General features: G+C 70.7%; 51 protein-coding genes, 1 tRNA gene and 1 riboswitch (2 of these 53 running past the window's edge). Of the genes, 23 read left to right on the top strand and 29 right to left on the bottom strand.

The window, feature by feature from the left end; translation table 11 throughout:
• Positions 1–2,283, bottom strand: partial view of a penicillin acylase family protein gene (locus HJG52_RS12065; protein WP_171243804.1) — the 5' portion only. It extends 363 nt beyond the left edge of the window; 2,283 of the gene's 2,646 nt are visible here — the first part of the coding sequence; the start codon lies at positions 2,281–2,283; the stop codon falls past the left edge of the window.
• A 47-nt stretch (positions 2,284–2,330) separates the two neighbouring features.
• On the opposite strand from HJG52_RS12065, the gene HJG52_RS12070 reads away from it, so the two are divergent.
• The 5 genes from HJG52_RS12070 (at position 2,331) to mscL (ending at position 6,669) form a co-directional block, all read left to right on the top strand.
• Positions 2,331–3,878 carry a potassium/proton antiporter gene (locus HJG52_RS12070; RefSeq protein ID WP_171243805.1) on the top strand — a complete coding sequence of 516 codons (1,548 nt, stop codon included), beginning with the start codon at positions 2,331–2,333 and terminating at the stop codon, positions 3,876–3,878.
• A 147-nt stretch (positions 3,879–4,025) separates the two neighbouring features.
• Complete coding sequence (locus HJG52_RS12075; RefSeq protein WP_171243806.1) at positions 4,026–4,355, top strand: FmdB family zinc ribbon protein; 330 nt, start codon at positions 4,026–4,028, stop codon at positions 4,353–4,355.
• A 120-nt stretch (positions 4,356–4,475) separates the two neighbouring features.
• Positions 4,476–5,339 (top strand): S-methyl-5'-thioadenosine phosphorylase, encoded by an 864-nt coding sequence (locus HJG52_RS12080; RefSeq protein ID WP_171243807.1) that lies wholly within the window; start codon positions 4,476–4,478, stop codon positions 5,337–5,339.
• A gap of 19 nt (positions 5,340–5,358) precedes the next feature.
• Positions 5,359–6,045 (top strand): Flp pilus assembly protein CpaB, encoded by a 687-nt coding sequence (gene cpaB, locus HJG52_RS12085; protein ID WP_240978010.1) that lies wholly within the window; start codon positions 5,359–5,361, stop codon positions 6,043–6,045.
• Between the two features lie 264 nt (positions 6,046–6,309).
• Positions 6,310–6,669 carry a large conductance mechanosensitive channel protein MscL gene (gene mscL, locus HJG52_RS12090; RefSeq protein ID WP_171243809.1) on the top strand — a complete coding sequence of 120 codons (360 nt, stop codon included), beginning with the start codon at positions 6,310–6,312 and terminating at the stop codon, positions 6,667–6,669.
• Positions 6,670–6,848: 179 nt separating this feature from the next.
• Here the strand turns inward: mscL and HJG52_RS12095 are convergent, their stop codons facing one another.
• From HJG52_RS12095 to HJG52_RS12125, 7 genes are all read right to left on the bottom strand, one after another.
• Entirely contained in the window at positions 6,849–11,168 is a 4,320-nt protein-coding gene (locus tag HJG52_RS12095; RefSeq protein WP_171243810.1) for an AAA domain-containing protein, read from the bottom strand.
• Between the two features lie 9 nt (positions 11,169–11,177).
• Entirely contained in the window at positions 11,178–12,488 is a 1,311-nt protein-coding gene (locus HJG52_RS12100; protein WP_346767714.1) for an MFS transporter, read from the bottom strand.
• Positions 12,489–12,674: 186 nt separating this feature from the next.
• The gene (locus HJG52_RS12105) at positions 12,675–13,784 is read right to left on the bottom strand and encodes a hypothetical protein (protein ID WP_171243811.1); all 1,110 of its coding nucleotides are present in this window, start codon (positions 13,782–13,784) and stop codon (positions 12,675–12,677) included.
• Positions 13,781–14,233 (bottom strand): hypothetical protein, encoded by a 453-nt coding sequence (locus HJG52_RS12110; RefSeq protein ID WP_171243812.1) that lies wholly within the window; start codon positions 14,231–14,233, stop codon positions 13,781–13,783. Before HJG52_RS12110 ends, HJG52_RS12105 begins: the two co-directional genes overlap by 4 nt.
• Positions 14,230–15,042, bottom strand: a complete 813-nt coding sequence (locus HJG52_RS12115; RefSeq protein WP_171243813.1) for a hypothetical protein — start codon at positions 15,040–15,042, stop codon at positions 14,230–14,232. The genes HJG52_RS12110 and HJG52_RS12115 overlap by 4 nt, the downstream gene beginning before the upstream one ends.
• A 143-nt stretch (positions 15,043–15,185) precedes the next feature.
• Positions 15,186–15,671 carry a hypothetical protein gene (locus HJG52_RS12120; RefSeq protein WP_171243814.1) on the bottom strand — a complete coding sequence of 162 codons (486 nt, stop codon included), beginning with the start codon at positions 15,669–15,671 and terminating at the stop codon, positions 15,186–15,188.
• 372 nt (positions 15,672–16,043) lie between these two features.
• Positions 16,044–16,856 carry a matrixin family metalloprotease gene (locus tag HJG52_RS12125; RefSeq protein ID WP_171243815.1) on the bottom strand — a complete coding sequence of 271 codons (813 nt, stop codon included), beginning with the start codon at positions 16,854–16,856 and terminating at the stop codon, positions 16,044–16,046.
• Positions 16,857–17,495: 639 nt separating this feature from the next.
• Between HJG52_RS12125 and HJG52_RS12130 the strand changes: the two genes are divergently transcribed.
• Positions 17,496–17,568 (top strand) — tRNA-Arg (locus HJG52_RS12130).
• A gap of 170 nt (positions 17,569–17,738) precedes the next feature.
• On the opposite strand, the gene HJG52_RS12135 is transcribed toward HJG52_RS12130, so the two are convergent.
• Complete coding sequence (locus HJG52_RS12135; RefSeq protein ID WP_171243816.1) at positions 17,739–18,023, bottom strand: hypothetical protein; 285 nt, start codon at positions 18,021–18,023, stop codon at positions 17,739–17,741.
• Between the two features lie 962 nt (positions 18,024–18,985).
• Here HJG52_RS12135 and HJG52_RS12140 point away from each other — a divergent pair.
• Entirely contained in the window at positions 18,986–19,459 is a 474-nt protein-coding gene (locus tag HJG52_RS12140; RefSeq protein WP_171243817.1) for a carboxymuconolactone decarboxylase family protein, read from the top strand.
• Between the two features lie 38 nt (positions 19,460–19,497).
• On the top strand, positions 19,498–19,860 hold the full coding sequence (locus HJG52_RS12145) for a GNAT family N-acetyltransferase (RefSeq protein ID WP_171243818.1): 363 nt from the start codon (positions 19,498–19,500) through the stop codon (positions 19,858–19,860).
• A 142-nt stretch (positions 19,861–20,002) separates the two neighbouring features.
• Here HJG52_RS12145 and HJG52_RS12150 read toward each other — a convergent pair whose 3' ends face one another.
• From HJG52_RS12150 to HJG52_RS12170, 5 genes are all read right to left on the bottom strand, one after another.
• Positions 20,003–20,794, bottom strand: coding sequence for an NAD(P)-dependent oxidoreductase (locus HJG52_RS12150; protein ID WP_171243819.1), 792 nt, complete (start codon positions 20,792–20,794; stop codon positions 20,003–20,005).
• Positions 20,795–20,811: 17 nt separating this feature from the next.
• Positions 20,812–21,456: an RraA family protein gene (locus HJG52_RS12155; protein WP_171243820.1), complete on the bottom strand. Its 645-nt coding sequence runs from the start codon at positions 21,454–21,456 to the stop codon at positions 20,812–20,814.
• Between the two features lie 11 nt (positions 21,457–21,467).
• The gene (locus HJG52_RS12160) at positions 21,468–22,469 is read right to left on the bottom strand and encodes a Bug family tripartite tricarboxylate transporter substrate binding protein (RefSeq protein ID WP_171243821.1); all 1,002 of its coding nucleotides are present in this window, start codon (positions 22,467–22,469) and stop codon (positions 21,468–21,470) included.
• Between the two features lie 96 nt (positions 22,470–22,565).
• Positions 22,566–24,068, bottom strand: coding sequence for a tripartite tricarboxylate transporter permease (locus HJG52_RS12165; protein WP_171243822.1), 1,503 nt, complete (start codon positions 24,066–24,068; stop codon positions 22,566–22,568).
• A 1-nt stretch (position 24,069) separates the two neighbouring features.
• On the bottom strand, positions 24,070–24,585 hold the full coding sequence (locus HJG52_RS12170; RefSeq protein WP_171243823.1) for a tripartite tricarboxylate transporter TctB family protein: 516 nt from the start codon (positions 24,583–24,585) through the stop codon (positions 24,070–24,072).
• A gap of 179 nt (positions 24,586–24,764) precedes the next feature.
• Here HJG52_RS12170 and HJG52_RS12175 point away from each other — a divergent pair, with 179 nt between their 5' ends.
• A complete protein-coding gene (locus HJG52_RS12175) occupies positions 24,765–25,520 on the top strand; it encodes an IclR family transcriptional regulator (protein ID WP_171243824.1) in 756 nt (251 codons plus the stop codon).
• Positions 25,521–25,561: 41 nt separating this feature from the next.
• Here the strand turns inward: HJG52_RS12175 and HJG52_RS12180 are convergent, their stop codons facing one another.
• Genes HJG52_RS12180 through HJG52_RS12200 form a run of 5 tightly spaced genes read right to left on the bottom strand, consistent with a single transcriptional unit; the run spans position 25,562 to position 30,559 of the window.
• On the bottom strand, positions 25,562–26,395 hold the full coding sequence (locus HJG52_RS12180) for a sugar phosphate isomerase/epimerase family protein (RefSeq protein ID WP_171243825.1): 834 nt from the start codon (positions 26,393–26,395) through the stop codon (positions 25,562–25,564).
• A gap of 20 nt (positions 26,396–26,415) precedes the next feature.
• Positions 26,416–27,192: an SDR family NAD(P)-dependent oxidoreductase gene (locus tag HJG52_RS12185; protein WP_171243826.1), complete on the bottom strand. Its 777-nt coding sequence runs from the start codon at positions 27,190–27,192 to the stop codon at positions 26,416–26,418.
• Between the two features lie 48 nt (positions 27,193–27,240).
• Complete coding sequence (locus tag HJG52_RS12190) at positions 27,241–28,281, bottom strand: transketolase family protein (RefSeq protein ID WP_171243827.1); 1,041 nt, start codon at positions 28,279–28,281, stop codon at positions 27,241–27,243.
• Positions 28,278–29,162: a transketolase gene (locus HJG52_RS12195; RefSeq protein ID WP_171243828.1), complete on the bottom strand. Its 885-nt coding sequence runs from the start codon at positions 29,160–29,162 to the stop codon at positions 28,278–28,280. Before HJG52_RS12195 ends, HJG52_RS12190 begins: the two co-directional genes overlap by 4 nt.
• On the bottom strand, positions 29,162–30,559 hold the full coding sequence (locus HJG52_RS12200) for an MFS transporter (protein WP_171243829.1): 1,398 nt from the start codon (positions 30,557–30,559) through the stop codon (positions 29,162–29,164). Before HJG52_RS12200 ends, HJG52_RS12195 begins: the two co-directional genes overlap by 1 nt.
• Positions 30,560–30,727: 168 nt before the next feature.
• Between HJG52_RS12200 and HJG52_RS12205 the strand changes: the two genes are divergently transcribed.
• A complete protein-coding gene (locus tag HJG52_RS12205; RefSeq protein WP_240978011.1) occupies positions 30,728–31,390 on the top strand; it encodes a GntR family transcriptional regulator in 663 nt (220 codons plus the stop codon).
• A gap of 39 nt (positions 31,391–31,429) precedes the next feature.
• On the opposite strand, the gene map is transcribed toward HJG52_RS12205, so the two are convergent.
• Positions 31,430–32,200, bottom strand: coding sequence for a type I methionyl aminopeptidase (gene map / locus HJG52_RS12210; protein ID WP_171243831.1), 771 nt, complete (start codon positions 32,198–32,200; stop codon positions 31,430–31,432).
• A gap of 259 nt (positions 32,201–32,459) precedes the next feature.
• On the opposite strand from map, the gene HJG52_RS12215 reads away from it, so the two are divergent.
• Together HJG52_RS12215 and HJG52_RS12220 are read left to right on the top strand one after the other, a co-directional pair.
• A complete protein-coding gene (locus HJG52_RS12215; RefSeq protein ID WP_171243832.1) occupies positions 32,460–32,699 on the top strand; it encodes a hypothetical protein in 240 nt (79 codons plus the stop codon).
• A gap of 204 nt (positions 32,700–32,903) precedes the next feature.
• The gene (locus HJG52_RS12220; protein WP_171243833.1) at positions 32,904–33,482 is read left to right on the top strand and encodes a TMEM165/GDT1 family protein; all 579 of its coding nucleotides are present in this window, start codon (positions 32,904–32,906) and stop codon (positions 33,480–33,482) included.
• An 80-nt stretch (positions 33,483–33,562) separates the two neighbouring features.
• Here the strand turns inward: HJG52_RS12220 and HJG52_RS12225 are convergent, their stop codons facing one another.
• A complete protein-coding gene (locus HJG52_RS12225) occupies positions 33,563–34,126 on the bottom strand; it encodes a hypothetical protein (protein WP_171243834.1) in 564 nt (187 codons plus the stop codon).
• 328 nt (positions 34,127–34,454) lie between these two features.
• On the opposite strand from HJG52_RS12225, the gene HJG52_RS12230 reads away from it, so the two are divergent.
• The 3 genes from HJG52_RS12230 to HJG52_RS12240 all read left to right on the top strand — a co-directional run bounded on the left by HJG52_RS12230 (position 34,455) and on the right by HJG52_RS12240 (position 38,288).
• Positions 34,455–35,882, top strand: coding sequence for an HNH endonuclease signature motif containing protein (locus HJG52_RS12230; protein WP_171243835.1), 1,428 nt, complete (start codon positions 34,455–34,457; stop codon positions 35,880–35,882).
• 74 nt (positions 35,883–35,956) lie between these two features.
• Positions 35,957–37,696, top strand: a complete 1,740-nt coding sequence (locus HJG52_RS12235) for a glycoside hydrolase family 13 protein (protein ID WP_171243836.1) — start codon at positions 35,957–35,959, stop codon at positions 37,694–37,696.
• A 79-nt stretch (positions 37,697–37,775) separates the two neighbouring features.
• Positions 37,776–38,288 (top strand): PLDc N-terminal domain-containing protein, encoded by a 513-nt coding sequence (locus HJG52_RS12240; RefSeq protein WP_206070535.1) that lies wholly within the window; start codon positions 37,776–37,778, stop codon positions 38,286–38,288.
• A gap of 157 nt (positions 38,289–38,445) precedes the next feature.
• On the opposite strand, the gene HJG52_RS12245 is transcribed toward HJG52_RS12240, so the two are convergent.
• Positions 38,446–39,300: a DUF1028 domain-containing protein gene (locus HJG52_RS12245; RefSeq protein ID WP_171243838.1), complete on the bottom strand. Its 855-nt coding sequence runs from the start codon at positions 39,298–39,300 to the stop codon at positions 38,446–38,448.
• Between the two features lie 130 nt (positions 39,301–39,430).
• Here HJG52_RS12245 and HJG52_RS12250 point away from each other — a divergent pair, with 130 nt between their 5' ends.
• Both HJG52_RS12250 and HJG52_RS12255 read left to right on the top strand, forming a co-directional pair.
• Positions 39,431–40,558: a calcium:cation antiporter gene (locus HJG52_RS12250; protein WP_171243839.1), complete on the top strand. Its 1,128-nt coding sequence runs from the start codon at positions 39,431–39,433 to the stop codon at positions 40,556–40,558.
• Between the two features lie 201 nt (positions 40,559–40,759).
• Positions 40,760–41,281, top strand: a complete 522-nt coding sequence (locus tag HJG52_RS12255; RefSeq protein WP_171243840.1) for an O-acetyl-ADP-ribose deacetylase — start codon at positions 40,760–40,762, stop codon at positions 41,279–41,281.
• Between the two features lie 20 nt (positions 41,282–41,301).
• Here the strand turns inward: HJG52_RS12255 and HJG52_RS12260 are convergent, their stop codons facing one another.
• From HJG52_RS12260 to HJG52_RS12275, 4 genes are all read right to left on the bottom strand, one after another.
• Entirely contained in the window at positions 41,302–41,973 is a 672-nt protein-coding gene (locus tag HJG52_RS12260) for a DsbA family oxidoreductase (RefSeq protein WP_171243841.1), read from the bottom strand.
• A 288-nt stretch (positions 41,974–42,261) separates the two neighbouring features.
• A complete protein-coding gene (locus tag HJG52_RS21660; protein ID WP_171243842.1) occupies positions 42,262–43,056 on the bottom strand; it encodes an NlpC/P60 family protein in 795 nt (264 codons plus the stop codon).
• A 1-nt stretch (position 43,057) separates the two neighbouring features.
• A riboswitch (cyclic di-AMP (ydaO/yuaA leader) is annotated at positions 43,058–43,231 on the bottom strand.
• Between the two features lie 166 nt (positions 43,232–43,397).
• Positions 43,398–44,096 carry an iron-dependent transcriptional repressor DtxR gene (locus tag HJG52_RS12270; RefSeq protein ID WP_171243843.1) on the bottom strand — a complete coding sequence of 233 codons (699 nt, stop codon included), beginning with the start codon at positions 44,094–44,096 and terminating at the stop codon, positions 43,398–43,400.
• A gap of 153 nt (positions 44,097–44,249) precedes the next feature.
• Positions 44,250–45,521, bottom strand: a complete 1,272-nt coding sequence (locus tag HJG52_RS12275) for an MFS transporter (RefSeq protein ID WP_171243844.1) — start codon at positions 45,519–45,521, stop codon at positions 44,250–44,252.
• A gap of 68 nt (positions 45,522–45,589) precedes the next feature.
• Here HJG52_RS12275 and HJG52_RS12280 point away from each other — a divergent pair, with 68 nt between their 5' ends.
• The 3 genes from HJG52_RS12280 to HJG52_RS12290 all read left to right on the top strand — a co-directional run bounded on the left by HJG52_RS12280 (position 45,590) and on the right by HJG52_RS12290 (position 51,270).
• Positions 45,590–46,318, top strand: coding sequence for a hypothetical protein (locus HJG52_RS12280; RefSeq protein WP_171243845.1), 729 nt, complete (start codon positions 45,590–45,592; stop codon positions 46,316–46,318).
• A 121-nt stretch (positions 46,319–46,439) separates the two neighbouring features.
• Positions 46,440–50,078, top strand: a complete 3,639-nt coding sequence (locus HJG52_RS12285) for a TIM-barrel domain-containing protein (protein WP_171243846.1) — start codon at positions 46,440–46,442, stop codon at positions 50,076–50,078.
• 463 nt (positions 50,079–50,541) lie between these two features.
• Positions 50,542–51,270, top strand: coding sequence for a DUF4232 domain-containing protein (locus HJG52_RS12290; RefSeq protein ID WP_171243847.1), 729 nt, complete (start codon positions 50,542–50,544; stop codon positions 51,268–51,270).
• A 58-nt stretch (positions 51,271–51,328) separates the two neighbouring features.
• Here HJG52_RS12290 and eda read toward each other — a convergent pair whose 3' ends face one another.
• From eda to pdxH, 3 genes are all read right to left on the bottom strand, one after another.
• A complete protein-coding gene (gene eda / locus HJG52_RS12295) occupies positions 51,329–52,012 on the bottom strand; it encodes a bifunctional 4-hydroxy-2-oxoglutarate aldolase/2-dehydro-3-deoxy-phosphogluconate aldolase (RefSeq protein ID WP_206070537.1) in 684 nt (227 codons plus the stop codon).
• Entirely contained in the window at positions 52,009–53,913 is a 1,905-nt protein-coding gene (edd, locus tag HJG52_RS12300; RefSeq protein ID WP_171243848.1) for a phosphogluconate dehydratase, read from the bottom strand. The genes eda and edd overlap by 4 nt, the downstream gene beginning before the upstream one ends.
• A gap of 260 nt (positions 53,914–54,173) precedes the next feature.
• Positions 54,174–54,872: a pyridoxamine 5'-phosphate oxidase gene (pdxH, locus tag HJG52_RS12305; RefSeq protein ID WP_171243849.1), complete on the bottom strand. Its 699-nt coding sequence runs from the start codon at positions 54,870–54,872 to the stop codon at positions 54,174–54,176.
• A 46-nt stretch (positions 54,873–54,918) separates the two neighbouring features.
• On the opposite strand from pdxH, the gene HJG52_RS12310 reads away from it, so the two are divergent.
• From HJG52_RS12310 to HJG52_RS12320, 3 genes are all read left to right on the top strand, one after another.
• The gene (locus HJG52_RS12310) at positions 54,919–55,332 is read left to right on the top strand and encodes a hypothetical protein (protein WP_171243850.1); all 414 of its coding nucleotides are present in this window, start codon (positions 54,919–54,921) and stop codon (positions 55,330–55,332) included.
• Positions 55,329–56,201: an oxygenase MpaB family protein gene (locus HJG52_RS12315; protein WP_171243851.1), complete on the top strand. Its 873-nt coding sequence runs from the start codon at positions 55,329–55,331 to the stop codon at positions 56,199–56,201. The genes HJG52_RS12310 and HJG52_RS12315 overlap by 4 nt, the downstream gene beginning before the upstream one ends.
• 69 nt (positions 56,202–56,270) lie before the next feature.
• Positions 56,271–57,149 carry the 5' portion of a phytoene desaturase family protein gene (locus HJG52_RS12320; protein ID WP_171243852.1) on the top strand. 708 nt of this gene lie beyond the right edge of the window, so the window shows 879 of its 1,587 coding nt (coding positions 1–879); it begins with the start codon at positions 56,271–56,273; its stop codon lies off the right edge, out of view.

Raw genomic sequence — 57,149 nt, forward strand, 5'->3', positions numbered from 1 at the left:
GGGCGCGCCGTCGCCCCCGAGCACCTGGTGCCGCAAGGTCAGCTGGTGCAGCCGTCCCCAACGCCAGTCCTTGGGGTCCTTGCCGAGCTGCTTGGTGAGGTCGAGCCGGGCGTCGACCAGGGCCTTGCGCAGGATCTCCGCCTGGCCCTCGGTCACCCCGGCCGTGCGCTTGTCGTCCCACCACGACGACTTCGGTGTCTTGAGCAGCTGCGTCATGGCCGCCATCCACTGGTCACCACCGTCGGCGCGCAGGTCCTTGGGCAGCTCGTCGTTGAAGGTGAGATCGAGCAGCCGCGCCCAGACCGCGTTGTAGTAGGCGGCACCCGCTGCGGCATCGGAGTCGTCGGCGGGCTGGGTGAAGTTCCAGCCACGCAGCAGGTCCTGGGCCTGCTTGGTGAAGTCGTCGCCACCCAGGTTGACCGACAGCAGCGCCTTGACCAGCGTCGGAGCGAACTGGTTCCGGGTGTCGCCCTGGACGGTCGACATCGTCTCCGTGGTGACCTTGCGGTTGTCACTCAGCAGGTCGCGGATGCGCTGCGCCCGGTAGCCGTAGTCCCACTCGCTGGTGAGGAACGGGCTGCTGCTGCGCGTGACGGCCTGGTTCGCTGTGACGATGAAGCCCTCGGGCGGGTTGTACGACCACGGCAGCTCGTTGAACGGCACGTAGCCCTTCCAGTCCCACGAGGAGACCCATCCCGGTCGGATCCAGTAGCCCGGCGCGGACTCCATGTAACGGGTGCGGATCGGGATGCGGCCCGGGGCCTGGTAGCCGATGTTGCCGGCGGTGTCGGCGTAGATGAGGTTCTGCGCTGGCGCCGCGAAGTCGGCTGCGGCCTTGCGGAACTGCTGGAAGTCCTGCGCGGTGTTGATGGCAAAGATCGCGTCGGCCGTCTTGTTCGGCTCGAGCCCGGTCCACTGGAGGGCGACCTCGTAGGAGCCGGGACTGGTGCGCCCGTTGACCGGTGGCGTGTCACCGGCCTCGGCGACCGGTTGCAGGGCGTCGGAGAGCAACGGTCCGTGGGCGGTCGAGCGCACCGTGATCGTCTGCTCGCCCCCGCCGCCGATCTTGATCGTCTCGGTGCGCATCGTCAGCGGGACCTGCTTGCCGTCGCGCAGGTAGGAGTCGCCGCTCACCTGCTCGAGGAAGAAGTCGGTCACGTCGGGCCCGAGGTTGGTGAACCCCCAGGCCACCTTGTCGTTGTGCCCGATCACGACGCCGGGCAACCCCGAGAACGAGTAGCCGCTCACCTTGAACGGACAGGAAGCCGACACGGTCCGACAGTTCAGCCCCACCTGGTACCAGATGCCCGGAATGCTCGTCCCGAGGTGAGGATCGTTGGCCAGCAACGGTTTTCCGGTCGCGGTGCGGCTGCCGCCGACGACCCACGAGTTCGACCCGATGCCGTCACCGCGACCCACAGTCGCCGGCACGGCGGCCAGCGCCCGAGACACCGCGGCATACGCCGCCTGCACCCCCTTGTCGGTCGGGGACGGGACGGCGGCGCGGGTGGTGACCCCACGCGCGGGCAGCGCCGGGACGGCCGAGTTGGCGCCGCCCGCCGAGGATCCCGGCCAGTCCTGCGGCGACAGGATCGGCTTGTTGGTCTCGAAGTCGTAGGACGGCCACAGCTCGTTGATCTGGTTGATCGGCATCGTGCCGGCGAGGCGGGCCCGCATCAGCTCGGCGTCGTAGTCGCCCTTGAGGTCCCACGCCATCGCCTTCAGCCACGCCAGCGAGTCGGCCGGGGTCCAGTCCTCGACGCGGTAGTCCGGCACTTTCTGCCCGAGGAAGACGTACTCGAGCGACATCTTCGACGGTGTGCCGGCCTGCTTGATGTAGGCGTTGACGCCATCGGCATAGGCCTGGAGGTAGCGCCGCGTCTCCGGCTTGAGGGTCGGCAGCTCCTGCTCGGCGGTGCGCCGCCAGCCGAGGGTGCGGATGACGCGGTCGGTGTCGAGGCCGTCCGCGCCGACGAGCTCGGAGAGGCGCCCGGCCGTGATGTGGCGGCGCAGGTCCATCTCGAAGAAGCGGTCCTGCGCATGCACGAATCCCTGTGCCTTGAACAGGTCTTCGGCCGAGTCGGCATAGATCTGCGGTATGCCGCGGTCGTCGCGAAGGACGGTCACCTTGCTTCCCAGCCCGGCCACCTGGAGCTCACCCTCGATGGTCGGGAACGGCCGCCTCACCCAGGTGACGGCGAGCACGGCAGCGATTCCGATGACCACGACCAGCAGCGCCGCGACTGCCACGGCGATGCGGCGGATGAGTTTCCAGCGCGACACCCTGCGAGACTATCCGCACCGCGACGAGGGAAAGGACGTGACGGGCCGTGCCGACCGGATTCACCTCTGCCGCCAGCGAGTCCTTCACGTTGCACGACCTCACGCCGGCCCTGCTGATCGGCTCGATCGTCCTGCTCGTCTCCGTCGTCGCCGTGCGGCTCTCGGTCAAGTCCGGGCTGCCGTCGCTGCTGCTCTACCTCGCCATCGGCTTGGCCATTGGCGAGTCAGGACCGTTGCTGCACATCGACTTCGAGTCCGAGGAGCTGACCCAGGTCCTGGGCTACAGCGCGCTCATCCTCATCCTCTCCGAGGGCGGGCTGAGCACCCGGTGGGAGGGCATCAAGCGGTCGGTCGCGCCGGCCGCGGTCCTGTCGACGGTGGGCGTCCTCGTGTCGGTGTTCGTCGTGGCGCTGGCCGCCCGGTTCGTCCTGCACCTCGACTGGAACACCGCCCTGCTCGTCGGCGCCATCCTGTCCTCGACCGACGCGGCGGCCGTCTTCTCCGTGCTGCGGCGGGTGCCGCTGCCGCGTCGCATCACCGGCATGCTCGAGGCGGAGTCGGGGTTCAACGACGCCCCGGTCGTCATCCTCGTGACCGCCCTCGCGGCGCGCAGCGCCGACCCGTCGCACGCGGAGCCGTGGTGGCAGCTCGGCATCACCGCGGCATACGAGCTCGCCGTCGGCGCCCTCGTGGGACTCGCCATCGGCTGGCTCGGCGGCAAGTTCATGAAGCGCGTGGCGCCGGGTTCGTCGGGCCTGTTCAGCATCGGTGTGGTCGCGGTGACGGTCCTCGCGTATGCCGCGGCCGCGTCGATCCACACGAGTGGCTTCATCGCCTGCTACCTGGCGGCGTTGGTCCTGGGCAACTCGCGGCTGCCGCACGGGCCGGCGGTCCAGGGCCTGTCGACCGCGCTCGGCTGGCTGGCGCAGATCGGGCTCTTCGTCCTGCTCGGCCTGCTCGCGTCACCGAGCCAGATGGGTGACCAGATCATCCCAGCCATCGTGATCGGCCTCGTGCTGCTGCTCGTCGCGCGACCGCTGTCGGTCATCGTGTCGGTGGCACCGTTCCGCATCGGCTGGCGCGACCAGGCGTTCCTGTCGTGGGCGGGCCTGCGCGGCGCGGTGCCGGTCGTGCTCGCGACCGTGCCGGCGACCGCGGGTGCCGGTCAGGTCAGCTGGATCTTCGAGCTGGTCTTCGTGCTCGTCATCATCTTCACGATCGTGCAGGGCAACACGCTGCCGTGGGTGGCTCGACGGCTCGGGGTGGTCGAGGACTACAGCGCGCTCGACCTGGCCGTGGAGGCCACCCCGCTGGAGGAGCTCGACGCCGACCTGATGCAGGTCGACGTGGGTCCGGCCAGCAAGCTGCACGGAGTCGAGATCTTCGAGCTGCGGCTGCCCGAGGGCGCCAACGTCACCCTCGTCGTGCGCGGGGACAAGGGTTTCGTGCCGGCCAGCAACACCGTCATCCGCACCGGCGACCAGCTGCTGATCGTCACGACCGCCGAGGTGCGCAGCAGGGCGGAGAAGCGGGTCCGCGCGGTCAGCCAGTACGGCCGCCTCGCCGGCTGGACCAAGGGACCGCCGCGCAGTTGAGTGCCTGAGACCGACCCATGGGTCGTCCTCAGGCACTCAACTGGGGAACAAAGCACGGCCGGTTCGGCCTTACACTTGGCACTCGAACGTTTCGAGTGCCAGTCTGCCGGGCGACCCCCGACCGGCCCACGACCTTCAGGAGCAACCGTGCCCACGTACACCTACGCGTGCACCGACTGCGGCCACCGTTTCGACACGGTGCAGTCCTTCAGCGACGACGCGCTCACCACCTGCCCCGAGTGCAGCGGCAAGCTGCGCAAGGTCTTCAGCCCGGTCGGTGTCGTGTTCAAGGGCGGCGGTTTCTACCGCACCGACTCCCGCAGCGGCTCGTCCTCGTCGGTGCCGGCTTCGTCGTCGGAGTCCAAGTCCGACTCCGGTTCGTCGGCGTCATCGGGCTCGTCGGGCTCGTCGGGCAAGGGCGAGTCCTCGAGCAGCTCCGCCAAGGCGACCACGAGCACCGGCGGCTCGGCCGCCTGAGCCGGCCACGCGGCATACCTCACGGCGCTCGTCCTCCACAGGGGACGGGCGCCGTCGCCTTTGTCCACAGGCGTTTTCGCCCGTATGCCGCGTGCTCACCTGCGTGCGTAGGCTGCCGGCATGGCTTCCTCCCCCAGTGACGGCACCGACGGCACCGGCGACCCGCGCGCGACGCTCGGGCTGATCGGCGGCTCGGGGTTCTACGAGTTCTTCGAGTCGGCGGAACGGGTGAAGGTGACGACACCGTTCGGTGACCCGAGCGACGACCTCGTCATCGGCGACGTCGGCGGGCGGCAGGTCGCGTTCATCGCGCGGCACGGGCAGGGGCACCGGTTCCCGCCGCACAAGGTCAACTACCGGGCCAACCTGTGGGCGCTGCGTTCGGTCGGGGTGCGGCAGGTGCTGGCGCCGTGCGCCGTCGGGTCGCTCGTGCCCGCCAACGGACCGGGCACGGTGGTCGTCCCCGACCAGGTGGTCGACCGCACGTGGGGGCGCGAGCAGACGATCTACGGCGAGGAGGGGCAGGTGGTCCACGTCGGGTTCGCCGACCCCTACTGCCCGCGGGGGCGCGCGGTGGCGGTGCGGTCGGCGCGCGAGGCCGGGCTGCCGGTGGTCGACTCGGGGACGCTCGTCGTCATCAACGGGCCGCGGTTCTCCTCCCGCGCCGAGTCGCAGTGGCACCAGGCCGCGGGCTGGTCGATCGTGGGCATGACCGCGATGCCGGAGGCCGCGATCGCCCGTGAGCTGGCGATGTGCTTCACGACCATCGCGCTGGTCACCGACCACGACGCCGGGGTGGAGGGCGGCGACGCGGTGACACACGAGGAGGTGCTGCAGGTGTTTGCCCGCAACATCGACGGGCTCAAGCAGGTGCTTCGCACCGCGTTGACGGCCATGCCTGCCGACGAGACCGATGCTGACGCGACGTGCGCGTGCCGGCGGGCACTGGACGGCATCCAGCTGCCGTTTGCGTTGCCGGACTGAGGGTTGCGGGGGGGTCGTGATGGTGGGGATGGCGCGACGGCTCGTCGCTGCGCTCGGGGCGAGCGGGCGACGGGCCGACTGGCGGCGGCACGTGCTGCGGCGGCTGCTGGCGGCCGGGTGCGCGGTCGTCGCCGTCCTGGCCGGGCTCGCGGTCGTGCGCCAACCGGCGGACCCGACGGTGCCGGTGCTCGTGGCGGCGCGGGCGATCCCGGCGGGGGCGCCGGTCGAACCCCAGGCGGTGCGGGTGGTGCGGTGGCCGGCGCGGTTGGTGCCGGAGGGTGCGGTGCGTGGCCCCGGTGAGGTGCTGGGGCGGGTCGTGGTGAGTCCGGTGGCCCGCGGGGAGACCTTGACGGCGAGCCGGTTCAGCACGCGGTCGCTGCTGGCCGGGCGACCGACCGACCAGGTGGCGGTCCACGTCAGCGTGGCCGACGAGGGCGCCGTGGCGATGGTGTCGGCCGGCGACCGCGTCGACCTCGTCGGCGCCGGGACCGTGGTGGCCCGTGACGTCGAGGTGCTGCGGGTCGACCGGCCGGTGCGCACGGACTTCGGTGCCGTGATCGAGGGCCAGGGGTCGTCGTCGGGGTATGCCGCGGGCGGGCCCGGACTGGTGGTGGCGGCCGACCCGCGCGCCGCCGAGGCCATCGCCGGTGCGCCGGTCGATGCCACCGGGCGGCCGGATTTGCGGGTGCTGCTGCGTCCGCGGTGACCCGCGGTGAGGCGAGCGGTACGGCGAACGGTGCGGTTAGCGGTGTGGTGAGCTGAGCTGTAGTGACCCGAGCCGCGGCCTTGGTTTGGTCCGCCCCTGAACAGGCCATTAACACGCCACTTACGGGAATGACGCAGCACACGCACCAACTTGTGACCGATTCGTGACGACGAAACACCCTGCGTGCATGTTGCGCGGTGGGGCGCATTTGTCGCTACGGTTACTCGCCGTAACGGCATCAACATCGAAAGGGCGGGACAACCCATGAAGGGTTTCAAGGATTTCGTGATGCGGGGCAATCTCGTCGAGCTTGCCGTCGCATTCATCATCGCCACCGCGTTCGCGGCTGTGGTCAAGACCTTCACCGACATGCTCATGGCGCTGATCGGCAAGATCTTCACGACCCCGAACTTCGACACGTACCGCCCCGGCGGCGTGCCGGTCGGTCCGTTCCTCACGGCTCTGGTCGCGTTCCTGATCCTGGCCTTCATCGTCTACTTCTTCGTGGTCAAGCCCTACGAGATGGCCAAGTCCCGCTACGCGACCAAGGAGGAGGACGCCGCTCCCGACGAGGACATCGTCCTGCTCCGCGAGATCCGCGACGCGCTCACCCGCCGCGCCTAACCGAGGCGCTCAGGCATTGAGCAGCGGACGCCGCGCGCGTCCACCGTTCGCCGAAGGCGCCGCATCCTCCACGGGGTGCGGCGCCTTCGTCATATCCCGCACTCGTTGCCGACCGCTCGGCATCCGGACCCCATTTCGCGCCACCATGCCGACTCACCGGCAACGAGTGCTGGTTTGGTTTAGTCGCGGCCCCAGTGGGGCGGGCGCTGCTCACGCAGCCAGCGCTCGTGGGCGGCGTCGTCGGGGCGCTCGCCCCAGCCCTCGTCGGTGTCGTCGCGAGTCTGGTCCGGCTTGGCCTTGCGCTTGCGCCCACGCACGATGCGGCGCTGCCGGGCCTTCTGGTCCGGCTCGGGCGTGAACTCGGGTTCCTCGGTCGGCTCCTGCACTGGCCCCTGCTCGCCGGAGGCGGCCGACTCGTCAGGCACAGGCGGCTCGGATGGTGGCCGGTTCTCGGTTTCCTGGTCGGAGTTCCGGCCAGATTCCGCAGAATCGGCCACAGTCTCGGCGGGCTCAGCCTCCGCCGCCGTCTCGCCGGGCCCGGGCTCGGGCTCCGCCTGGGACGCTGCGCGGATGCTCTCGGCGGCGTTGCGCGCCGACACCGCCTGCTGCACAGCCGAGTGCACCCGGGCCACGTCGCGGGCCGGGTCACGGAAGAGGTCGGTGGACCAGACCCGCACGTGCATCCAGCCGAGCCGACCAAGCTGCTCACCGCGCAACCGGTCGCGGTCGCGAGTGCTCGGCATCGCGGCATACGCAGCCCCGTCGGTCTCGACGGCCACGAGCACCGAGCCGGGTCGGTCGGGATCCTCGACCGCGAGGTCGATCGGGTGCGCCTGCGAGCCGAACCCCTCGTGCACGACCAGCCCGGTCTTGCGCAACCGCTCGGCGAACTCCGCCCGCAGCGGATCCCGTGTCGACGACGTTCCATTTGGGTGGGTTGCCGACGTCGACGACGTTCCATTTGGGTGGGTTGCCGACGCGGCGGGGTCCGCGGCATACGCGAGGAAGTCCCGCAGCATCTGCGCGCCGCGCGCCTTGAGCCGCGACGGGTCGAGGTCGGCGGCGACGAGCGAGGACACCACCGTCATCCGCCGCCGCGCCCGGGTGATCGCGACGTTGAGGCGACGCTCGCCGCCCTCGAGGTTGAGCGGGCCGAACCGGTGCAGCACGCGACCGTGCGGGGTCTTGCCGTAGCCGATCGCCAGGATGATGGCATCGCGCTCGTCACCCTGGACGCGTTCGAGGTTCTTGACGAAGAAGCGCTCCGGCCGGTCCTCGTCGAAGAACTCGGCAACGTCGGCGTTGGCCTCGGCGGCGAGCGCCCGGCGCAGCGCCTCGTCGATGCGGTTTGCGTGCTTGATGCCGAGGGCGATGACGCCGAGGGACTCGTCGGGGCGGGTGCGGGCGTGGTCGAGCACCAGGGCGATGACCCGCTCGACCTCGGCGTCGGTCGACTCGATCGCCTCCTCCCCCGGCTGCACCACGCCGGCGCCCTCGACGGCCTCGAGCCGGACCACCGGCTCGGTCCCGGTGCCCGGAAAGGTCACCAGCGAGCCGTCGTACATCTCGCGGTTGGCGAATGCCACGAGCCGCTCGTCGAGCGACCGGTAGTGCCACGACAGTCGGCGGGTCGGGAGCGCGGCGGTGAGCACGTCGAGCACCGACTCGAACCCTTCGGTCAGCGCTTCGTCCTCGACCGGCGCACTGGCCTCGTCGTCGACCGCGGAGGTGAAGAACGACGTCGGCGGCAGTTGCCGCTCGTCACCGGCGACGACGACCTGACCCGCGCGCGAGATCGCCGAGACGGCCTGCGCCGGCGGGATCTGGGAGGCCTCGTCGAACACCACGACGTCGAACCAGCGGCCCGGCGGCAGCACCGATGCGACGACCAGCGGCGACATCGCCCAGGCCGGCTTGATGGCCGTGAGCGTTTCACCGGCCAAGGGCAGCAGGTCGCGCAAAGCCTTGTGCCGCCTGGATTTTCCGGCCTCCGCGCGCACCAGAGCTTCCTGCTCGGGGTGGTCGGCGAGCACCTCGCGCAGCCGTCGCCCGGCACCGGCGCGCACCCGACCGGCACTCGCCTGGAGGTGCGCGCGGTCAGCCGCGACGTACTCGCGCGCGACCCGCTGCAGCTGCGCACCGTCGTGGGCGCCGTACCGCGGGTCACGGACGGTCAGGTCGTCGGACAGCGAGGCCCACCAGACGAACTCGAGCTCGCGCGCCACGTCGTCGGCCGCGACACCTCGGTCGGCGAGCTCGTCGACGAGCGGGCCGAGACCGGCTTCGCGCAGTGAGTCCAGGGTGCCCAGCACCCGCGGCACCACCGTCAACCGTTCGGGCGTGGCCGCCAGCTCCGCGAGCCGCCTGCGCAGCGCCGGCAGGTCGGTCTCGAGCAGCGCGCCGCCTTCGGCGGTGGTGGCCAGACGCGACCCCAGCCAGGTGAGCTCCTCGGCGAGGGTCCGGTATGCCGTGCGGGCGCGGTCGAGGTCGACCGGGATCTCCGGGCGGCCGCCGGCGCCGGCCATCTGCTGCCACGCGGTGCGCTGGGTCTGCGCGTCGGCGAGGGCGGCGTGCAGGTCGGCCGGCGGGGTGCCGGGGCGCAGCAGCGAACGCGCCTGGCTGCGCAGCCGCCAGCGCGACCACCAGCCGAGGTCGGTGCCGTGCTCCTTGCGGTATGCCGCGGAGCCGGTGGCGGCGACCAGCTCACCGAGCGGGAGGTCGAAGACCTCGGGACGAAAGACCTCGAGGGTGTCGCGGACGCGGCCGACCGTGTCGAGCACGTCGCCCCAGTCGGTGGGTCTGGTGGCCTCGGGGAGCTCGACCTCGGCGAACACCTCGCGCATCGTCTCGGCGACCTCGTCGAGGCCACCGTGGGCGAGACGGGCGGTGATGTCGCGGGCGCGGACGGCCTCATCGGTGGTGGCGATCCGCGCACCGAACCACGGGTCGCGGCTCTCGCCGGTGTCGCTGACCCGGCTGCCGGCGCCAGCGACACCACCCTCCGGGTCGGACCCCGCGGCGGAGCCCGTGGCCGGAGCACTGGCGGGAGCAGTGGCCGGCCCCGACGCCGACGCCGCGTCGGCGGCGCTGTCGTTGCTGCCTGCCCAGGCGCCCAGCGACGCTGCCTCGGTGAGCTGGCGTCCCAGCTCGTCCACCCGCTGCCGGGAGAGGCCGGCCAGCTGTTCGCCGCGCAGCCGCACGCGCGAAGTCGGCGGGTGGGGCTCGGCGCTCAGGCGGGAGATCGCCTCCTGGGCCTGGTGAGCCGAGACGCCCCACGGTTCGCGCACCTCGTGCAGCGCCGCCGCGTGGTCGACGAGCTGGCGCCGCCGGTCGACGAGGGCTCGTTCGAGCTCGCCGGTGTCGGGGTCGCGGGTCTGCACGGACTGGTCCAACGCCTGACCGAACTCGCGGGCGAGGCGCCGCTTGTTCGACGCTCCGTCATAGGCGTCGAGGACGAGGTCGCCGAGCCCGACCTGCTCGAGCCGCGACAGGACGGCGTCGATGGCGGCGCGCTTCTCGGCCACGAACAGGACGCGCTTGCCCTCGCCCGCCAGGGTCGCGATCAGGTTGGCGATGGTCTGCGACTTGCCGGTGCCCGGCGGGCCCTTGATGACGAGGTGGGCTCCCGAGCGCACCGCGTCGATCGCGGCCTGCTGGCTGGAGTCGGCGTCGAGCACGAGCAACTCGTGCGCCGGGTCGGCGTCGACCGGGCTCTGCGGCACCTCCGACCGCACGGCACGCAGGGCGCCGGGGTCGCCCGCGAGCGCAGCCACCACGTCGTGGTCCGCCAGGGCCGGCCCCTGCGCTGCCAGGTCGGCGACCATCGGCAGCTTGGCGTAGGAGAACGTACCGACCACGAGCCGTGGTGAGACGACGAAGTCCGGCACGGACGCGCACAGCCGCGTCAGGGCGGCATACACGGGGATGGGGTCGAAGGCCCCTCCCGCGGTGGCGAGGTCCTCGAGCGCGCCGGAGTCGACGTCGATGCCCTGCTCGGAGCGCAGGTAGTGCGCGAGCACGGGGTTGAGCTCGACGTCGGCCCCGAGGTCGAGGGTGAAGTCCTCGCGCGCCGCGCCGGTGGGCCGCAGCACGCACGAGCGCAGGAGCACGGGCGCGGCCGGGGCCCGGCCGGCGCCCCGGATGGTCCAGGTGGCCATGCCGATCGCGATGAAGCCGACCGCGATGCCGCGCTCCTCGAGGAGCTCGACGCTCTTGGCGCGGATGGTGCGGGCCCGGCGGCGGGCGTCGTCGAGGGCGGCGGGCTCACGCACGAGGTCCGACAGCTTCGTGGGGCGGCCGGCGAGCAGCATGGCGAGGCCGCCCGGGTGGGCGTTGGTGAGGTCGAGGGTGCCGCTGGGGAGGTCGCGGTACCAGAGCAGGGTGTTGCGCCCCCCGAGGTCGACGAGGTGCCGCTGCCAGGTCTTGACCGCTGCCGCGACCCGCTCCCCACGCGGGTCAGGCTCGGCCGAGGGCAGGGGCTGGTCGGACGGGGCACTCACCGTTGCAGGCTAACCAACCTGGCTCTCGACTTCTCCGGGCAACGCGGGCGTGGGACGAATCCGGTTGGAATCATTGGGCCGGATGAGCACGGCCGACACCGTGATGACACACGCGAGCACCGCCGCAGCCGCGCCCAGCACGTCGTAGCCGAGCTGGCCGACGACCACGCCGGCGAGCGCTCCCCCACCACCGGCGGCCAGCCCCATGGCCAGGTCGGACGCACCCTGGGCCCCGGCGCGCTCGCGCAGCGGCACCGACCGCACGACGAGGGTCGAGCCGCTGACGAGGGTGAACGACCACCCGAGCCCGAGCATGAACAGGCCCACCGCGAGACCCGGCGACCAACCCAGCGGCGCCTGCGCGGCGAGCACACCGGCCACCGAGAGGATGAGCGCGCCGGTGATGGCCATCGCGCGGCCGCCCCAGCGGTCGACCGCCATGCCGACCAGCGGCGAGAAGGCGAACATGCCGAGGATGTGGCCGCTGATGACGAGCCCGATGATGCGCAGGCTGGCGCCGCCGTGGTTCATGTGGACCGGCGTCATCACCATCACGCTGACCATGACGGTGTGGCCGACGGCGGTCGTGATGACCCCGAGGCGCGAGCCGGGATGGGCAGCCAGCGCCCGGAAGCCACGCCACACCCCGCCCTGCTGGCGTTCCAGTGGCTCGTCGGCCTCGACCGCGGCGATCCTGCGCGCGAGGAGCAGTGGGTCTGGGCGCAACCGCCAGACGATGAGCAGCGCACCGAGCAGCAGCCCGAGGAGCGAGAAGACATAGGGACCAGCGAGGACGGGTATGCCGAGGGCGCGCGCGATGGGCTCGCCCGGGCCGGCGAGGTTGGGCCCGAGGACGGCGCCGATGGTGGTCGCCCAGACGACGAGGGCGAGGTCGCGGCCGCGGTGGCGTTCCTCGGCGAGGTCTGCGGCGACGTAGCGGGCCTGGTTGTTGGCGGCGTTGGCGCCACCGAAGAGGGTGGTGCCGACGAGCAGCAGGGCGAAGCTGCTCCACGCGGCGGCCAGGATGATCGCGAGCGCGCCGGCGATGCCGATGAGGTAACCGGTGAGCATGCCCCACCGCCGTCCACGGGCGGCCATGACGTGGGCCATGGGGATCGCGACGAGTGCGCCGCCCAGCACCTGGAAGGTCCCGCCGAGGCCGGACAGGTCGGCCGACCCGCTGGTCTGCTCGGCCAGCAGCGCGCCGACGGCCGCACCGGCTGAGACCCCGACGCCCACGAGCACCTGGGTGCCGACGAGGGTGGCCACGGTGCGCCGCTGGACCGGTCGGAGGTCGACCATCTCGTCGGTGAGGGGCACCGGGTCAGTATGCCGGTGGGCTTGGACAGCGATCGCGTCGCCTGCCGGGTCGGGCCGGGTGGCTGGGGTACCGGTCCCGGCGACGCGTGGTGAGGCGGCTCGGGAGGCGAGCGGGCGGCATACCTCGTCGTGCTCTCGGCCCGGCCCGCGGGGGACGGCGGGCCGGACCGAGGTCCTTGGGGCGGCTCAGCCGACGCCGTCGATGGTGAGGTTGAGCGGCGGCGAGGTGGACGTGATGGTCACCGTGCTGGTGCCGGAGCCGTTCGCCAGGCCCTTGAAGGAGAAGGAGGCCGAGGACTGACCGGTCGGGATGACCACCGTGGAGGTCGGCTGGCCGGCTGCGGAGTTGGCCACTGTGATGGAGATCGGTGCGCCGGTGTTGGTGCGGACGTTGCCCCACTGGTCAACCAGCACGATGGTGCCGCCCCACGCCTTGTCGTTGCCCGAGAGCGTCGGGGTCGTCTGGGTGCAGCTCTTCGGTGCCTCGTTGCCACCGGAGCCGTCGGTGCACGAGAGGGCGACCGGCGTGTTGGGCGTGTTGTTGGAGGAGTGAATGACCTGGTCGAGCCGTAGCGAGTAGGCGGGCGCCTGCTGGACCGTGATGGCGGCGGAGCGGCCGGTGACCTGGCCCTGGGTGACCGTGACGGCAGTCGTCTCGGCGGTGTATGCCGTGAGGTTGACCCCCGTGGCCACACCCGCCGTGAAGGTCACCGTGGACGGCACCTGTGGCGCCTTGCCGGACGGGCTGGTCGACAGGCCGGTGATGGTGACGGCCTGGCTGCCGGTGAAGGACGTGTCGGTCGAGCCGTCGCAGGCACGCTTGGTGATGGTGATGCTGAACGGCGTGCCGACGGTGGGGGTTGCGGTCGAGGTGCTCACGACGAACACCGGCGCCGTGGCGCACTGGGTGCTGGCGGTGCCGGGGGCGGACGTGGCGGTCCAGCTGCCAAGGGCCGCGACGAGCGTGTAGCTGTATGCCGTGCCCTGCGTGAGACCTGTGTCGGTGCAGGACCAGGGCGAGCTCGTCGGCTGGCAGATCGTCGTGGTGCCGCGCTTGAGGGTGTATGCCGTGCCGGGGAGCTGGCCGGTGGGCAGGCTGCCGCTGACGGTTAGTGACGTGGCGCTGGTGGACGCGACCGCTGGCGTTGCCGGGGTCTTGAGCGTCGCGGCGGTCGCGGTCGCCGTCGTGGTGACGGTGCCGGCCGACCAGTAGGCGGCTGCCGTCCCGATCCCGGCGACCGTGCAGGCGGCCAGGGCGGCGACGGCGGTGGCACCGCGGCGAGTGAAGGCGTTCACGAGGTCCTCCCGGTTGCCGTGACGGGAAGAGTGAACGTGGTGCCCTGGCAGGCGTTGGACGCTGTCGTCGACATCGAGATGCTCGCGGTGAGGGTGAGCGACCCACCGGCCGGGATGGTGCGAGGCAGGCCAGTCGGGGCCGTCGTCGTGATCGCGGCGGTGGAGCAGCCGTTGGCCGCGGTGACGGCGCCAAGGGAGATCGAGGTGACGTCAACGCCAAAACCGTTGGGGTTGTTGACCTTGACGTTGATCGCCGACGAGCTGCCGGGGTAGAGGGACGCAGGTACGTCGGCCGACGTCGTGAGTGCCACCGTCGTGCCGGCGGTCGCGGAGGTCGAACCGGCACCGGTGGCCGACCACACGGCATACGCCATGGCGCTCGTCATGGTGAGCGCGGCGGCGCCGGCGACGGCGGCGGTGAGGCGCTGGGTCCAGGGCGATCGGGTCATGACGCGTTGTTCCCCTGGGTCGCCGAACCGCTGAAGGTCAGCGGGAAGGTGACGCTCTTGCAGGCGTCCTGGGACGCCGCGGTGTCCAGCATCATGATCGACAGCGGAACGGTGATGCTGCCCTTGGCCGGGACGACGTAGGTGCGGGCTCCGGGCTTGGTCGACTGGTAGCTGCTGATGACCAGGTTGGAGCTCGCGCGGCAGCCCGGGCCGGCGTCTCCGGCCTTCGCCGACAGGTCGAGGATGCGGTAGGCGATCCGGTCGGGGTTGGTGACGACGACCTCGAGGGTGGAGATGGCACCGGGACGCAGCTGGTCGATGTGACCTGCGGCGGCGAAGGGCGGATGACCGTTGCCCTTGCCGTTGTCGTTGCCGCCGTCGGTGTTGCCCTCGCCGTTGACGTTGCCACCGCCGTTCACGTTGCCACCGCCGGTGGAACCGGTTCCGTTGTGCCCGTTGGTCTTTCGCGGTGCCGCCGCGGAGGGACCGGTGGCGGCGGGCGTTCCCTGCTCGCCGCCGACACCGGCACCCCGGGTCGGGTCAGCAGGCGGCGCCTGCGAGGTGGTGGGCTCGTCGTCCGGCGTGGTCGAGGGAGCCGGGTCAGCCGTGGCGCCGTCGCTGCTCTCGCCGGGGGTGGTCGCCGCCGGGGGCGCCTGGTCGCGCGGGACGATGGTGAGGGCACCCGGCTGCGGTTTCGCGTTGTCGCGCGTGAGCCAGACACCGCATGACCCGAGCAGGCCGAGCAGCAGCACGACGACGGCGATCAGCACGAGCGTGCGGCGCTGACGCTGCTGCCGGGTGTCGGGCATCGGCGCTCCTGGCGAGTCGAGGCGGTGGGTCGACGCGAGGTCGGGGTGGTGTGCCGGCGTGGCCGACGAGGTCGGGCCTGGGCCCGGCGGCGTGCAGGGGGACAGTGACGCCGCCGGGCCGGCTCAGGCCCGCGAGCTCACCGTCAGTTGACGACGGTGAACGTCAGCGGGACGGTGACGCCCTTGCAGTTGTCCTGGTTGGCGGCGCCGTTGACGAGCTGGATGGTCGCGCCGGTCCAGCTGCCCTGCGCCGTGCCAGCGGGCACCTGCGCGTCGACTGCGCCCGGCTGGACGATGTTGAAGTCGGCCGCGGTGCAGGCGGGCTTGGTGGCATCGGCCTGCTTGGAGAAGCCCGCGGAGACGGCGACGTTGACCTTGGCGATGTACACCGAGCCGGAGTTCGGGTTGTCGAAGTTGCCCGAGATGCCCTGGGCCGGGCCGCCCGGGTAGAGACCGGTGACCGCGGTGGAGGTCGCGTTGACGGTGACGTCGCCGACCGTGCCCGTCGAGGCCGAACCGGTGCCGGAGCCGCCGGTGGTCCAGTAACCGTAGGCAACACCGCCGGCAATGAGGGCCAGGGCCGCACCCGTGGCAACGGCGGCGGCGCGCTTGCGCGTGTTCTTGTGCATGGATGTGTTCCTTTGCATGACGTGTGGAGTGCGGGCCTGAATCCGCGGTTGGCCTCCCCTTGAAGCCATCACCGAGAGTGCCGTTGTTGACTGGTCACCCACATCGGCCGTCGAGTCGGGCTGCCGACATCGTTGGTCTGGCAAGGAATCCCCGGTTTGGTTCTGGATTTGGTAAAACCGGCCACGCAAAGCGCTTACACCTGATAGTGGCCAAAGTCCGATTCGCCCTGAAGGTCCGAATTTCGTTGCACCGCACCGGGTTTGGCGACCCGGGGAGCTGACCACGCGGCATACCGGGGCCATGGCAGGTCCACGAAAAGGGGCCCGCGCACCCGGGGAGGTGCGCGGGCCCGTGACGGGGTCTGGAGGGGGTCAGCTCAGGTCGGCGTAGGGCAGGGAGGTGGTGGTGAGACACCCGGCGGCGCGACCGACCTTGGCCAGGCCAGCCTTGTCACCGGCGGCGAAACCGGAGGGACCGGCGCTGCGCAGTGACGGGTACATGAGCTGGCGGGTGTCGCTCACGTGCTGGAGGCCGACCGCGTGGCCGAGCTCGTGCATGACCAGGTTGGTGCGACGCAGCCCGGTGCCGTAGCCGCCGGTGAGCTGGCTGAGCGCCTGTGGGGTGTCGATGACCACGAAACCCCGCTGCGCGGCATACGAGTAGGTCGAGGCGCCGTTGACGGTGCGGCCGGCCCACGCGTAGGAGAAACCGCCCTGACCCGCGACCGACCCCGCCAGCGAGTACTGGGTCTTGCTCGGCGTGGTCCAGGCGATGATGACCTCCGCGCTCTGCCGCGAGGCCGAGCCCGGCTGGGGAACTTCGCTCGTGCTTCCCTTGTAGGAGAACGAGATTCCCGTCGCAGCACTGACGCGGGCGACGGAACCCTGAGTTTCGGAGAGGACCCTCGCCCGGGAGGCGGAGGGCACCGCGGCGAGGTTGACCTTGTAGGTCACGACGCGCTGGCACGGGTTCCAGCGCAGGATCGGCTTGGTGCCGTTCGGGAGGGAGACGGTGGCGAGCTTGTACGTCGCCGAGGCGCCCGATGCGGCCTGCGGTGCCGCCGCCATGAACCCCGCGACCGCGAGCGGCGCGAGGGCCAGCGCGACTGCGCGCCGGCCGAAACGCCGCGCCGTGGCGGCCGACGCTCGCACAGGGCGGGCGAGGGGGTGGACTGGGCGAAACATCGGAGGCCTCCGGGCGGTCTCAAGGGGAGTGACACGTCAGGAACTACTGGGGTCGTGCGGGAGGGTGCTGGTGGCGTGGTGGTGCCGGTGCTGCGGATTCCGTACCTTGCGATCGAGGTCAGGCTCCTCGAGGCCGGGAACGGTGCGGTTGGTCCTTGTTGCGTCGTCCGCCTGCGTTAGCGGCTGACAGGTGTAATCGTGGCTCCGCCGTTTGACGTAGGAGAAGACTTTCCAGTGGAAATCAACCGAACGGGTGAGGCGCTTCGCGTGCGTCCCGGCGGCCGGCTCTGCTAGTCGGTGACATGGAATCCGAAGATTCCACGCGGAACGGCTTCGGGATCCGAAGGTCGGACCTGTCTGGCGGCCCGTTAACCGCAACTTTTGTGCGGGCGGGGTCGCCGAAAAGTTCTTCACTTCCAGGGTGCGGCCGTTCGTCCCTCCGCATCCATTGAGCCAGTCCCGGCGGTCATGGCCGATGCAAAGAGTGGGCACCGGCAGGGACGGTTCGCGCGGGTATGCCGCGTGGCCGGGCCTGGCTGCCCGGTGTTCGGCGGGTTCGGTGTGGGGCTGCTCGGTCGGCTAACCTTCGTCGGGCGTCCTCGACGTCACGCGCGACCGTGGGACGGAAGCGCAAACCCCGCCCTCGTAGCTCAGGGGATAGAGCACCGCTCTCCTAAAGCGGGTGTCGCAGGTTCGAATCCTGCCGGGGGCACCGTTACAAAATCCTAGGTCAGAGGCTGATTTCAGGGTTCGCGACTGGGTGCCATCGCTGGCTGGCACGGGAACGTAGACCCGCGGGGTTCCCAAATCCCGCCGGAGCCAAGAGCATGGTCGACCTCGCCAAGCCGCGCGATCAGCGTCCTGGCACTGAAAGCCCACCCACTACTCGAGGGGTCGGCCTCTGTTGACGGTGCGTGCCCCCTTGTCATCCACCAGTTTGGTGGGCCTCTTCAGCCAGAGCACCAGTACCACCCAGGGGATCAGGCTCAACGCCAGCCAGAACCAATCCATGCTCCCGTAGTAGTGCCAGATCATCCTCGCCACCAGCATCGGTGCGAGGAGATACGGGAAGACGAGCAGCCGCCACTCAGCTATAGAGAGCATCTGCCAGAGCGTCCGCCGCGGCCGGTGCCTCCAGGGACGCGATCTTCCATCGCGGCGCTTCACAGCAGCTCCTCCACGCACCACGAGCCTCAAAGTACAGTCTCGCCGCCGACCCGGCACGCCACTCTCCGCCCACCTCCGGGCTGCACCAAGGGCGCTACGCGTCACTGCGCGATGGACTGCGGGCACCTTTGAAACGACCCCGACCGGCTCCGGTCGCTAGCTGCCCGTGGTCACCACTCCGAGCCCCAAGCAAGCTATCCGCGAGGCGATCAATGCGAGGCCTCGTCGGCGACCTCCGCGCTCCGGGCATGGAATACGGCGCACCTATCCAGAGATGGCTCGCGAGGTCTACGTGTCGGTGTCGCCCCGACCGTTCAGCAGCCTCCAGCCGCCCACCCAAGCGAGCAGTACGCCCACGGCAGTCGCGCCCACGGACCACGCCCAATACGCCCCGCCGATGACCTCGACCGCGCCGCTTCGCAGAATCACGACCTGGACCCTGGTCCCTGGCTCTAGTGATCGACCTGGTTCCACGGTGACACGACGCGCCTCACTGCTGGGCTGCACGATCGTCACTTCACATCGGGTAACGCGAAAGTCGTTGCAGGAGTTGACCTCGGCAGTCCCATGCACGCCGCGCGTTTGATCCCGCAGGCCGCTCACGAGGTCTGTTGAGCCTCCGAGCACTAACAGCAGCCCGAAACCAAACAGCGCAATGCTGATCAGCACCCAGTCGACAGGTTCCCGGCTTATCGTCGAGTTCAGGCGCCTCCAGACTCGTCTAGCACCCGTCACCCCCACATCATGACGTCCCATCGACGACGAGTCAGGCACCTCGCCTGAACGCCGCCGACCCTGGGCCCTACTCTCCGCCCGCCTCCAGGTCGCATCCCTGTCAGATACTGAGCGCAGAGAAGGCAGCGCACCGAGAGTTGCACGTGGAGTGGTTGCGCTCATGCCGTCGGTTGACTGTGCCCAGGGCCGTCAAACACGATGACGCCACCGACGAGGTGAGGAGACCCGTGCGCCCGTTCATGGACAAGGTCGTTCCCGAGGCGTGGGAGGCGGCACGGCACTTCTCGTCGACTGTGGCCCGGGTTGCGCAGGAGCGGGGGCTCACCTCGACCGAGATCGAGCTGGTCAAGGTGCGCGCCTCGCAGCTCAACGGGTGCGCCTACTGTCTGGACCTGCACTGCCGCGAGGCCCGCGCTGCGGGTGTGCCGCAACAAAAGCTCGACCTCCTGCCCGCGTGGCGGGAGACCGCCCTCTACGACGAGCGCGAGGTGGCGGTCCTGGCCGTCACCGAGGCCGCCACCAGACTTCCCCTGACCGAGGACTCGGCAGCCGACCTGGCCGGCGCCCGGAACGTCCTGGGCGACGACGCGTTCATCGCCACCGAGTGGGTGGCCGCCGCGATCAACACGTTCAACCGGATCTCGATCCTCAGCCACCATCCCGTGCGGGCCCGCGACTCCGACGGCAGGATCGTGCGCTGACGATGGACGAGCAGGGCAACCACGACCGAGGAGAAGTCATGGCCATCGAACGCTTCGAAGTACAACACCACCCCGAGGAGTCCCGTTACGTGCTCGTCGACCACGGCGAGGACGGCACCGGCGACAAGGAGATCGGCGAGGAGCTCTACACCGACATCGACGAAGGCGGGAAGCCCGAGCGCATCCTCTTCCACACGGCCGTCTCCGAGGAATATGCCGGGCAGGGCCTCGCGTCCGACCTCGTCCAGACCGTGGTCGACGACGTCATCGCGGGCGGGCGCGCAGTCGTGCCCGTCTGCCCCTACGTCGCCAAGTGGCTACCCAGGCACCCCGAGTATGCCGCCAACGTCGTGCAGCCGACGAAGGCTCACCTCGACGCCGTGCGCGTCAGCCAATCCTGAGCGCGACCGAGCCCAGCGCGCCAAGACACACACAAAACGGGGGTTGCGTGCGCAAAACTAGGTGCGTTGACACCCGTTTTGCGCACGCAACCGCCGTATTGCAGAAGGCGCCCGCGCGGCCGACAGGTCCCGCCGTCTGGAATCAGGCCGACTGCTTCTCGGGCGCCGTCTCGCGGGACACGACGGCTCGGTGTGCTGCGACGGTCGCCCGCGTCATCGTCGGCTCGACCCCCAGCTCCTCGAGGTACCCCGCCGCGTCGTCGACCTCGTGCATGCGGCGCAGCGCATGCGTCTGCGTCCCGGTCAGCAAGCGGTCGATGACGGCCTGCCCGTCACCCGCCAGTGCAGCCGCGACCTGCCCGCGGATCCACTCCTCGTAACCAGCTGCCTGCCCAGCCGCAACGGCCTCACCGATCAGCGACGCGAGCCCCTTCATGAAGACGCTGCGCAGCAGCTTGTGCGCCATCGCAGCACCTGCCGGCTCATCGAGCAGGTCGATCGGCGCACCGAGCGGGCGCAACAGCTCGGCCACCACCGCGCCGCCCGGGCCACTCACCATCAGGGGCGTGGCGACGCCGTGCCATGGCACCGGCCCGAGGATGGCAACGTCAGCGAAGAGCGCACCCACTCCCCCGACCAGGTCGCTCAGCCGACGCATCTGCGAGGGCGCCGACGACGTGAAGTCGGCGTAGCAAGCCTCTTCCGCCAGCGCCGGCAGCGCCTCCTCGGCCACGAGCGGCGCGACCGACGCACTCGTCATCACCAACACCATCTCGGCTCCGTCCACCGCCTCCGCCACCGACCCGACCCGCACGACACCCTTCGGAGTCGGGGTGTCGGCGGGATCGGCACCCACCACGTCGTGACCCGCCTCGGCGAGCGCCGCGGCATACCTGCCCCCGACCTCACCGAGCCCCACCACTGCACACTTCATCGATCGCACCTCTCGTCTCAACCGCGCACCGACGCAAGCGGTGCGGGGATCGCAGCGCGGCGTCGGGCCTCGTCGTCGAACACGGCTTGGGCCGCTTCGGCGACCCTCTCCGCCTCGTCCCGGGCGATCACGGCGACACCGTCGCCGTCACCGACCACGACGTCGCCCGCGTTCACCGAGACCCCGCCGACGGCCACCGGCACCCCGACGCGTCCCGGCCCGAACTTGTACGGCCCGGCTGGCGTGCACGCCCGTGCGAACACCGGCATTCCTATGTCCCCCAACGACTCTGCGTCGCGCGCGGCACCATCGAGCACGAAGCCCGCCACACCACGCGCCAGCGCCTTGGCGCCGATCAGGTCGCCCAACAGGGCCCTGGTCTCGTCGCCCTGGCCGTTGACGACGATGACGTCGCCGGGCTTGGCGATCGCCAGCGCCTCGTGCAGGGCCGCGTTGTCGCCGGCCCGGGTCCACACCGTCAGCGCGGCCCCCGCCAGCCGCGCTCCCGGCCAGATGGCCTGGATCCTCGAGTCCAACAGTCCCAGCCGGTCCATGGCATCGCCGATGTTGGCCACGGGCAAGGCCGCCAAGCGGGACACCACCTCCGGATCGGGACGGGCGAAGTCCGCCTCTGGTGTCGCAACCGTCACGTTGTCATGCATGTCGTTCGCCCTCACTTCTTGGTGACGAGCGGCAGCACGGCCTTGACCGTCGCCTCCTGCTCGCCCCAGTACTTCTCGTAGCCGGCGGCGTCGAGGTAGTTGGTCTGCAGGCCAAGGTCCTTCATCTTCTTCGTCACCGCCGGGTCCTCGATCGCCGTCTTCAACGCGGCCTCGATCTTGGTCGCCACCGGGTCGGGGAGCCCGGCCGGAGCCGAGTAGCCGCGAGCCGTGGCGGACTCGACGTCGATGCCCTGCTCCTTGAACGTCTTCACGTCAGGCAGGAACTCGCTGCGCTCCTGCGACATGACGCCGAGCATCTTGATCTTCTTCTGCTTCACCAGATCCGTGACGTCACTGGCACTGCCGACATAGACCTGCACGTGCCCGCCGAGGAAGGCGGCGAGCGCCTGCGACGCCCCTTCGGAGAAGTGGACGAGCGCGAACTTCGCGCCGCTCTTCTGCTCGAGGTCGGCAACCGCGAAGTGCTCGCCGGTCTGCAGTCCGGTGGTGCTCACCGTGATCTTGCTCGGGCTCGCCTTGGCCGCCTCGATGAGGTCCTGCACCGAGTTGTACGGGCTGTCCGGCGCGACGCCGATGACGGCCGGGTCGATCACCTGCATTCCCAACGGTTCGAAGCTCGACCGCTTGTACTTCGCGCCCCGGCTCGGGTCGAGCGGCGAGACGACGACCGACGGCGAACCCGTGGCACCGATCGTGTATCCGTCCGGCTTGGCACTGGTGAGCGCGGTGTAACCGATCTGGCCGCCGGCACCCGGCTTGTTGACGACCTCGACGTTGGTGCCGAGCTCCTTCTCGAGGATCGGCGCGACGAGCCGCGCGGCCGTGTCGACGGCACCACCCGGCGCGAACGCGACGACCAGCTCGACCGGCTTTCCCTTGCGGGGCCAGTTCTTCGCGGCGGCGGAGTCGCCCTGGGCACTCTGCCCGCAGGCGGCGAGGGAGGCGGTCAGCCCGACGCTGACGACGATGGTGAGAAAAGCTCGGCGACGCATGGTGTCTCCTTGGTGGTGGGGGTATGCCGGGTGGCTGGGTTCCGGGGCGGCGCCCCGGGGGTCGGTGGTGGGGGTTGGCACGGGGGTTGGCATGGCTCAGGTCTCCGGGTCTTCGTCGAGGGCGGCCGGCTTGCGCAACCGCAGCAGCGGGCTGACCGCGATGAAGATCCCGATCGCGAGCAGCACCACCGTGATCGGGCGCGTGAGGAAGATCGAGAAGCTGCCCTGCGAGATGTCGAGCGACTCGCGCAGCGAGCGCTCCATCAGCGGGCCGAGGACCAGGGTCAGCACCAGCGGCGCCAGCGGGATGTCGAAGCGGCGCATGACGAGGCCGACCACGCCGAACGCGATCATCACGAACACGTCGAAGACGCTGTAGTTGATCGTGTACGAGCCGACGACGAGGAACAGCATGATCAGCGGCGTCAGGATGGCCGGCGGGATCCGCAGGATCGAGGTCCACAGCTTGACCAGCGGCACGTTGAGGATCAGCAGGATCACGTTGCCGATGAAGAGGCTGGCGATGATCGCCCAGGCGATCTCGGCATGCTCGCTGAACAGGGTCGGCCCCGGGGTGAGGCCCTGCTGGAGGAACGCACCCATGAGGACGGCGATCGTGGGAGAGGCGGGAATCCCCAGGGTGAACAAGGGAATCAGCGCGCCGTTCGCGTGGGCGTTGTTTGCGGTCTCCGGTCCGGCGACACCCTCGATGGCGCCGTGCCCGAGCTCCGAACGGTGCTTGGAGAACTTGCGCTCCGCGCCATACGACAGGAGGGACGACACCGAGCCCGTCATGCCCGGGATGAGGCCCAGCGCGAAGCCGATCCCGGTGCCGCGCGCGATGGCGGGCGTGCTGCGCCGGAAGTCGGTGCGGCTCGGCATGAGCGCCCGCAGCCCAGGGGCGTGGGGGTGCGCCGGCCGCTCGCCGATGGCGGACATGAGGATCTCGGAGAGGCCGAAGAGGCCGACGATCACGGCGACGAAGCTGACGCCGTCGAGCAGCCGATCGCTGCCGAAGGTGAAGCGCGGCGCGCCAGCCACGGGGTCGATGCCGACCATCGCGATGAGCAGACCCAGAACACCTGAGATCAGCGCGCGGATCATGCTCTTGCCGGCCAGCGCGACGAGCAGCGAGATGCCGACGACCATGAGCGCGAAGAACTCCGGGGGGCCGATCTTGAGACCGAGAGACCCAAGCGGTTTGGCCGCGACCACGAGGCCGACGGTGGCGAGGACACCGCCGACGAAGGAGCCCACGGCAGCGATGGTGAGCGCGGCGCCGGCCCTGCCCTGCTTGGTCATCTGGTAGCCGTCGATGGTGGTCACCGCCGACGCGGCCTCACCAGGTGTGTTCAGCAGGACGCTGGTGATGGTGCCGCCGTATGCCGTGCCGTAGAAGATCGCGGCCAACATGATGATCGCGCTGGTCGGCTCGAGGTTGAGGGTCAGCGGGATCAGGAGGGCGACGCCGGCGACCGGCCCGACCCCTGGCAGCACGCCGATGAGGGTGCCGACGAGGCAGCCGATGAGGGCGAAGAGCAGGTTCTGGGGGGTCAGGGCTGCGGCGAAGCCATTCATCAGCTCGTTGAGAACGTCCACGTCACACCCCCAGCGCGCCGAGGAACGGCAGGCTCGACAGCGGGAGCGGCACCAGCAGCACGTCACCGAAGAGGTGGAACGTGCCCACGCTGCCGACGAGCGCGATGATGACCGAGGCCAGCCAGCGCACCCGGCCGCGGCGCAGGTGGAACAGCAGGAACGCGAACATCGCGATCTGGAAGCCCACGACGTTGAGCACGGCTGCCAGGAGCACCAGGCTGCCGATCGTCACCGCCCCGGTGCGCAGCAACGTCCGCTGCGACGCCGAGGCCGGCGCGACCTGCCGCGGCGTCTGCACGAACCAGACGAGGCTCAGGACGACGAGGAACAGGCCGAGCACGAGGGGGAAGAACCCGGGGCCCGGGCCGGCCTCGGTCCAGACGCCGAGGCTCCGCGAGGCGATCGCGACATAGCCGCCGACCGCCACCAGCGCGGCCTGCGTGGCCCACGCGCCCAGCGGACGCACCTGAACGTCGGGTGCGTCGGCCGTCGGCGCGGTCCGGGTGAGAGTCTCCATTGATTCTCTGCTTTCATTCTATGAAATGTTCTGTCATTGAATGCGCCATCAGAGTGCGCTGCTTCACTCCCGCACGTCAAGGGTTCAGTGCAATGTTCGACAAGAAATCTCATCGTGTGAGAATGTCGAGCACGGCAGCACCAAGGTCAGGGAGGGTCTCGCGGAGTGAGGGACAAGTCATGAGCGACAAGCAACCGGGCAACAACATGCGGTCACTGGACCGAGCCATCGACGTGCTCGAGGTGCTCGAGGACGCGCCCCGCGGCCTGCGCCTCACCGAGATCGCCCGCCGGGCGGGCCTGCACGTCGCCACGACCCTGCGGATACTCAACGCCCTCGAGGCGCGCGGCCGGGTGGAACGCGACGAGACCCACTACCGCGCCGGGGTCGGCCTGCTCTTCGGCGCGCACGCCTACCTCACGACCAGTCCCCTCGTCGCGGCCGCACGCCCGGTCCTGCAGGACCTCGCCAGCGAGACCGGGCTGACGTCGTCGGTGTTCGTGCGCACCGGCTACAGCCGCGCCGTCATCGCCCGGGTCGAGGGCTCAAACCCGCTGCGCTACGAGCTGCCCATCGGCGAACGGCTTCCCCTCCACCTGGGCGCCGGCAAGATCCTGGCCGCCCACCTGTCCGACGCCGACCGCGACGAGCTCTTGTCGCGGGTGGCGCCGTTCGTGACCGCCGGTGGTCGCGAGATGACCGGCGAAGACTTCACGGCCGAGCTGGACGAGATCCGGGGCAGCGGCATCGCCGTCTCCACCGACGAGCGCATCATCGGCGGTCGGTCGGTCGCCGCGGCCGTCCACGACCGTGACGGCGCGGTCACCGCGGCCGTGCAGGTGGCCGGCACCGACGAGTCGGTCTCGGAAGACCGCCTCAAGGCCTTGGCGATCACCGTCCGCAACGCCGCCGACCAGCTCAGCCGTCGCCTGTAGCTCGGTCAGCGGCACGGACACCGGTCCGGGTCCCACCGCTCTCAGCCCGCCTGCTCCAGCATTGCGGTGACGAGCTGCCGACTGCGCAGGGCGTCCGCCTCACGGTCCGCTTCCTCGACGTCGTGGGTCTCCAGCTCGAGGATGTAGGAGCCGGTGAACCCCCGGCTCTCGAGGGCGCGGATGACACCGGCGAAGTCAACCGTGCCCCGTCCGATACCGACGTTGAGGTCGCCCGGGACCGCGTCTCGCAGGTGCACCCGCTCGACCCGGTCCGCGTGGGCTGCCGCCCAGGCGACGACGTCCTCCTCCGAAGCACCGAGGTGGGCGGTGTCGAGGACCAGACCGAAGACCGAGGGGTCCACCATGGCGAGCAGCTGGTCGGCGCGAGCCGTCGTGTGAATCCACCGGCGGTGGTGCAGCACCTCGACCAGCAGCCTGACCCCGCGACCGGCACTGAGCGCCCCGAGAAACGTGAGGTTCTCCCCGACCGCCGCAAGGTCGGCCTCCTCGTCGACGAAGTCTTCCCAGCTCTGCCGTCCGCAGTTGACGATGAGGGAGCCACCCGTTGCCGCGGCGAGCCGCAACAGGGGTTCCGCGCGGACTCGCAGCGCCTCCCGGTCGTAGTCGGGGTCGTTGATGTCACCGATGTCCGCATTCACCGCCCCGGCACGCAACCCGTGCCCCCGCAGCAGCGCCAGATACGGATCCACGTTCCCGTCGAAGGGCACCGGCACGTGGTCGACGACATCGGGTATGGCCCCGAGCTCCGTTTCGACCGCGCCCAGTGCCGCGATGAGCTGCAGTGCCTCGTCCAACGGACGGTGGCGGAACGTGATCGTCGAGACGCCGACGACCTCTGGCCCACGTACGGACATGGCTCCCCTTCCCCTCGCCCTCAAGCGATGTAGGTGCCGCCGTTGATGCTGTGCGTGATTCCCGTGATGTAGCCCGAGTCCTCGCAGGACAACCAGACGAACAGCGCGGCGATCTCCTCCGGCCGTGCCTGCCGCCGCAACGGGACCGCAGCGGCCAGCGCCTGCTCGGTCTCCTCGTCGCTGCCGACCCGGATGTCGGTGTCCACCACACCGGGAGCCACCGCGTTCACCGTGATGCCGTGCTCGGCGAGCTCGCGCGCCATGCCTCGGGTGAGGCCGAGCACGCCCGCTTTCGCCGCGGCATACGACGTCTTGGAGAAGACGCCACCGCCGTGCTGAGCGGTGACCGACGACATGTTGACCACGCGACCGTAGCCGCCCTTGATCATCTGCGGCACGAAGGCCTGACTCAAGAGGAACGGCGCGGTGAGGTTCACCGCCATCACCCGTTCCCACTCGGGCAGCTTGAGGTCGAAGAACGACGACGGGCTCGGTATGCCGGCGATGTTGCACAGAGCGCCCACCGGCGGAAGGTCGGAGGCGGCGACGGCCTCGGCTACCCGGTTGACCGCGTCCGGGTCCGTGACGTCGATGACGTAGGTCGCCGCCTGCGCATCCGGAACCTCTTGCAGCAGTGCGGCTTTCGCTTGCTCGAGGCCGCGCTCGTTGATGTCGAGCAGCGCCACCGCCCAGCCCTCGCGAGCGAAACGGAGACCGGTGTGGAAGCCGATTCCCTTGAGCGACGAGGCACCCGTGACGACGGCAGTCCGGGTGCCGACTCCTGTGTTGAAACCCATGACGATGATCCTTGCTGTGGGGTGGGACGGGACGAGTGGGGTGTCGGGTCAGCGCAGCGCGCCCAGGACCCGGTCTACGACCGACTGCGTGGACAGGCCGTACTTGTCGTGCAGGGTGGGCAGCGCCCCGGCATCGAGGAACTCGTCCGGGAGCCCGATCGGGTTGACCTGCTTGGCGATTCCACGCCGCACCAAGGCGCCGGCCACTGTTTCGAACAGGCCGCCCACGACCGTGTGGTTCTCGGCGGTGAAGGCCGTCCGGTCGGTGTCGAGCTGCGCCACGACCGTCGCCTCGTCGAACGGCTTGAGGGTCGCGCAGTGCACGACCGACAGCTCGACGCTGTGGTCCGCGGACAGCGTGTCGGCGGCGAGCAGCGCCCGCATCGTCATCAGCCCGGACGACACGATGACCGCGTCGTCGCCAGGGCGGACCACCTTGGCCTTGCCGACCTCGAACGTGTAGTCGTACCGGTCGAGGATGCGCGGGACCTGCCCACGCAACAGCCGGGTATACGTCGGCCCCTCGAGCGCGGCCGCGGCGGGCACGATCGCCTCCACGTCGAGCGCGTCGGCCGGGTCGAAGATCGTGAGGTCCGGCATGCCGCGCAGGATGGCGACGTCCTCGGTGGCTTGGTGCGACGGGCCGTAGCCCGTGGTCAGCCCGGGCAGGGCCGCGACGATGTTGACGTTGAGCCGTGGCTCGGCCGCGTCGAGGCACAGGAAGTCGTAGGCCCGCCGCGTCGCGAAGACCGAGTAGGTCGTCGCGAACGGCACCAGCCCGACCGCTGCCATGCCGGCGGCCGCACCGACCATGAGCTGCTCGGCCATGCCCATCTCGAAGTAGCGCTCGGGGTGGGCCGCCGCGAAGACGTGCATGTCGGTGTACTTCGACAGGTCGGCCGTGAGACCGACGACGCGCTGGTCGCGCTCGCCGAGGGCCGCCAGTGCGTGCCCGAACGGCGCCGAGGTCGTCGGCACTCCCGGGTCGGCAATGGAGGCGATCATGGCGGCAGAACGCTTGACGGGCACGGCCTCGGGCGCAGCCGAGGTCGTGGCGTCGGCCGTGGTGGTTGTGGTGGTGGCGGTCATGACTGGGCCTCCCGGTGTCCGGCGGTGAGCTGTTCCTTGGCGATCGGCCACTCCTCGGCAGCGACCCGCAGGAAGTGGAGCTTGTCCTTGGCCTCGAGCACCGGGACACCGTTCGCGAGGCGGGTGTCGCAGAGGATCACCTTCGGAACTCCCTGTGCCGCAGCGGTTTCCGTGACATGGTCGAGCGCGGCGAGCACGGCCTCGAGGTCGTTTCCGTCGACGCGCTGGACGTCCCAACCGAACGACGCCCACCGTTCCTCCTGCGGTTCGAGCCGCAGGACGTCGTCGGTGCGACCGTCGGCCTGCAGCCCGTTGAGGTCGACGAGTGCGATGAGGTTGCCCAGCTGCCAGTGCGAGGCCGACATGGCTGCTTCCCACGTGGAACCCTCGTTGAGCTCTCCATCGGACAGCAGGTTGTAGACGAGCTGGTCGTCGCGCCCCTGCACCCGCAGACCCAGTGCCATGCCGACCGCCTGACCCAAGCCGTGCCCCAGCGACCCACCGGAGATCTCCATCCCCGGTGTGTACGTCTTCATGCCGGACATGGGCAGGCGCGAGCCGTCCGCGGCATACGTCTGGAGCTCCTCCCGGGGGATGACCCCGGCAGCCGCCAACGCGGCATACGAAGCCAGTGCGTAGTGGCCGATCGAGAGGAGGAAGCGGTCGCGTCCCTCCCACTCGGGGTCATCGGCCCGATACTTGAGCTTGTCGCAGTAGACGGCCGCGAGCACGTCCGCGATGCCGAGCGCCTGGCCGACATAGCCTTCGCCCTGCGCCTCTCCCTGCTCGAGGACACCCATGCGGATCTCGTATGCCGCGTCGGCGACCCGGGCGTGGCGCTCGCGCTCGACGGTGGTCCGGTGCTCTTCGACGGTGGTCATCAGTGCATCACTCCTGCGGTGTGCGGTGAGGTGGTCGAGCCCTGGCGGTGGCCGCCATGCGTCGGCGGAGTCGCATCAGAGATGCGCTGCGCCTCTCGTCGCTCGGCAGGCCCCCAGGTCTCACGGGTGACGAGGGTCGCCACCAGGCCGACGGCGGAGTAGGCCAGAAACAGCAAGGCCGGACCGAGCCAGCCGAAGGCCATGTAGAGCAAGGTCGTGAGGAACGGCGTGAGGCCGGAGACCATGGCCGAGACCTGGTATGCGAGAGAGGCGCCGGAGCTGCGGGTGTTGGCCTGGAACAGCTCGGGGAACCACGCCCCCTGTGCGCCGGCGAGAGCGTTCTGGCTGATGCAGTAGCTCACGACGACGGTCAGGACCACCGCGACGAAGAGCCCGGTGTTCGCGAGGAGGAACATGGGGATGGCCCACGCGCAGTTGAAGATCGTCACCCACAGGTAGAGCGGCCGGCGGCCGATGCGGTCGGTGAGGGCGCCCCACCCGAACGTCGCGACGATGCCGATGGCCGACGCGATGCACAGCGCGAGGATGGTCTGCGCCGAGTTGGCGAGGTCGTTGCTGTGCAGGTAGCTGATCATGTAGGTGATCGAGATCGCGTAGCCGGCGGTCTCCGCGACGCGCAGCCCGATGCCGCGCAGGATGTTGCGCCAGTCGTCGCGCAGGACCTGCTTGATCGGGTTCTGGACGAGCTGCCCGGAGTCCTTGACCTCTTCGAAGACGGGCGACTCGGGCACCTTCGACCGGACGACGAGGCCGACGATGACCAAGACGGCGCTGAACAGGAACGGCACCCGCCAGGCCCAGTCGTCCGGAAGCTGCACCGATCCGAGGAAGGCGAGGTTGGCCAGCAGCAGCCCCACGGGGAACCCGGCCTGGACCATGCCGGTGAACTTGCCGCGCCTCAGCCACGGGGCGTGTTCGTAGGTCATGAGGATCGCCCCGCCCCACTCCGCGCCGTAGGCCAGGCCCTGGATGATCCGGATCGTCACGAGCAGCGCCGGAGCCAGCACCCCGACGTGGGCGTACGTCGGCAGGCAGCCGATGAGGACGGTCGCCAGGCCCATGATGATGAGGGAGGCGACGAGGACCGGCTTGCGGCCGATGCGGTCGCCGAGGTGGCCGCCGATGATGCCACCGAGGGGGCGGGCGATGAAGCCGACGCCCAAAGTGGCGAACGAGGCCAGCGTGCCCATGAGCGGGTCCTCGTTGGGGAAGAAGACGGTCCCGAAGTAGAGGGCCGCCGCAGTGCCGAAGCCGATGAAGTCGTAGGCCTCGATGACCGCGCCGGCGGTGGAACCGAACACCACCCGCGTCTGGTCTCCGGTGCCGTGCACGGGGCCGCGCATCCGCAGCCCGGTGGTGGGGGTCGAGGTGGTCATGGCGTGTGCCTTCCTTCGAGGCCGCACTCCAGTGTGCGGCGTCCAGCAATTGTTAACAGTTGACTGCTGACAGTCAAGAGTTGACGACCAACATCTGGACGACGGACAATTGGGCAGGTCGCGCCGACGGCCGTTCCGGACGCACATCAAGGGGCACATCTCGTGGCAATGACAATCGTCAACCGCACCCTGCGCGAGCAGGTGCTCGAGCAGCTCCGCGTGGCGATCCTCGACGGCACCTTCGCCCCCGGGGAGAAGCTGGCCGAGGTCGAGCTCGCAGCCCAGTTCGGCGTGAGCCGCGGCACCGTCCGGGAGGCGCTGCGAACGCTCCACAACAGCGGCCTCCTCGAAGGCAGCGAGCGCAGCAGCCTGCACGTCCGCCGGCTCACCGGGCCCCAGACCGTCGAGCTCTACGACGTGCGCTCAGCGCTCGAGGGGCAGGCCGTCGCGACGATCCTCGCCTCGGATGACCCCGCCGCCGTGATCGACGAGCTCGAGGCCCAGCTGCCCGAAGCCACAGCCGACATGACCTACGCCGAGCGCTTCGAGCGCGACCTCGGCTTCCACGAGGCGCTGTGCCGGCTGTCGGGCAACGCGACCCTGCTCCAGATGTGGACGAGCATCAAGGACCTGATGCGCATCTCCGTGCTGGCCGCCCCCGACCAGGGCTCGAGCAGCCTCATGAGCAAGAGCCACCACCAACCCATCATCGACGCCATGCGCACCGGCGACCCGGAGAAAGCGCGAGGCGTGCTGGCCGCGCACATGGCGACCGCCGCCGAGGTCTGGAGCCAGATGGCCGAGTCGGACGCCGCCGAACGCGCTCGCTGACCTTCGCCGCGGCTTGCCGACCGCCACAGAGGTATGCCGTCAGCGCGGCAGGGTGAGCACCTCGGCGCCGTCCTCGGTGATGGCGATCGTGTGCTCGCTGTGTGCCGTGAGTGACCCCGTCGCGCTGCGCAGGGTCCAGCCGTCGTCGTCGGTCACCAGCTCGTCGGTGTCGGCCATGACCCACGGCTCGAGTGCCAGCAACAGGCCCGGCTGGAGCCGGTAACCGCGACCCGGCCGGCCGGCGTTCGCGACGTGCGGGTCCTGGTGCATCGTCGAGCCCACGCCGTGACCGCCGAACTGGGTGTTGACCGAATACCCTTGCGCCACAAGGACTTCCCCGATCGCGTGCGACAGGTCTCCGATCCGGGCGTCTGGTCGCGCGGACGCGATCCCCGCGGCCAGCGCCTTCTGCGTTGCCTCGATCAGCGCCAAGCTCTGGGCCGGCTGCGACTCCCCCACCACGAAGCTGATCGCCGAGTCGGCGACGATCCCGTCGAGCGACACAGCGAGGTCGAGCGACACCAGGTCACCGTCGGCGATCGCGTAGTCGTGCGGCAGGCCGTGCAGCACCGCGTCGTTGACGGACGTGCAGATGTAGTGGCCGAACGGGCCGCGCCCGAACGACGGCTCGTAGTCGACGTAGCACGAAACCGCCCCGGCCTCACGGATCATCGCCTTGGCCCAGTCGTCGATGTCGAGCAGGTTGGTGCCCACGACGGCTCGGGCCTTGAGCGACTGGAGGATCCCGGCCACCAGCGCACCGGTCTCCCGGGCACGCGCCAGCTCGCTCGCGTTGAGGATCTCGATCATGGCGACATCACACACCCAACCGTGGGCGAAATCGAATCACCGACGACATCACCGGCGAGACGGGCCCCAGCCACCCACGCGAGGTGAGCCCGCACGCGGAGCCGGCCACGCGGCATACCCCTGTCTCGTCGCCCGGGCAAGGCCTAACCAACTGGACGCAGATGCGGGTGGACGAAGGGTTTTGACCCGTATCGTCCGTTCGGCCGGTGTTGCGGTGCACAACCAAACGGCGCGCCCGGGCGCCACTACCTTCGCCGTCATGCCGCCGCTGGCCGACCATGCCGAGCTCCTCGACGAGCTCGACCCCCGCACCCGCAAGATCGTCGTCCACGCCCTCGCCGCCCACCCCGATGGCCGCGCTCCCGGCCGCGAGGAGGTCGAGGACCTCATCGACCGCACCCTCGGCCGGATCACCTTCGAGGAGTATCTGAAACGCGCCCGCGCACGCCGCGCCAAGGCCGCCCGCATGGTCCAGTCCCCGGCACCGATTGGCACCTGAGCCGCCGGGCCCGCTACCGTTTTCCCTGAAAGGGAGTAGTCCCCAATCGCCGTGTCGACACACTGACCCCCGGGTCCGGTGCGGCGAGCCACCCAGGTGGCGGACGAGACTTTCGACCAGTTGACACGACCCGTTTTTGGACGTGCCTGGTCGAAGGGACGTCCACTCCGGCGCTCTCCTCGGCCGGGCGGCTAGGAGAGCCCGTTGTACGCATTCCTGCTCAGCACGGCTGTCATCTTCGTCGCCGAGCTCGGCGACAAGAGCCAGCTGATGGCGATGACTTTCGCCACGAGGTACAAGGCCCGAGACGTGCTGCTCGGCATCACCGCCGCGACCGCGATCGTGCACCTCGGGTCGGTCGCCATCGGTCGGCTCGTCGGAGGCGCGTTCGCCGACAGCCAGTGGATCATCAGCATCATCGCCGGTGTCGCGTTCCTCATCTTCGGTGCCTGGACCCTGCGCGGTGACGAGCTCACCGACGAGGAGGCCCAGAAGGCCAAGCGCAGCAAGGGCGCGGCCATACTCGCCGTCGGTGTCGCGTTCTTCCTCGCCGAGCTCGGCGACAAGACGATGCTCGCCACCATCACCCTCGCCACCAAGGAGGGCTGGCTCGGCACCTGGATCGGCAGCACCCTCGGCATGGTCGCCGCCGACGCGCTGGCCATCGTGGTCGGCGCGGTCCTCGGCAAGCGGCTGCCCGAGAAGGTCATCAAGATCGGGGCCGCCGTCGCCTTCTTCATCTTCGGTGTCATCCTCATCTGGCAGGGCCTCGCCTCGCGCTGACGCTTTTTTCGGTATGCCGCGTGGTCGCGGCGACGACGCGCGTCGCCTCGGTGACGAGGCGGCATACCTGCGTTTGGTGGTCAGGCGAGCGCGAGGAGGACGAGCGCGCCGGCGACCACGTCGAGGACCAGGCAGAAGCGGGCCATCGACGGCACGACCACCCGGCCTGTGCGGAGGTGGTGGGCATCCCACGCCGCGTGCGCGAAAAGCCCTGCGGCGACAAGGATTGCGGCCAGCGTCGGGTGGGCGTCGGCCGCCCACAGGGCGATGGCTCCAGTGGCGAGCATGGCTGCCGACTGCAGGGGAAGGCCCCACGCCGGACGGTCCCGGTTCTGGGCGAAACCGATGCCCGCGAGGACGATCGCCAGGCCCAGCATGACGATCGTCGGGTCGAACCCGTCGACGGCCTTGGCGACGCCGATGAGGACGAAGGTGACGAGGAAGGCGGGCCAGGCGGCCCCACGGCGACCGAGCGCGGCGGCGGTGAGGTAGACGAAGCCCGAGGCGGCGACGACGGGCGCGACGTCGTTGCCGGTTGCCCCAAATGCCGTGGCGCCGCCGACGAGTGCGCCTGCCAGGGCCGGCCAGGTGAGCGACCAGCGGGAGGTCTGGTGGGTCGTGGGGGTGGACGCTGTGGTGGACATGGTGTCGAGGCTGGCGGGCGGGATCTGTGACGGGCAACGGATGGCGTTCGGCATGGCCGAGATGCTGGGGTATCCGGCCAACGGGCCAAAGTTTGCAGCGAGCTCAGGCGTAACGGCGGCGCTGCTCGTGGAGCGGCGCCGCCTGCTGATGAGGGGTCACGGGACCGGCGGGACGGCGAGGCCGACGGACGGGTCTGTTGTTGCGCGCCTGCCTGGCACGGCGACTCTGGGCGAGGGCCGGATCGACGCGACCAGGGCTGGATCCAGTGGACGACATTGCATGCAACCACCGCTTGATATTCGAACTGATGTTCGTTTAGGGTGGACCATGGCCATCGCACCCGCACTCCCAGCAGCACCCCTTCTGGGTGCCGACGCCGGGGTGCGGGAAGTGCTCGCGGTGCTGGATCGCACCGGTTCCCCGCAGGCGTTGGCAGTGGGTGCCGCCGCTGCGGTCATCGCAGACACCGACCGAGCCGTGGCCCGGTTGCAGGCGATCCGGCTGGCCGCGATCGGGGTTTTGGACCGCGCGAGGGTTGCCAACCGCACCGGCCACACCGGCACCGCCGCCTGGCTCGCGTCCCGCACCCGCGGCGACGGCGCCGAGGCCGCCCGCGACGTCAAGCTCGCCACCGCGTTGGATGACGGGTTGCCGGTGACCAAGGACGCGCTGGCACGTGGTGACCTCAGCCCCGCGCACGCCCGCGTCATCGCTCGCACCGCCGAACAGCTCCCACCCGGCATCACCCCCGAGCAACGGGCCAGCATCGAACAACGCATGGTCGCCAAGGCCGCGCACGTCGACCCCGGCCGTCTCGCCAAAGAAGGCAGGCGAGCCCTCACCGAGGCCAACCGCACCCAGCTCGAGATCGACACCCACGAAGACGGAGTCCTGCGCGCCCAAGAAAAAGCCGCGATGCGCGCCACCCGGCTGGTGATGACCGACAACGACGACGGCACCGTCACCGGACACTTCACCGTCCCCGTCCTGGCCGGATCGATCCTGCGCAAAGTCATCCAACAAATGGCCTCACCCCGCCGCTTCGCCCAGCGCGCCGCCCAGGACGCCAAGGCCGAACTGCTCGCCACCACCGCGATCGGCAACCCGACCGGCAGCACCAGCACCGGTGACGACGGCACGGGTGAGAGCGGCGGCCAGATCACCCCGGGCCAGGAGAAGCAGGCAGCGCACGAAGCGGTGCAACGGGAAGTATGGGCCCGGTACCGCGCCGAAGGACTCACCTGGGACCAGAAGTACGGGCAAGCCTTCGTCGAACTCCTCGAACACCTGCCCACCGACCACCTGTCCGGCAAGGTCGCCGCCACCATCGTCGTCAAACTCGACCGCGACCAACTCACCCACGACGTCCGCGCCGTCGGCCTCGACACCGGCCACGACATCTCCGCCTCGGCAGCCCGCCGCATCGCCTGCAACGCCGGAATCCTGCCCGCGGTCCTGGGCGGCACCTCGCAGGTCCTCGACCTCGGCCGCACCCACCGCCTCTTCACCGAAGCCCAACGAGTCGCGACCATCCTCAACTACGAGACCTGCGCCGCCGACGGCTGCGACCGACCCTCCGCCTGGGCCGAGCTCCACCACGAGGACCCCTGGGCACTAGGCGGACACACCAACCAAGACAAAGCAATCCCCCTTTGCGCCCACCACCACCAACGCACCCACGACCCCGACTACACCCACACCATCGCCACCGATCACGACGGCCGCAAACACCTCACCTACCGACTCCGAACCTGACCGGAGAACCAACGGGACACCTGCCCCGTGGTCCCCGTTGCGGCCGGGTCGGCAACGCCGAAAGACTGCACCCCATGAGCCAGACCACGACCCCGCCCCCCACCGATGAGCAGTGGTTCCGCGAGGCGGTCGTCTACCAGATCTATCCGCGCAGCTTCCAGGACAGCAACGGTGACGGCATCGGCGACGTGCGCGGCATCATCGACCGGCTCGACTACCTCAAGACGCTCGGCATCGACGTGCTCTGGCTCTCCCCCATCTACCGCAGCCCGCAGGACGACAACGGCTACGACATCAGCGATTACGAGGAAATCGACCCCGTCTTCGGGACGCTCGCCGACGTCGACGAGCTGATCGAGCAGGCGCACGCCCGCGGCATACGCATCGTCATGGACCTCGTCGTCAACCACACGTCCGACGAGCACCCGTGGTTCGTGGAGTCACGCTCGAGCAAGGACAACCCGAAGCGCGACTGGTACTGGTGGCGGGCGCCGCGGGAAGGCTTCGAAGCCGGGACCCCGGGCGCCGAGCCGACCAACTGGGAGTCGTTCTTCAGCGGGCCGGCGTGGGAGCTCGACCGCGAGACCGGCGAGTACTACCTGCACCTGTTCACCCGCAAGCAGCCCGACCTCAACTGGGAGAACGACGAGGTGCGGCAGGCGGTCTACGCGATGATGCGCTGGTGGCTCGACCGGGGCATCGACGGGTTCCGGATGGACGTCATCAACATGATCTCCAAGGACGTGTCCCAGACCGGTGACCTCGCGGACGGACCGCCCAAACCCGGCAGCATCCTCGGTGACGGCAGCCCCCACTTCATCGCCGGGCCACGCATCCACGAGTTCCTCCAGGAGATGCACCGCGAGGTTTTCGAGGGCCGCGAGCAGAAGTACCTCACCGTCGGCGAGATGCCGAACGCGACCGTCGAGCAGGCCGTCCTCTTCACCGACCCGCAGCGGCACGAGGTCGACATGATCTTCCAGTTCGAGCACGTCGACCTCGACCGGGGCGAGCACAAGTGGGACCGCAGGCGCATCGACCTGCGCGACCTCAAGGCGTCCTTCGGGCGGTGGCAGGCCGCGCTCGCCGAGACGGGGTGGAACTCGCTCTACTGGAACAACCATGACCAGCCGCGGGCCGTGTCCCGGTTCGGGTCGGACGACCCCGAGCACCGCGTGGCATCCGCCAAGCTGCTCGGCACCGTGCTGCACCTGCACCGCGGCACCCCGTACGTCTACCAGGGTGAGGAACTCGGGATGACGAACATGCCCTTCGCCGATGCGGGTGCGTTCCTCGACGTCGAGTCGGTCAACTACTACCGAACCGCGACCGAGGCCGGCGCCGACCCGCAAGAGGTGCTGGCCAACCTGCGGCTCGGCAGCCGCGACAACGCCCGCTCGCCCATGCAGTGGGACGACAGCCAGCAGGCCGGGTTCACGACCGGAGTGCCGTGGTCACCGGTCAACCCCAACTACCCGCAGATCAACGCCGCCGACGAGCTCGCCGATGACGACTCGGTCTTCCACCACTACCGTCGCCTGATCGAGCTGCGACACACCGAACCCGTTGTGGCACAAGGCGACTTCACCATGCTCGCCGCCGACCACCCGACGCTCTATGCGTTCACCAGGTCGTACGAGGGCACCGAGCTGATGGTGCTCGCCAACTTCTCGTCCAATGACCTCGAGGTCACGAGCGACGACGTGCCCGACGTCTCCGGGTGGGAGGACGCCGAGCTGGTGCTGGGCAACCTCGGCGATGCCGAACCCACCTCGACGCTGCGCCCGTGGGAGGCCCGCATCCTGCGCCGCTAAGCTGACATCGACCGGCGCGGCGGGCCGAGTTGGTCGAAACCGCCCTCGCGGCCGACGCTCCTGTGCCACTCTGCCGAGTGTGATCAGGGCAGAGCTTGGACTGGGGATCCTCGGCACCGCGCTGTGGATCTACTGCCTGCTGGACGTGATCATGACCGACGAGTCCCGCATCCGGAACCTGTCCAAGGGCACCTGGGTGTTCGTCGTGCTGGTCACGTCGGTGGTCGGTGCGGTCGCGTGGCTCGTCGCCGGGCGACCCGAGAGCAGCTCGTCACAAGGCCTGCCCTACAAGGGAAATCGGGGTCGTCAGAACGACCCGGGGTTCCCCGAGTACGACCGACCCGGCCGCTACCAGGCAGCCAACCCCGACGACGACGCGGAGTTCCTGCGCAAGGTGCGCGAACGCGCCGAGGCACAGACGGCTGAGGCGAAACGGCAGCGGGCAGAACGCGAAAGGCTGGAGCGGGAGGCGGTGGAGCGGGAGCGCGCGGCGCGCCAGGCCCGCGAACGCGAGCTGCAGGAGCGCCGTTCACCCGGCACGACAACCGGGCCCGACCCGGATGCGCCCCAGCCGGACGGCGACGACGCCTGACCCGTCACCTCACGCTCGCGGCATACCAAGCCATGGGTATGCCGCGGGCTTGCGTCTGCGTGAACGGTTGCCATGGCCACCACTCACGCAGACGCAACGGCCAGACGGGAGCACCGCGCCTCCCCCTCTCACCCGCCCACTTGCGCCCAGAACCGGGTCACGGCTCGGCCGCGTCAGAGGTGGCTTCGCGCAGTGCGGCCAGCACCCGGGCGTCGATGCCGTTGGGTGACAGCCGCGACTCGTAGTTCTCCCGCGACGCCCACGCCTCAAGCGCCACCACCAGCGGGTCGCCGGTGAAGCCGAGAGCAGCCAGCCGCTGCCCGACCTCCGTGCCGAGCGGGCCCTCGAGCGGCTGCACCTCCTCGGGTGCACCGAACAGCAGGGCATTGAGCCCCACGAGCCGGGCGAGCTCACGCGGAGCCTGCGGGTGGTCGTCGATCCGGATGTCGGCGAGCACCCCCGATCGGTCGTAACCGGCACCCGGCGACACGGCATACAGGGCTGCACCCTGGCGCCCGCGGGAGTCGCCGCCTGCGTCGTCTCCGGCCAGCAGGGCGGCGAGGAGCCGGTCCGCGAACGGACGGCCCGCCGACGCGAGCCACGCACGCTCCATCGACTCGACGACCTCGGGTCCGACGAGGATGTTGCCCTGGATCGCGTAGCCGCCGGTGACCACTCCGTCGCGGGTCTCCGGCCGCGCGATGCCGCCGGCCCACGGGAGGCACCGCGACCCGGTCCACGTCGCCTGCGAGGCCACGCCGACGACACCGAGCTGACGGTCGTCTCGTTCGTCATCCGGTTCCGTGCACGCGGCCACGGCATCCCCTGCGTCACCGCCGCCGGAGAGCGCATCGAGCGCCGTCGCCTTGTACCCGACCTTCGCCAACGCCTGCGTCGCAACGGCTCCCAGCCCGAGCCGCACCTCCGGCACGACCGCGCCGACAAAGGGGAACTTGCTCGCCACCGCGACCCCGAACGCCTCACCGTCCCGGGCCACGATCGAGAACGTCATCCGCAGCTCACCCCGTGACCCGCCCAGTTCCCGCTCCCCACACCGCAATCCATGACGCGAGTGTAGGCACGCCCCTCCAGCCGCCATGGACGACGACACGAACACCCGCACGAGTCTGGGAGAATGAGACATGGCCGCGAAAACGACCAGCCCCAGCTCCCAGCCGACCCTCAAGACCTACCTCACCTGGACCACCATCGCGCCCCTGATCGCGTTGGTGCTGTTGGCCATCACCTGGGGCAGCTACGACCTGGGCATCGTCCCGGTCGTCCTCGTCGCCATCGCCCTCGCCGGTGCGGTCCTTGCCGCGGTCCACCACGCCGAGGTCGTCGCCCACCGTGTCGGCGAGCCCTACGGTTCGCTCGTCCTGGCCGTCGCGGTCACCATCATCGAGGTCGCGCTCATCGTGACCCTGATGATCTCCGGCGGCTCGGAGACCTCGACCCTGGCGCGCGACACAGTCTTCGCCGCCGTGATGATCACCATCAACGGCATCGTCGGCATCTCGTTGCTGACCGGCTCGCTTCGCCACGGCCTCGTGGCGTTCAACGCCGAGGGCACGGGCGCCGCCCTCGCCACCGTGACGGCGCTGGCCGTGATGACCATGGTCGTCCCGACGTTCACGACCAGCGAGCCCGGACCGGAGTTCTCCACGCCACAGCTGGTGTTCGCGGCGATCTCCTCGCTGGCGCTCTACGCGATGTTCGTGTCGACGCAGACCCGCCGCCACCGCGACTTCTTCCTGCCCGTCAGCCCCGACGGCCGCCCCCTCAAGGCCGACGAGCACGCCGAACCCCCCACCAACCGCGAGACGATCACCAGCCTGGTGCTCCTCCTCGTGTCGCTCGTCGCCGTGGTCGGACTCGCCAAGGTCGAGTCACCCGCGATCGAGGACGCCGTCGCGGCGGCCGGCTTCCCACAGTCCTTCGTCGGTGTCGTGATCGCCCTGTTGGTGCTGCTGCCCGAGACGATCGCCGCGGTCAACGCGGCCCGCCGCGACCGCATCCAGATCAGCCTCAACCTCGGCCTCGGCTCCGCCATGGCCAGCATCGGTCTCACCGTCCCCGCCATCGCCATCGCCTCGATCTGGCTCGACGGCCCGCTCAACCTCGGTCTCGGCCCGACCCAGATGGTGCTGCTCGCGCTCACCGTCGTCGTCAGCGTCCTCACCGTCGTCCCGGGCCGCGCGACCCGCCTCCAGGGCGGGGTGCACCTCGTGCTGCTCGCGGCCTTCGTGTTCCTCGCCATCAACCCCTGACCGGTATGCCGCGTGCTCACCACGCGGCCCCACCGCACCAGCTGCGTCGACCACCGTCTGCCCCGTCACGCCCGCGACTCGTTGCCAACCACTCGGCATGCGCGCGCCTGATCGCTGCCCGGTGCCGAGCCACCGGCAACAAGTGCAGGCGCGGCAGGCGACGGCGGTCGCGGAGCCGGGCACGCGGCATACGGTGGAGGCATGGCGACGATCGAGGCAGTGGACGGAGACCTCACCACCCAGCAGGTCGACGCGATCGTCAACGCGGCCAACTCGACGCTGCTCGGGGGCGGCGGGGTGGACGGGGCGATCCACCAGGCCGCCGGGCCGCGCCTGCTCGAGGAGTGCCGCCGTCTGCGCAAGACCACCCATCGCGACGGTCTCGACGTCGGCGACGCGGTCGCGACGGGAGCCGGCGATCTCCCCGCGCGCTGGGTGATCCACACCGTCGGACCCAACCGGCACCGCGGCCAGACCGACCCCGAGCTGCTGGCGTCGGCGTTCCGCCGCTCGCTCGAGGTCGCCGCCGAGGTGGGTGCGCGGTCGGTGGCGTTCCCGGCCGTGAGTGCCGGCGCCTACGGGTGGGACGCCGACGAGGTCGCGCGGATCGCCGTCGAGACGGTACGCGACTGGACGGCAACACACGACGAGGTGGAGCTCGTCCGGTTCGTGCTCTTCGGGGAGCGGACCCTCACGGCGTTCGAGCGCGCGTTGAGTGCCTGACAGCGACCCATGGGTCGGCCTCAGGCACGCGACCGGGCGGGGTCGTCCTCCTGCGCGGCGGTGATGAGCTGGCCGATGACCTCGGCAGAGTGGGCGCCGGACAGCGCGACCTTGCGGTTGCCCATGTAGAACGGCACCGAGCTGATCCCGATCTCGCGGGCCGCGCGCTCGTCGGCCCGCACGTGCTCAGCGAACTCGTCACCGGCCAGCACCTCCGCCAACCGGCCACCGTCGAGGCCGGCCTCGGTGCCGAGTCGTTGCAACGTCTCGATGTCGTCGATCGGCTTGCCCTCGGTGAAGTGCGCGACGTAGAGCCGTTCGAGCACGGCGGCCTGCAGCGCCGGACCGCCCTGCTCGAGACCGAGCGCGATGATGCGGTGCGCATCGAAGGAGCTGGCCCGCAGCTGCTTGTCGACGTCGATGACGATGCCGTCGGGGCGGGCGAGGGTCGCGGGGCGTTCGGCCAGCTCGCGGGCACCGTCGAGGTCGGTGCCGTAGCGCTCGGCCAGCCAGCCCAGCACCGTCGTGCCGTCGCCGCGCGGAGCGTCGGGGTCGAGCTCGAACGCGTGGTAGGTGACGCTCACCTCGGCCGGTAGCGCGCTCTCGGCAATCGCCTGCTCGAGCCGGTGCTTGCCGATGAAGCACCACGGACAGACCACGTCGGCCCAGACATCGATCTCCACTGCAGCCATGTACCCATCCAAACACGGCTCGCGCGCCCTCGCCGTGGTCGCCCGTGTCCGGCCGTGGCCGCCCGTGTCCGCCCGTGGTCACCGGGGGCCGCCCGCAGGCGCATGCCACCGGGCGTCGGGCGGCTGGGACGACCCACGCTCGCCGACCGGCGCGAGCTGGCAAGGGCAGGCAAGGCCAGAAGCGCGTATGCCGCGGGCGAGCGCGTGCGATGACCACGCGGCATACGCGAAGGCCCCGCTCCGTCGGTGACGGGCGGGGCCTTCGAGGCAGTGCGTGCCAGCGGTGCCTCAGGGGCGACCGTAGGTGACGGCGCTGGTCCAGATCGAGCGCTTGCTCACGACCGAGCCGGTGCGCGGGCTGTCCCACATCTGGTTGTTCCCGGCGTAGATGCCCACGTGGTAGGCGGGGGCGCCGAAGAACACGAGGTCACCGGGCTGCGGGTCCGAGACCGGGGTGGCGGCCTGACGCTGCGCCTCTGCGGTGCGCGGCAGGCTCTTGCCCACCCGAGCGAAGACGTACTGGGTGAAGCCGGAGCAGTCGAAACCGGTCGACGGGCTGGTGCCGCCGTAGCGGTACGGCAGACCGGCGTACTGCGCGGCGATCGCGAGGACACCACCGGCGGCGGGCGCCAGGTTGCTGTAGTCCTTCGTCGTCGCCGGGGCAGCCGTGCGCTCGGCAGAGCGGCTGACCGTCGCGCTGGTGTCGCGAACGGCGGCCCGGGGCTGCTCCTGCTGGACCGGGGCGGGCCGGACGACCGGCTTCGGCTTGGGCTTGGGCTTCGGCTTGGCGACGGCCTCGAAGCCGATCAGGCCGAAGGAGTCCGTCGCCTGCGGGGCAGCGGTCTCGGGAGCCTGGACGGCGACGGGGGCAGCGGTCGGAGCCGTGGCCTTCGTGGTCAGGGCGCTCGACGCCGGTGCGGCCGAGGCCGGCAGGGCGAAGGAGGCGACCAGACCACCGGAAGCGGCCAGGACTGCGGACGTCTTGACGGCGGGCTGGGCAGCCTGCGCGACGATGCCGCTGATCTCGGAAACGGGGTTGAAACGACCTGGCGCGCGGTGACGGCCAGCAGGCTGAGATGCCACGTGAAGGGTCCTCCGGCGCCTACGAGGTGAGCTGTCGGGTTCGGGTGGAGGTCACCCGGCCCTCGCGGTTGCCACCCGACCTAGCGGGCGCGCGCGTGAGGACTTAACCCCAAGGACCGTCCGGAGACGGCCCACAAGTGGGTCCCCCGCTCCTGCCAAGCGGTGTTGTGCCTTGCGCCCCGATGTGGCGGCAGGACTAGGCGTTGCCACGCGGGACCGGTTCCTCGGGGGTCTGAAGAACCTCGGCAACCGTAACGGATGACCTCCGGAATGTCACGCTCAGGTCACGGGAGTCTCTGGATTCGCCCAGCCGAGGGCAAAAGGGCCGATGCGCGCCGTGCTCAGACGAGCGCGGCGAAGACGTGTTGGGCGACGTCGTCGGGCAGCGACACGCCGGTCGCCTCGGGCGCGTCCTCACGCACCGCGACGACGCGGCCGTCCTCGCGCCGCACCCGCACCCGCTCACCCGGCAGCAGCCGGGCCACGGTGAGCAGGCTCAGCGCCTCGTGGTCGACCTGGACGGGTTCGCCGATGCGGCGCACGAGCACCGTCTCGGGCTCGTCGCCGGCCAGCTCGGTCAGGGTCTTCAGGCCACTGCGGAAGTCCTCGGCCGGGTCGTCCTCGCCGAGCTCGTCGAGACCGGGGATCGGATTGCCGTAGGGCGAGTCGTGGTGGTCCTTGAGCATGGCGAGGATCTTGCGCTCGACCCGCTCGGACATGACGTGCTCCCAGCGGCAGGCCTCATCGTGGACGTACTCCCACTCCAGCCCGATGACGTCGATGAGGAGCCGCTCGGCCAGCCGGTGCTTGCGCATGACGCGGGTGGCGACGAGGCGCCCCTGGGCGGTCAGCTCGAGGTGACGGTCACCGGCGAGGGTGACGAGGCCGTCGCGCTCCATGCGGGCGATGGTCTGCGACACGGTGGGGCCGGAGTGGCCGAGCCGCTCGGCGATGCGCACACGCAGCGGCGGGATGCCCTCTTCCTCGAGCTCGAAGATCGTCTTGAGGTACATCTCGGTGGTGTCGATCAGGTCCGTCACGCTCACAGCCTCTCACTCGCCGCCGACGCGGCGCCCCTTCTTTGGCCGGGATACCCGGCGGTGGATTCAACCATGCGGGTGCCGCCGATATGCCGGTCGTCCCACGACGACAGCGAGGTATGCCGCCTGGCCGGCCACGCGGCATACCTCGCGTCAGTGCCGGGTGGGGTCGTAGCGCGGCACCCAGTAGCCGAGCCAGCCCGTGCCGAGCAGCGCCAGGCCGCCGAGGGTGAGGCAGGCGGCGGCGAGCGAGGCCTGCGCGGTCACGACGCTGATGAGCAGCGGCGCACCGCTGCCCCCGACGACCGACACGAACCGCCACCCGCCGAGGAACTGCGAGCGCCCGATCGAGGGGGCGTTGTCGGCGCCGAGGGTCATGACGATGCCCGAGCCCAGGCCGTTGCCGATGGCGGCGAGCGTGGAGGCGGCCAGGACGGTGGCGGCGCTGGTGGTCAGGGGCAGGAGCAGCAGTCCGATCCCGAGGAGGATGACGCACGGCACCGCGACCCAGAAGCGCCCGAACCGGTCCATGACCGACCCCGCCGGGTAGAACAGCAGCATCTCAACGCCGCCGGTGATGCCGAAGATGACGGCGGTCGCGCTCGGTGAGAGGCCGACGTGCGCGGCCCAGAGGGGCACGAGCACCATGCGGGCCGAGCGGGCCGCGCCGATGACGAGGACGCCGAGGCCGAGGGTGAGGTAGGTGCGCCGGTGGGCCCAGATGAGTCCGAGGGTGCTCCTCGCCACGGGCGTTCCCCGTTCGGCGGCACCGTCGCGCGCGGCGCGTTCGGCGGCCTCGTGCTCCGCCGTGATGTCGGGTGCGAACCACACGAGCAGTGCGGCGGCCACCCCGGCGACACCGGCCACGGCGAACCCGGCCTTCGGCCCCCACGCGTGGATCAGCGGCGCACCGACGAACGGCCCGACGAACAGCCCGATGCGGTGCACGCCGCCGAGGGTCGACATGGCCCGCGCGCGCATCCGGAACGGCACCGCCTCGATGAGGTAGGCCTGCCGCGCGACGAGGAACATCGAGCCGGTGAACCCCATCGCGAACACCGCCACCATGAGCACCGGCAGACTCGGCGCGACGAACGCGGCGAACGACGCGAGCCCGTCGACGGCACAGGCCCACAGCAGTGCGCGCCGCTCTCCCACGCGGTGGACGAGCGCGCCGGCGGGCACGGCGAAGAACAGCTCGGCGACCAGGACGAGCCCTGCGGTGAAGGCCGCAACCGACGGTGTGGCACCGAGATCCAGCGCTGCGAGCGCCACCACTGGGGCCATCGCGCCGGCACCGATCGCGGCGACGACGGTCGGGCCGTAGGCCGACAGCGCGATCGACCGGAGCCGGAACTCCCGCTCCCCCGCGGGCGCCTCGCCCGACCCTCCGGTCGGGGCTGGGCGCGGGGTCGGCGAGCTCATCGCTGTCCATTGTGTCCCCCCTGCCGAGGCGGCGCTCACGTGCCTTGTGCGGGCGATAGCGTCGGGCCATGGCAGCCACCGGTGAGCTCATCGTCCCGGCGCGGTACTGCGGGCCGCCGCACTCGGGCAACGGGGGCTGGGTGTCCGGCACGGCCGCGGCGTTCGTACCGACCGACGACGAGCGCCCCGCCGTCACCGTCCGGCTGCGCACACCACCGCCGCTCGACCGGCCCCTCGCCGTGACCACCGGCGAGGACGGCACGGTCCGCGTCACCGACGGCGACCACCCCGTGCTCGAGGCGAGTGCGGTCGCCCGCCCGGCCGTGGACGGCATACCTGCAGCTGTGTCCTTTGCCGTCGCCGAAGCGGCCGGTGACGGCTACGAGGGGCTGTCCGACCACCCCTTCCCCACGTGCTTCACGTGCGGCACCCAGCGCGGCGACGACGCGCTCGACCTGCGCCCCGGGCGCCTCCAGGACGGCGACACGTATGCCGCGGCGTGGACTCCCGCGGCCGACGTCGACGTGGCGACGGTGTGGGCCGCGCTCGACTGCCCGGGCGGGTGGTCGGCCGGGTTCGCCGGGCGGCCGATGGTGCTCGGCACGATGACCGCGTGGGTCGGACGGGTGCCGACGCCGGGTGAGCCGCACGTCGTCATGGCGTGGCCGCGCGGGGCGCAGGGGCGCAAGTTCTTCAGTGGGACTGCCCTGTATGCCGCGGGCGGTGACCTCCTCGGGCAGGCCGAGGCCACCTGGATCGCGGTGGACCCCGCGGCGATCCGCCCGGCCGGCAGCTGACCACCACCGGCCGCCGATCTTGACCAACTCCTTAACCGGGCAACCACCCACGGTCGCCCGGTCTGCTCTAGCGTCGCGACATTGATCGCGCGTTTGTGAGCAGTTCGGAGGAGAAACAATCATGATCGATCAGCGATTCGCGCAACGGGTCGGCCCGCTGGCCACCGCTGCGCTGGTCGTGGCCGGCCTCGCCGCCGGTGTCACGACCACGGCGAGCGCGGCAACCGCCGCCACCCCAGCCGCTCCCGCGGCAGCCGCGGGCACCTCCCTCGGCGACGCCACCGGCATCACCAAGGTCGGCGACAGCTACACGATCAGCGCCGGCACGGCGAAGCTGCGCGTCACCGCCAAGGACGACGACCTGGTCCGCGTCGAGATGGCGCCCGACGGCACCTTCACCGACCCGGCGAACGACGACCCGGCCGACCCGAACGCACCCGATGCCGACATCGTCGTCAAGAACGACTACCCCGGAGCCGGCTCCACGCTCACCGAGAGCGACGCGGCATACGTGATCTCGACCGGCGACGCGAAGCTCACGGTCACCAAGAAGCCGATCACCCTCCACCTCGCCAAGGCCGACGGCACCAAGCTCATGGACGAGACCGCGCCGCTGTCGTGGTCCTCCGCGGGCACCACGCAGACACTGGCCCAGGGCGCGAGTGAGCAGTACTTCGGCGGCGGCATGCAGAACGGCCGGTTCAGCCACCGCGGCCAGACCATCAAGGTCTCGCGCGACTACAACTGGAACGACGGCGGCAACCCCAACGCCGCGCCGTTCTACCTGTCCAGCAACGGTTACGGCGTCCTGCGCAACACCTTCGCGCCGGGCAGCTACTCGTTCACCTCGCCGGCGTCGACGACCCACGAGGAGCAGCGGTTCGACGCCTACTACTTCGTCGGCGACGCCAAGGCGGCCATCAACGGCTACACCGAGCTCACCGGACGGCCGCTCGCACTGCCGATGTACGCCCTGGAGATCGGCGACGCCGACTGCTACCTGCACAACGCCAACCGCGGCGAACGCGAGACCCTGCGTGACAGCACCGCGATCGCCAAGGGCTACCAGGACAACCAGATGCCGCTCGGCTGGATGCTCGTCAACGACGGCTACGGCTGCGAGTACGAGGACCTGCCGGAGACCGGCCAGATGCTCAGGAGCTACGGCGGCGAGCTCGGCCTGTGGACCCAGCGCGACCTGACCAACCAGGAGTCGGAGGTCGCCGCCGGGGTGCGCGTCCGCAAGACCGACGTCGCCTGGGTCGGCCCCGGCTACCGCTTCGCCCTCGACGCCTGTGAGAAGGCCTGCGACGGCATCCAGGACAACAGCCCCGACCGCGCGACCGTCGTGACGGTCGAGGGCTGGGCCGGCACGCAACGCTGCGGCATACCGTGGTCCGGCGACCAGAGCGGGTCGTGGGAGTACATCCGCTGGCAGATCCCGACGTATGCCGGGTCGACGATGTCGGGTCAGCACGTCACCACCGGTGACATCGACGGCATCTTCGGCGGCAGCGCCAAGACCTACGTGCGCGACCTGCAGTGGAAGATGATGCTGCCGATGACCTACGCCATGAGCGGGTGGGCGGCGAGCGACAAGCAGCCCTGGCGCTATGGCGAGCCGTTCACGAGCATCAACCGCAAGTACCTCATGCTCCACGAGCGGCTGCTCCCGTACTTCTACACGCACACGATGAACGCGACGAAGGACGGCGTCGGCGCCACGCGTCCGCTGTACCTCGAGTACCCGAACGACCCGAACACGTGGGGTGACGCGGCGAAGTACGAGTTCCTCGCCGGCAAGGACTTCCTCGTGGCGCCGGTCTACCAGGACTCGTCGGTGCGCGACGGCATCTACCTGCCCCAGGGCCAATGGGTCGACTACTGGACCGGCCGGGTCTACCAGGGCGGGCAGACGGTCAACGGCTACAAGGCGCCGCTCGACACGCTCCCGATGTTCGTGCGGGCCGGTGCGGTCGTGCCGATGTTCCCCGAGGGCACGATGGACTGGGAGGCCGGCAAGAAGGCCGGCCGGCTCGACCTCGACGTCTACCCCAGCGGCACCTCGTCGTTCACCAGCTACGAGGACGACGGCCGCACCCAGGCGGCCCAGAAGTCGGGCGCCTCGGCGACGCAGAAGTTCGATGTCACCGCGCCGGTCACCGGTCGCGGGCCCGTCGAGGTCCGCATCGGTTCCCTCAATGGCGCGTATGCCGGGAAGCCGGCTTCGCGTTCCTACGGCCTGTCCGTGCACACGGACGTCACCCCCGACACGGTGACCGTCGGCGGCCAGGCGGTGCCGAAGCGCGCATCGAAGGCCGAGCTCGACTCCAGCCCGTCCGGGTGGTTCTTCGACCCCGCCACCGGTGTCGCACACGTCAAGACAGCGTCGCTGCCGACGTCGGCGGCCACGACTGTGCGGATCACCGGGGCCGGTGCGGTCGGCGGGTCGAACCCGTCCGAGCGCAACGTCACGCTGGACGTGAAGACGCCGGCCATCTCGGTCGCCGGCGAGGCGAGCGAGACGACGCTCGCCTTCACCAACAACACCGGCAAGCCGGTCGACGTGACCCGCACCGCGGTGACCGCTCCGGCGGGCTGGACCGTTTCCCCGCTCGGTCCGACGACGGCCACGGCGCTCAAGGACGGGGCCACGTTCACCGCGAAGTACCGGCTGACCGCGGCGACGGGCGCCAAGCCCGGCAGCTACTCGCTCACGGGCTCCGCGGCATACACGGCCCGTGACGTGAGCCGCACCGTCACCGACACCGCGACAACGACGGTCGCCCACGCCAACCTGGCGAACACCTTCAACAACGTCGGCGTGACCCGGTCGGCCGATCCGGCGCCGGGCAACATCGACGGCGGCGGGTCGAGCTTCCTCGCCGAGAAGCTGGCGGAGAAGGGAGTCACGCCGGGTGCGAAGGTGACGGCGAACGGGTTCGAGTTCGCTTGGCCCGCAAGCGAACCCGGCACGAAGGACAACCTCGCAACGGGTGGTGAGACGATCCGGACGAGCGGTGACGGCAACGTCGTCGCGTTCCTCGGGACAGGGACGAGCGGTTCGGCCAGCGGGTCGGTGACGCTGCACTACGCGGACGGCACTTCCAGCACCGGGACGCTCGGCATGCCGAACTGGTGCTGCCTCGCGCAGGACAGCTACGGCGCGAAGGTCGCCGTCCGGACGCTCGGCAAGAACACGCCGAACGGCCCGGCCTACCCGAGCACCGAGTACCGCCTCTACACCAAGACGGTGCCGAAGGACCCGGCCAAGGAGCTGGTCGCGGTGACCATGCCGGCCAACGCCGCGGTGCACGTCTTCGCGATGACGACGGGCACCGAGGAGGTCGTCCCACCGCCGCTCGCGAACGGGCAGTACTCGTTCACCACGGGTGGCAAGGCACTGACCGCGACCGACGCCGACCTGGGCCTGCTGGCCATGACGACGCCGAGTGCGGACGCGGCCCAGAAGTGGGTGGCCACGCAGAACACCGACGACGGGAGCTACCAGCTCAAGAACGCCGGGACCGGCCTGTGTGCCGACGTGCCGTACAGCTCGACCACGAGTGGGCAGGCGGTCGGGTCGTACACGTGCACGGGCTCGGCCAACCAGCGGTGGGTTGTCGTGAAGAACGGCACGTCGCTGGTGCTGAAGGCCAAGCACAGCGGCCTGTCCCTGACGGCCGGTGCCGACGGCGGCGTCACCCAGGCCACCGACACCGGCGCTGCCGGACAGCGGTGGACGGCCACGGCGAACTGACCCCTGGGCGCCCGCGGCCGGGCTGCACCGACCATCGGTCCCGGCCGCGGTTGTCCGCCCAGGGAGAAAGCCGTTGCACGTCCCGACCAGTCCGGCTTAGCGTCGAGGTACACGGAAAGGAGGTGGTCCAGGAAGTGATTTCCCATAGGACGCGTGAGGTGGCTGCGCGCTAGCGCTGACCTCGACTGCTTCGAGGGCGCAACGCGCAATCCCAGCAGTACCACCGCAGCCCGCGGGCCGCGCAGGTCGTCCCCTGCGCATCGCCACCGCTCGATTCGGATGGCAAGGCCCGCGGGCTGTTCCGTGCCCGGGGGCCACGCGGTCGCCATCGCGCAGAGCCGGCCACATCACGGTCTGGTTGCGGTCCCCAACCGGGTGAGGGGCTGGCACGTCGACTGGGATGGAGGACGCGACCCGGCCGGGACCACCGGCCGGCACCACGTCGAAAGGGAAAGGTGACGTCATGACGACCACCCGCCACACGGCACACGGATCGACGCGCGCCCTCGGACTCGCCGGCGCAGGGGTGCTCCTGGCCGCCACGCTCGCCGGCTGCGGGGGCGGTTCCGACACCGCCTCGGGCACCGGCTCCAATGGGTCGACCAGCTCAACCAGCTCGACCAGCTCGGCCGCACCATCGACGTCCGCCGGGTCGGCGACGTCGGCCACTTCGACCGGGTCATCGGGCTCATCGAGCCCCTCCTCCCCGGCGAGCTCGGCACCCAGCCCGAGCAAGGCCACGAACAAGGGCTCGAGCAGTCCCGCACCCGCGGGCACGCCCACCTGCACGGCCGGCATGATGCGCACGCGCGCCGAGGCCCAGCCGGGCGGCGGGGCCGCGGGCAGCTTCGTCGTGCAGATCCTCACGACCAACACGAGCAGCAAGGTGTGCCAGACCCGTGGCTACCCCGGGGTGTCGCTGACCGCGGCAGGCACGGGCAAGCAGCTGGGTGCCGCCGCGGATCGCGAACCGGGACAACCGATCCCGACGATGCGGCTCGAGCCCGGCAAGACCGCCGTGGCCCTGGTCAAGGTCTCCCAGGCCGGCAACTTCGGCTGCCGCGTCACCCGCGCCGCCGGGTTCCGCATCTACCTGCCGGGCGACAAGGCGGCGGAGTTCGCCCCGTATGCCGTGGACGCCTGCTCGAGCGCGTCGGTGCACCAGCTGACGGTGCGCCCGTTCAACACCTGAGGGCCCCCGCACGCGGCGGCCGGTCGCCCCTCACACGACCGGCCGCCGATGTGGCGGGTCAGCCTCGCAGTGCGGCTGCCGCCGCGGCGAGGGACTCGATTCGGGCCCAGTCGCCTTGTGCCACAGCGTCCTTCGGCGTGATCCACGATCCGCCGACGCACCCCACGTTGGGCAGCCCCAGCCAGTCGACAGCCGTGTCGGGCGTGATCCCACCGGTCGGGCAGAACCGCAGCTGCGGGCACGGCCCGGCCACCGACGTGAGGTAGTCGCGACCGCCGCTCGCCACGGCGGGGAAGAACTTCTGCACCTCGAGCCCGGCTTCGGCCAGGGTCAGCATCTCGGTCAGGGTGCCGGCGCCGGCGAGCAGCGGCAGCCCCGAGGCCAGCGCCGACTCGAGCAGCTTCGGGGGCGACCCGGGCGTGACGATGAACTGCGCGCCGGCGTCGACCACCTGCTGCACCTGCTCGGGCCGCACCACCGTGCCGGCCCCGACGACGATCCCCTCGACCTCCGAGGCCACCGCCTCGATGGCACCCAGCCCCGCCTCCGAGCGCAGCGTCAGCTCGATGACGCGTATGCCGCCGCGCAGCAGCGCCTGCGCCAGCGGCACCGCCTGCGCGACGTCGTCGACCACGACGACCGGGATGACCGGCGACAGGGCGAGGACGTCGGCCTCGCTGGTGATGACGGGCTTGGCCGAAACCCCTTGCGAGGCAGGGACATTGGTGGTGGTCGCGCTCATCGGGTCTCCTCCGTCAGGGCAGTCTGGTCGGCGGGCACCGCCGCGGTGTGGTCGAACTCGGGTCCGAGCGCGCCGAACACGTGCGCGCCCTCGTCGGCCCGCCCGACCGCGGAACGCATCGGTGCGAACAGCTCGCGCCCGGTGCCGATGCCGTCCGCGGTGACCCGGGGCTCGGGCAGCCGGGCAGCGAACTCGTCCTCGTCGACCAGCACGTCGAGCCGGCCGGTGAGCGAGTCGACCCGCACGACGTCACCATCACGGACCTTGGCGATCGGACCGGCGTGCACCGACTCGGGTGTGACGTGGATGGCGGCCGGGATCGAGCCGGATGCGCCACTCATGCGTCCATCGGTGACGAGCGCGACGGCATACCCACGCTTTTGCAGCACCCCGAGCGAGGGGGTCAGGGCGTGCAGCTCGGGCATCCCGTTGGCGGACGGCCCCTGCTCGCGGATCACGACGACGACGTCGCGGTCGAGCTCGCGGCGCGAGAACGCCTGGAGGAAGCCGACCTGGTCGGTGAAGACGCGGGCGGGCGCCTCGACGATGCGGTGCTCGGGCGCGACCGCCGAGGTCTTGATGACGGCGTGGCCGAGGGTGCCGCGCAGCACCTTGAGGCCGCCGTCGGGCTCGAACGGGTCGGAGGCGGGGCGCAGGACGTCGAGGTCCCCGGATTCCGCCCCGGCGTCGACGAATTCGAGCCGACCGTCGGTATCGAGAACCGGCCGCTGGCTGTATCGGTGCAGGCCCTCGCCGGCGAGCGTGAGCACGTCCTCGTGCGCGAGTCCGGCCTCGAGCAGGGTGCGGACGAGGAACGGCGTGCCACCGGCCGCGTGGAAGTGGTTCACGTCGGCCGACCCGTTGGGGTAGATCCGGGCGACGAGCGGCACGACGGTCGCGAGGTCGTCGAAGTCCTCCCACGTGAGGTCGATGCCGGCCGCCGCAGCCATCGAGATGAGGTGCATCGTGTGGTTGGTCGAACCACCGGTCGCGAGCAGCGCGACGATGCCGTTGACCACGGCCTTCTCGTCGACGATCTGCCCTGTGCCATAACGGTTCTCGCTCGCGGCGATCTCGATGACGCGGCGCGTCGTGGCGTCGGTGAGCGCGTCCCGCAGCGGGTCGTCGGGCGAGACGAACGCCGCTCCAGGCAGGTGCAGGCCCATGACGTCCATCAGCACCTGGTTGGAGTTGGCGGTGCCGTAGAACGTGCAGGTGCCCGGCGAGTGGTACGACGCCACCTCGCTCGCGAGGAGCTCGTCGCGCCCGACCTCGCCCGCGGCATACGCCTTGCGGGTCTCCGCCTTCTCGGCGTTGGAGCGGCCGCTGGACATCGGCCCGGCTGGCACGAGCGCCGCCGGCAGGTGGCCGAACGACAGCGCGCCCGCGACGAGGCCCGGCACGATCTTGTCGCACACGCCGAGCAGCAGCGCGGCGTCGAAGACGTCGTGGGACAACGCGATCGCCGTTGACATGGCGATGACGTCGCGGCTGAACAGGCTGAGCTCCATGCCCGCCCGGCCCTGGGTGATGCCGTCGCACATGGCCGGCACCCCGCCCGCGACGCGGGCGACCGCACCGAGCTCGCGCGCGGTCGCCTTGACCTGCTGCGGGTAGTGCTCGAACGGCGCATGCGCCGACAGCATGTCGTTGTAGGCCGTGACGATGCCGAGGCTGACCCCGGTCTCGGCGGACAGGACGGCGCGGTCGTCGCCGCCGCACGCCGCGACGGCGTGCGCCAGGTTGGAGCAGCCGAGGTCGGTGCGCGCCGGGCGCAGGCTCAGCTCCGAGGCTGCGCGGGAAAGACGGCCCAGGTATGCCGTGCGGCTGGCGCGGCTGCGCTCGGTCACCCGGGCGGTGACGTCGGCGACGACAGGGTGGATCGCAGTGGGGGTGGCCATGGGGCTCCTGGTGGTCAGGCCCTGGACGGGTCGTGGTCGGCGGTCGGTGTGGACGGACCGCGGACGACGACGATGGCGCACCGCGTGTGACTGCGATCACAGTGTGCGGACGCCCGGGGCGCCCATGTCCACCCGTTCCGGCATACGGACGCGTAGCCATCCGAGGACTCCATCGGGGCGCTTCCCGCAATACGGGGGTTGCGTGCATGAAACGGGTGTTCCTGACCCCCGTTTCATGCACGCAACCCCCGTATTGCGGCTCAGGGTTGGCGGCGAGACACCTGCCAAGCAGCGGCCTCGTCGAGCGATCCTGCACCGACCCGGGTGAACACCAGCCGGTCGTGCAGCCGGTTGCGCCGACCACCCCAGAACTCGACCTCGTCGCACCGGATCCGGTAGCCACCCCAGGCGTCGGGGACGGGCACGTCGTCGGCGCGGCCCCGGTCCGGCCACCGCGCGGCATACCGGTCATAGGCCTCCTCGAGTCCCTCGCGACCCGAGATCGGCTGGGACTGGTGCGACGCCCACGCGGAGATGCGCGACCCCCACGGGCGGCTGCCGAAGTAGTCCGTCAGCTCCTCGCGCCCCAAGGGCTCGGCCATGCCACGGAACCGGATGGCGCGGAACATCGCCGGCCAGGTCAGCGAGGCGGCGATGGCCGGATTCCCAGCCAGCTCAAGGCCTTTCGTCGAGTCGGTGCTCGTGACGAACCCGGGCCCACGCTCGTCGAAGAACCGCATGAGCACGGTGCGAACGTTCGGCCGGCCGGAGCCGTCGACGGTCGCGACCGACAGGGCCGCCGGCTCCGGCACGTCGTCGCGCACCTGCGACCGGGCGATGGCGTCGTCGACCCACCGACGGGCCTGTAGCCACGGGGTCGGCGCCAGCTCGGCCTCCGACAGCCCCTCACCCTCGTAGTCAGTGCGCACAGCGTCGACGCGCAGCACATCATCATCCATGCCCCGAGATTAGGGTGAAGGCAAAGCCATCGGGTCAGGAGGAGCCATGCCGGGCAAGGGGCAGGCCGCAGGTCGCATCATCAAGTGGGGCGTGAAGTACGGCCCGCACGTCGTCGTGCTGGCGCAGCAGGCGAAGGAGCCGGCCATGAAGGCCGCCCAGTCGGCGCTCGACCGGCAGAAGGCCAAGCGTCGCGCCATCGAGCACGCCACCACGGTGCGCGACGGGTCGGTGCTCAAGACGTTCGACCCGACCAACCCGCACGGCGAGCCGGTGTGGGTCGTCTTCTCCGGTGACGACCCGATCGCCGCCCACCCGGCCACGACCACGCCGATCGCGCAGCTCATCGCCAACAGCGACCTGGCGATGCGCACGCGCCCCTCCGACCTCCCGAGCCCGGCGGACCGGCTGCGCCAGCTCCCCAAGAACCTCCCCCGACGCCCCGGCCAACCCAGGCCGTGATCACGGACCTTCCCGACGCAGCACGTCGCCAGCTGGGCCGGGCGGTGCGCTCACGCGTGGCCGGCCCGGACGCAGAGGCCAAGGCCGACCGGATCTGGCGCACCGAGGGCGAGCGCTGGTTCTCCCCCGGCGACCCCATCTGGAAGGTGCACGCGGACGCGGCGATGTTCCCCGCCGGCATACGCGCCCTGCTCCTGCAGTCGCTGCACCCGCTTGCGATGGCGGGCGTCGCCGCCCACTCGGGGTACAAGGGCGACGCGTGGGGGCGGCTGCAGCGCACGAGCGAGTTCCTCGCGACGACGACGTTCGGCACCGTCGACGACGCCGAGCAGGCGATCCGGCGAGTCCGGGCCATCCACCGGCGGGTGCGCGGGACCGCGCCCGACGGTCGCCCGTATGCCGCGAGCGACCCACACCTGCTGCGCTGGGTCCACGTCGCCGAGGCCGACAGCTTCCTCACCGCCTACCAGCACTACGCCGCCACCCCACTCGACGACGCCGAGGCGGACCGCTACGTCGAGCAGGCGGCCCTGGTCGCGGGTTTGCTGGGTGTCGAGGACGCGCCGACCACGGTCGCCGGGCTGCGCGCGGCGATCGAGTCCTACCGACCCGAGCTCGAGGGCACGCCGGCCGCGCGCGAGGCTGCGCGGTTCCTGCTCGTGAGCCCGCCGCTGCCCCTTGCGGCCAGGCCCGGGTATGCCGCGTTGGCAGCGGGTGCCGTGTCGATGCTCCCCTGGTGGGCGCGGTGGCCGTTGCGGCTGCCGTGGCTGCCGGTGACCGAGCAGCTCGTGGGCCGACGGGTCGGCGGGGTGGCCACCAGCGTCGTCCGCTGGGCCATGCAGGCCGAGGACCCGCGCCGCCTGTCCTGACCGGCGGGCGCGAGAACAACGTCGGCGCGCAGCGGTTGTCGGCCCGCTCGCTTGGGTAGCGTGACGAGCATGCAGACCGTCGACGCCGTGGTCATCGGAGCCGGGCACCACGGGCTCGTCTCAGCGGCCGTCCTCGCCGACGCCGGCTGGGACGTGCTGGTGCTGGAAGCCCGGGACCAGGTCGGCGGTGCGGTCGCCTCGGTCGACCGGGACGGCTGGGTGATGGACGAGTTCTCGGCCTGCTACCCGCTCGCGGTCGCGTCGCCCGTGCTGCGCGGACTCGACCTGGAGGCCCACGGGCTGCGCTGGGCCACGCCCGACAACGTCGTGGCCCACGTCGGGCGGCCCGACGACACGGTGGGCGCGCTCCTGCAGCGCGACCCGACCGCGACGGCTGCGGCGCTGGAGGCTGACCACCCCGGCGACGGCGCGGCCTGGCTCGAGCTGGTCGACCTGTGGCGCACGGTGCGCGACCCGCTCCTCGACGCGCTGCTCACCCGGTGGCCGCCCGTGCGCGCCGCCGGCCGGATGGTCGGCAATGTCGGCGGACGCGAGTTCCCGCGCGTGGCAAGGGAGTTCATCCTCCCCGCCCACCGCATGTGGCACCACCGCTTCGGCGGTGAACGCGCCCGGTCGTTGCTGGCCGGCAACGCCGCCCACGCCGACATCCCCCTGTCGGCACCGGGCAGTGGCATCTTCGCCTTCCTCATGACGATGCTCGCCCAGGACGTCGGGTTCCCGTCGCCCGTGGGCGGGGCCGGCGAGCTGGCCACGGCGCTGCGGCGCCGCGCGGAGGCCGCCGGTGCAGTCGTCGAGACCGACGAGCCGGTAGGCCGCGTGGTCACCTCCGCCGGTCGGGTCGCCGGGGTGGTCACCGCCTCCGGCCGACGGATCGCGGCCCGGCGCGCGGTGATCGCCGACACCAGCGCCCCCGCGCTCTTCCAGCAG

It is taken from the genome of Knoellia koreensis (genome assembly GCF_013041615.1).
Taxonomy (GTDB): domain Bacteria; phylum Actinomycetota; class Actinomycetes; order Actinomycetales; family Dermatophilaceae; genus Pedococcus; species Pedococcus koreensis.

Bases quoted from the DNA above. Each gene is read 5' to 3' on its own strand.
- HJG52_RS12080 (WP_171243807.1), top strand. From the start codon at position 4,476: ATGGCTTCCTCCCCCAGTGACGGCACCGACGGCACCGGCGACCCGCGC.
- cpaB (WP_240978010.1), top strand. From the start codon at position 5,359: ATGGTGGGGATGGCGCGACGGCTCGTCGCTGCGCTCGGGGCGAGCGGG.
- mscL (WP_171243809.1), top strand. From the start codon at position 6,310: ATGAAGGGTTTCAAGGATTTCGTGATGCGGGGCAATCTCGTCGAGCTT.
- HJG52_RS12110 (WP_171243812.1), bottom strand. From the start codon at position 14,233: ATGACCCGATCGCCCTGGACCCAGCGCCTCACCGCCGCCGTCGCCGGC.
- HJG52_RS12115 (WP_171243813.1), bottom strand. From the start codon at position 15,042: ATGCCCGACACCCGGCAGCAGCGTCAGCGCCGCACGCTCGTGCTGATC.
- HJG52_RS12120 (WP_171243814.1), bottom strand. From the start codon at position 15,671: ATGCACAAGAACACGCGCAAGCGCGCCGCCGCCGTTGCCACGGGTGCG.
- HJG52_RS12125 (WP_171243815.1), bottom strand. From the start codon at position 16,856: ATGTTTCGCCCAGTCCACCCCCTCGCCCGCCCTGTGCGAGCGTCGGCC.
- HJG52_RS12145 (WP_171243818.1), top strand. From the start codon at position 19,498: ATGGCCATCGAACGCTTCGAAGTACAACACCACCCCGAGGAGTCCCGT.
- HJG52_RS12150 (WP_171243819.1), bottom strand. From the start codon at position 20,794: ATGAAGTGTGCAGTGGTGGGGCTCGGTGAGGTCGGGGGCAGGTATGCC.
- HJG52_RS12155 (WP_171243820.1), bottom strand. From the start codon at position 21,456: ATGCATGACAACGTGACGGTTGCGACACCAGAGGCGGACTTCGCCCGT.
- HJG52_RS12160 (WP_171243821.1), bottom strand. From the start codon at position 22,469: ATGCGTCGCCGAGCTTTTCTCACCATCGTCGTCAGCGTCGGGCTGACC.
- HJG52_RS12170 (WP_171243823.1), bottom strand. From the start codon at position 24,585: ATGGAGACTCTCACCCGGACCGCGCCGACGGCCGACGCACCCGACGTT.
- HJG52_RS12175 (WP_171243824.1), top strand. From the start codon at position 24,765: ATGAGCGACAAGCAACCGGGCAACAACATGCGGTCACTGGACCGAGCC.
- HJG52_RS12180 (WP_171243825.1), bottom strand. From the start codon at position 26,395: ATGTCCGTACGTGGGCCAGAGGTCGTCGGCGTCTCGACGATCACGTTC.
- HJG52_RS12185 (WP_171243826.1), bottom strand. From the start codon at position 27,192: ATGGGTTTCAACACAGGAGTCGGCACCCGGACTGCCGTCGTCACGGGT.
- HJG52_RS12190 (WP_171243827.1), bottom strand. From the start codon at position 28,281: ATGACCGCCACCACCACAACCACCACGGCCGACGCCACGACCTCGGCT.
- HJG52_RS12195 (WP_171243828.1), bottom strand. From the start codon at position 29,162: ATGACCACCGTCGAAGAGCACCGGACCACCGTCGAGCGCGAGCGCCAC.
- HJG52_RS12200 (WP_171243829.1), bottom strand. From the start codon at position 30,559: ATGACCACCTCGACCCCCACCACCGGGCTGCGGATGCGCGGCCCCGTG.
- HJG52_RS12205 (WP_240978011.1), top strand. From the start codon at position 30,728: ATGACAATCGTCAACCGCACCCTGCGCGAGCAGGTGCTCGAGCAGCTC.
- map (WP_171243831.1), bottom strand. From the start codon at position 32,200: ATGATCGAGATCCTCAACGCGAGCGAGCTGGCGCGTGCCCGGGAGACC.
- HJG52_RS12215 (WP_171243832.1), top strand. From the start codon at position 32,460: ATGCCGCCGCTGGCCGACCATGCCGAGCTCCTCGACGAGCTCGACCCC.
- HJG52_RS12225 (WP_171243834.1), bottom strand. From the start codon at position 34,126: ATGTCCACCACAGCGTCCACCCCCACGACCCACCAGACCTCCCGCTGG.
- HJG52_RS12230 (WP_171243835.1), top strand. From the start codon at position 34,455: ATGGCCATCGCACCCGCACTCCCAGCAGCACCCCTTCTGGGTGCCGAC.
- HJG52_RS12235 (WP_171243836.1), top strand. From the start codon at position 35,957: ATGAGCCAGACCACGACCCCGCCCCCCACCGATGAGCAGTGGTTCCGC.
- HJG52_RS12245 (WP_171243838.1), bottom strand. From the start codon at position 39,300: ATGACGTTCTCGATCGTGGCCCGGGACGGTGAGGCGTTCGGGGTCGCG.
- HJG52_RS12250 (WP_171243839.1), top strand. From the start codon at position 39,431: ATGGCCGCGAAAACGACCAGCCCCAGCTCCCAGCCGACCCTCAAGACC.
- HJG52_RS12255 (WP_171243840.1), top strand. From the start codon at position 40,760: ATGGCGACGATCGAGGCAGTGGACGGAGACCTCACCACCCAGCAGGTC.
- HJG52_RS12260 (WP_171243841.1), bottom strand. From the start codon at position 41,973: ATGGCTGCAGTGGAGATCGATGTCTGGGCCGACGTGGTCTGTCCGTGG.
- HJG52_RS12275 (WP_171243844.1), bottom strand. From the start codon at position 45,521: ATGAGCTCGCCGACCCCGCGCCCAGCCCCGACCGGAGGGTCGGGCGAG.
- HJG52_RS12280 (WP_171243845.1), top strand. From the start codon at position 45,590: ATGGCAGCCACCGGTGAGCTCATCGTCCCGGCGCGGTACTGCGGGCCG.
- HJG52_RS12285 (WP_171243846.1), top strand. From the start codon at position 46,440: ATGATCGATCAGCGATTCGCGCAACGGGTCGGCCCGCTGGCCACCGCT.
- HJG52_RS12290 (WP_171243847.1), top strand. From the start codon at position 50,542: ATGACGACCACCCGCCACACGGCACACGGATCGACGCGCGCCCTCGGA.
- eda (WP_206070537.1), bottom strand. From the start codon at position 52,012: ATGAGCGCGACCACCACCAATGTCCCTGCCTCGCAAGGGGTTTCGGCC.
- edd (WP_171243848.1), bottom strand. From the start codon at position 53,913: ATGGCCACCCCCACTGCGATCCACCCTGTCGTCGCCGACGTCACCGCC.
- pdxH (WP_171243849.1), bottom strand. From the start codon at position 54,872: ATGGATGATGATGTGCTGCGCGTCGACGCTGTGCGCACTGACTACGAG.
- HJG52_RS12310 (WP_171243850.1), top strand. From the start codon at position 54,919: ATGCCGGGCAAGGGGCAGGCCGCAGGTCGCATCATCAAGTGGGGCGTG.